The 51,534-nt window shown below is 38.2% G+C and carries 53 protein-coding genes and 1 other annotated feature; of the genes, 42 read left to right on the forward strand and 11 right to left on the reverse strand.

The features are described from left to right. Positions 1-281 precede the first annotated feature (281 nt). The gene (clpP, locus tag KQI58_RS17170; protein ID WP_216410228.1) at positions 282-875 is read right to left on the reverse strand and encodes an ATP-dependent Clp endopeptidase proteolytic subunit ClpP; all 594 of its coding nucleotides are present in this window, start codon (positions 873-875) and stop codon (positions 282-284) included. A 304-nt stretch (positions 876-1,179) separates the two neighbouring features. Here clpP and KQI58_RS17175 point away from each other — a divergent pair, with 304 nt between their 5' ends. The 5 genes from KQI58_RS17175 (at position 1,180) to KQI58_RS17195 (ending at position 6,023) form a co-directional block, all read left to right on the forward strand. Continuing rightward, the gene (locus KQI58_RS17175; RefSeq protein ID WP_216410229.1) at positions 1,180-1,695 is read left to right on the forward strand and encodes a hypothetical protein; all 516 of its coding nucleotides are present in this window, start codon (positions 1,180-1,182) and stop codon (positions 1,693-1,695) included. Between the two features lie 79 nt (positions 1,696-1,774). Next, on the forward strand, positions 1,775-2,509 hold the full coding sequence (locus tag KQI58_RS17180) for a glycerophosphodiester phosphodiesterase (RefSeq protein ID WP_216410230.1): 735 nt from the start codon (positions 1,775-1,777) through the stop codon (positions 2,507-2,509). Beyond that, positions 2,506-3,450: a tRNA (adenosine(37)-N6)-dimethylallyltransferase MiaA gene (gene miaA, locus KQI58_RS17185; protein WP_216410231.1), complete on the forward strand. Its 945-nt coding sequence runs from the start codon at positions 2,506-2,508 to the stop codon at positions 3,448-3,450. Before KQI58_RS17180 ends, miaA begins: the two co-directional genes overlap by 4 nt. Before the next feature lie 88 nt (positions 3,451-3,538). Then, on the forward strand, positions 3,539-4,783 hold the full coding sequence (gene hflX / locus KQI58_RS17190) for a GTPase HflX (protein WP_216410232.1): 1,245 nt from the start codon (positions 3,539-3,541) through the stop codon (positions 4,781-4,783). Then, positions 4,767-6,023, forward strand: coding sequence for an aminotransferase class I/II-fold pyridoxal phosphate-dependent enzyme (locus KQI58_RS17195; RefSeq protein ID WP_216410233.1), 1,257 nt, complete (start codon positions 4,767-4,769; stop codon positions 6,021-6,023). Before hflX ends, KQI58_RS17195 begins: the two co-directional genes overlap by 17 nt. Before the next feature lie 28 nt (positions 6,024-6,051). Here the strand turns inward: KQI58_RS17195 and KQI58_RS17200 are convergent, their stop codons facing one another. Continuing rightward, complete coding sequence (locus KQI58_RS17200) at positions 6,052-6,225, reverse strand: hypothetical protein (RefSeq protein ID WP_216410234.1); 174 nt, start codon at positions 6,223-6,225, stop codon at positions 6,052-6,054. A gap of 189 nt (positions 6,226-6,414) precedes the next feature. Here KQI58_RS17200 and KQI58_RS17205 point away from each other — a divergent pair, with 189 nt between their 5' ends. Together KQI58_RS17205 and glnA are read left to right on the forward strand one after the other, a co-directional pair. Then, a complete protein-coding gene (locus tag KQI58_RS17205) occupies positions 6,415-6,795 on the forward strand; it encodes a MerR family transcriptional regulator (RefSeq protein ID WP_010744471.1) in 381 nt (126 codons plus the stop codon). A 48-nt stretch (positions 6,796-6,843) separates the two neighbouring features. Continuing rightward, positions 6,844-8,184, forward strand: coding sequence for a type I glutamate--ammonia ligase (gene glnA, locus KQI58_RS17210; protein WP_216410235.1), 1,341 nt, complete (start codon positions 6,844-6,846; stop codon positions 8,182-8,184). 79 nt (positions 8,185-8,263) lie between these two features. On the opposite strand, the gene KQI58_RS17215 is transcribed toward glnA, so the two are convergent. Continuing rightward, entirely contained in the window at positions 8,264-9,106 is an 843-nt protein-coding gene (locus tag KQI58_RS17215; protein ID WP_216410236.1) for an ABC transporter permease, read from the reverse strand. Then, on the reverse strand, positions 9,087-9,842 hold the full coding sequence (locus KQI58_RS17220; protein WP_216410237.1) for an ABC transporter ATP-binding protein: 756 nt from the start codon (positions 9,840-9,842) through the stop codon (positions 9,087-9,089). Before KQI58_RS17220 ends, KQI58_RS17215 begins: the two co-directional genes overlap by 20 nt. 248 nt (positions 9,843-10,090) lie before the next feature. Between KQI58_RS17220 and KQI58_RS17225 the strand changes: the two genes are divergently transcribed. Continuing rightward, positions 10,091-10,825, forward strand: coding sequence for a class I SAM-dependent methyltransferase (locus KQI58_RS17225; RefSeq protein WP_216410238.1), 735 nt, complete (start codon positions 10,091-10,093; stop codon positions 10,823-10,825). A gap of 19 nt (positions 10,826-10,844) precedes the next feature. On the opposite strand, the gene KQI58_RS17230 is transcribed toward KQI58_RS17225, so the two are convergent. Both KQI58_RS17230 and KQI58_RS17235 read right to left on the reverse strand, forming a co-directional pair. Continuing rightward, positions 10,845-11,270 carry a DUF3021 family protein gene (locus tag KQI58_RS17230; RefSeq protein WP_216410239.1) on the reverse strand — a complete coding sequence of 142 codons (426 nt, stop codon included), beginning with the start codon at positions 11,268-11,270 and terminating at the stop codon, positions 10,845-10,847. After that, on the reverse strand, positions 11,267-11,716 hold the full coding sequence (locus KQI58_RS17235; protein ID WP_216410240.1) for a LytTR family DNA-binding domain-containing protein: 450 nt from the start codon (positions 11,714-11,716) through the stop codon (positions 11,267-11,269). The genes KQI58_RS17230 and KQI58_RS17235 overlap by 4 nt, the downstream gene beginning before the upstream one ends. Positions 11,717-11,856: 140 nt before the next feature. Between KQI58_RS17235 and KQI58_RS17240 the strand changes: the two genes are divergently transcribed. Next, a complete protein-coding gene (locus tag KQI58_RS17240) occupies positions 11,857-12,429 on the forward strand; it encodes a GNAT family N-acetyltransferase (RefSeq protein ID WP_216410241.1) in 573 nt (190 codons plus the stop codon). A gap of 37 nt (positions 12,430-12,466) precedes the next feature. On the opposite strand, the gene KQI58_RS17245 is transcribed toward KQI58_RS17240, so the two are convergent. Next, complete coding sequence (locus KQI58_RS17245) at positions 12,467-12,934, reverse strand: TspO/MBR family protein (RefSeq protein WP_216410242.1); 468 nt, start codon at positions 12,932-12,934, stop codon at positions 12,467-12,469. A 248-nt stretch (positions 12,935-13,182) separates the two neighbouring features. Here KQI58_RS17245 and KQI58_RS17250 point away from each other — a divergent pair, with 248 nt between their 5' ends. The 12 genes from KQI58_RS17250 (at position 13,183) to KQI58_RS17305 (ending at position 25,875) form a co-directional block, all read left to right on the forward strand. Further along, positions 13,183-13,452, forward strand: a complete 270-nt coding sequence (locus KQI58_RS17250; protein WP_010739601.1) for an IreB family regulatory phosphoprotein — start codon at positions 13,183-13,185, stop codon at positions 13,450-13,452. Continuing rightward, entirely contained in the window at positions 13,449-13,877 is a 429-nt protein-coding gene (gene ruvX / locus KQI58_RS17255) for a Holliday junction resolvase RuvX (protein WP_016181985.1), read from the forward strand. Before KQI58_RS17250 ends, ruvX begins: the two co-directional genes overlap by 4 nt. Positions 13,878-13,892: 15 nt before the next feature. Beyond that, positions 13,893-14,216 (forward strand): DUF1292 domain-containing protein, encoded by a 324-nt coding sequence (locus KQI58_RS17260; RefSeq protein WP_086305741.1) that lies wholly within the window; start codon positions 13,893-13,895, stop codon positions 14,214-14,216. A 611-nt stretch (positions 14,217-14,827) separates the two neighbouring features. Beyond that, positions 14,828-15,931: an alpha-hydroxy-acid oxidizing protein gene (locus KQI58_RS17265; RefSeq protein WP_216410243.1), complete on the forward strand. Its 1,104-nt coding sequence runs from the start codon at positions 14,828-14,830 to the stop codon at positions 15,929-15,931. A 485-nt stretch (positions 15,932-16,416) separates the two neighbouring features. Then, the gene (locus KQI58_RS17270) at positions 16,417-17,253 is read left to right on the forward strand and encodes a transporter substrate-binding domain-containing protein (protein WP_216410244.1); all 837 of its coding nucleotides are present in this window, start codon (positions 16,417-16,419) and stop codon (positions 17,251-17,253) included. After that, positions 17,253-17,912 (forward strand): amino acid ABC transporter permease, encoded by a 660-nt coding sequence (locus tag KQI58_RS17275; RefSeq protein WP_216410245.1) that lies wholly within the window; start codon positions 17,253-17,255, stop codon positions 17,910-17,912. The genes KQI58_RS17270 and KQI58_RS17275 overlap by 1 nt, the downstream gene beginning before the upstream one ends. Before the next feature lie 135 nt (positions 17,913-18,047). After that, positions 18,048-18,728 (forward strand): response regulator transcription factor, encoded by a 681-nt coding sequence (locus KQI58_RS17280; RefSeq protein WP_216410246.1) that lies wholly within the window; start codon positions 18,048-18,050, stop codon positions 18,726-18,728. Positions 18,729-18,734: 6 nt separating this feature from the next. After that, positions 18,735-19,637, forward strand: coding sequence for a sensor histidine kinase (locus KQI58_RS17285; protein WP_216410247.1), 903 nt, complete (start codon positions 18,735-18,737; stop codon positions 19,635-19,637). Positions 19,638-19,717: 80 nt separating this feature from the next. After that, positions 19,718-20,410 carry an ABC transporter ATP-binding protein gene (locus KQI58_RS17290; protein ID WP_216410248.1) on the forward strand — a complete coding sequence of 231 codons (693 nt, stop codon included), beginning with the start codon at positions 19,718-19,720 and terminating at the stop codon, positions 20,408-20,410. Continuing rightward, positions 20,407-22,881, forward strand: a complete 2,475-nt coding sequence (locus KQI58_RS17295; RefSeq protein WP_216410249.1) for an ABC transporter permease — start codon at positions 20,407-20,409, stop codon at positions 22,879-22,881. The genes KQI58_RS17290 and KQI58_RS17295 overlap by 4 nt, the downstream gene beginning before the upstream one ends. Positions 22,882-23,121: 240 nt before the next feature. Next, positions 23,122-24,585, forward strand: a complete 1,464-nt coding sequence (locus tag KQI58_RS17300; protein WP_216410250.1) for an amidase — start codon at positions 23,122-23,124, stop codon at positions 24,583-24,585. 99 nt (positions 24,586-24,684) lie between these two features. Beyond that, a complete protein-coding gene (locus KQI58_RS17305; RefSeq protein WP_216410251.1) occupies positions 24,685-25,875 on the forward strand; it encodes an amidohydrolase family protein in 1,191 nt (396 codons plus the stop codon). 50 nt (positions 25,876-25,925) lie between these two features. Here the strand turns inward: KQI58_RS17305 and rnhC are convergent, their stop codons facing one another. Beyond that, a complete protein-coding gene (gene rnhC, locus KQI58_RS17310) occupies positions 25,926-26,828 on the reverse strand; it encodes a ribonuclease HIII (RefSeq protein ID WP_216410252.1) in 903 nt (300 codons plus the stop codon). Between the two features lie 137 nt (positions 26,829-26,965). On the opposite strand from rnhC, the gene zapA reads away from it, so the two are divergent. From zapA to KQI58_RS17365, 11 genes are all read left to right on the forward strand, one after another. Then, positions 26,966-27,400, forward strand: coding sequence for a cell division protein ZapA (gene zapA / locus KQI58_RS17315; RefSeq protein ID WP_216410253.1), 435 nt, complete (start codon positions 26,966-26,968; stop codon positions 27,398-27,400). Positions 27,401-27,412: 12 nt separating this feature from the next. Continuing rightward, positions 27,413-27,961: a CvpA family protein gene (locus tag KQI58_RS17320; RefSeq protein ID WP_216410254.1), complete on the forward strand. Its 549-nt coding sequence runs from the start codon at positions 27,413-27,415 to the stop codon at positions 27,959-27,961. 60 nt (positions 27,962-28,021) lie between these two features. Continuing rightward, positions 28,022-30,382 carry an endonuclease MutS2 gene (locus KQI58_RS17325; protein ID WP_216410255.1) on the forward strand — a complete coding sequence of 787 codons (2,361 nt, stop codon included), beginning with the start codon at positions 28,022-28,024 and terminating at the stop codon, positions 30,380-30,382. Between the two features lie 114 nt (positions 30,383-30,496). Continuing rightward, positions 30,497-30,811 (forward strand): thioredoxin, encoded by a 315-nt coding sequence (trxA, locus tag KQI58_RS17330; RefSeq protein WP_216410256.1) that lies wholly within the window; start codon positions 30,497-30,499, stop codon positions 30,809-30,811. Between the two features lie 100 nt (positions 30,812-30,911). Further along, entirely contained in the window at positions 30,912-32,687 is a 1,776-nt protein-coding gene (uvrC, locus tag KQI58_RS17335; RefSeq protein WP_216410257.1) for an excinuclease ABC subunit UvrC, read from the forward strand. Positions 32,688-32,774: 87 nt separating this feature from the next. Beyond that, the gene (locus KQI58_RS17340) at positions 32,775-32,978 is read left to right on the forward strand and encodes a helix-turn-helix transcriptional regulator (RefSeq protein WP_216410258.1); all 204 of its coding nucleotides are present in this window, start codon (positions 32,775-32,777) and stop codon (positions 32,976-32,978) included. Continuing rightward, complete coding sequence (locus KQI58_RS17345) at positions 32,978-33,442, forward strand: hypothetical protein (protein WP_216410259.1); 465 nt, start codon at positions 32,978-32,980, stop codon at positions 33,440-33,442. The genes KQI58_RS17340 and KQI58_RS17345 overlap by 1 nt, the downstream gene beginning before the upstream one ends. 68 nt (positions 33,443-33,510) lie before the next feature. Further along, a complete protein-coding gene (locus KQI58_RS17350; protein WP_216410260.1) occupies positions 33,511-34,410 on the forward strand; it encodes an ABC transporter ATP-binding protein in 900 nt (299 codons plus the stop codon). Then, a complete protein-coding gene (locus KQI58_RS17355) occupies positions 34,403-35,662 on the forward strand; it encodes an ABC transporter permease (protein WP_216410261.1) in 1,260 nt (419 codons plus the stop codon). Before KQI58_RS17350 ends, KQI58_RS17355 begins: the two co-directional genes overlap by 8 nt. Before the next feature lie 94 nt (positions 35,663-35,756). Continuing rightward, positions 35,757-36,572 (forward strand): aldo/keto reductase, encoded by an 816-nt coding sequence (locus tag KQI58_RS17360; protein WP_216410262.1) that lies wholly within the window; start codon positions 35,757-35,759, stop codon positions 36,570-36,572. Between the two features lie 198 nt (positions 36,573-36,770). Continuing rightward, a complete protein-coding gene (locus tag KQI58_RS17365; protein ID WP_216410263.1) occupies positions 36,771-38,219 on the forward strand; it encodes an alanine/glycine:cation symporter family protein in 1,449 nt (482 codons plus the stop codon). A gap of 57 nt (positions 38,220-38,276) precedes the next feature. Here the strand turns inward: KQI58_RS17365 and KQI58_RS17370 are convergent, their stop codons facing one another. The 3 genes from KQI58_RS17370 to KQI58_RS17380 all read right to left on the reverse strand — a co-directional run bounded on the left by KQI58_RS17370 (position 38,277) and on the right by KQI58_RS17380 (position 41,166). Further along, positions 38,277-39,548 carry an ABC transporter permease gene (locus KQI58_RS17370; protein ID WP_216410264.1) on the reverse strand — a complete coding sequence of 424 codons (1,272 nt, stop codon included), beginning with the start codon at positions 39,546-39,548 and terminating at the stop codon, positions 38,277-38,279. A gap of 1 nt (position 39,549) precedes the next feature. After that, positions 39,550-40,227: an ABC transporter ATP-binding protein gene (locus KQI58_RS17375; protein ID WP_216410265.1), complete on the reverse strand. Its 678-nt coding sequence runs from the start codon at positions 40,225-40,227 to the stop codon at positions 39,550-39,552. 213 nt (positions 40,228-40,440) lie between these two features. Continuing rightward, positions 40,441-41,166, reverse strand: coding sequence for a gamma-glutamyl-gamma-aminobutyrate hydrolase family protein (locus KQI58_RS17380; protein ID WP_216410266.1), 726 nt, complete (start codon positions 41,164-41,166; stop codon positions 40,441-40,443). A 227-nt stretch (positions 41,167-41,393) separates the two neighbouring features. Further along, positions 41,394-41,441: a sequence feature (sodium ion sensor (DUF1646 type); this cis-regulatory element may regulate processes involved in with the transportation of sodium ions), on the forward strand. Between the two features lie 49 nt (positions 41,442-41,490). Here KQI58_RS17380 and KQI58_RS17385 point away from each other — a divergent pair. From KQI58_RS17385 to KQI58_RS17430, 10 genes are read left to right on the forward strand one after another with little or no spacing between them, the layout of a single operon-like run. Then, positions 41,491-41,814, forward strand: coding sequence for a hypothetical protein (locus KQI58_RS17385; protein ID WP_216410267.1), 324 nt, complete (start codon positions 41,491-41,493; stop codon positions 41,812-41,814). Beyond that, entirely contained in the window at positions 41,801-43,762 is a 1,962-nt protein-coding gene (locus KQI58_RS17390) for a V-type ATP synthase subunit I (protein WP_216410268.1), read from the forward strand. Before KQI58_RS17385 ends, KQI58_RS17390 begins: the two co-directional genes overlap by 14 nt. Positions 43,763-43,780: 18 nt before the next feature. Next, on the forward strand, positions 43,781-44,251 hold the full coding sequence (locus KQI58_RS17395) for a V-type ATP synthase subunit K (protein ID WP_010744503.1): 471 nt from the start codon (positions 43,781-43,783) through the stop codon (positions 44,249-44,251). Positions 44,252-44,262: 11 nt separating this feature from the next. Then, positions 44,263-44,847, forward strand: coding sequence for a hypothetical protein (locus tag KQI58_RS17400; protein WP_216410269.1), 585 nt, complete (start codon positions 44,263-44,265; stop codon positions 44,845-44,847). 53 nt (positions 44,848-44,900) lie between these two features. Further along, positions 44,901-45,896: a V-type ATPase subunit gene (locus KQI58_RS17405; RefSeq protein ID WP_216410270.1), complete on the forward strand. Its 996-nt coding sequence runs from the start codon at positions 44,901-44,903 to the stop codon at positions 45,894-45,896. Further along, entirely contained in the window at positions 45,886-46,197 is a 312-nt protein-coding gene (locus KQI58_RS17410) for a V-type ATP synthase subunit F (RefSeq protein WP_016182017.1), read from the forward strand. Before KQI58_RS17405 ends, KQI58_RS17410 begins: the two co-directional genes overlap by 11 nt. Positions 46,198-46,210: 13 nt before the next feature. Beyond that, the gene (locus tag KQI58_RS17415; RefSeq protein WP_216410271.1) at positions 46,211-47,992 is read left to right on the forward strand and encodes a V-type ATP synthase subunit A; all 1,782 of its coding nucleotides are present in this window, start codon (positions 46,211-46,213) and stop codon (positions 47,990-47,992) included. Next, positions 47,985-49,361 carry a V-type ATP synthase subunit B gene (locus KQI58_RS17420; RefSeq protein WP_016182019.1) on the forward strand — a complete coding sequence of 459 codons (1,377 nt, stop codon included), beginning with the start codon at positions 47,985-47,987 and terminating at the stop codon, positions 49,359-49,361. The genes KQI58_RS17415 and KQI58_RS17420 overlap by 8 nt, the downstream gene beginning before the upstream one ends. 4 nt (positions 49,362-49,365) lie before the next feature. After that, positions 49,366-49,998, forward strand: a complete 633-nt coding sequence (locus tag KQI58_RS17425) for a V-type ATP synthase subunit D (RefSeq protein WP_216410272.1) — start codon at positions 49,366-49,368, stop codon at positions 49,996-49,998. Between the two features lie 33 nt (positions 49,999-50,031). Further along, positions 50,032-51,390, forward strand: coding sequence for a TrkH family potassium uptake protein (locus tag KQI58_RS17430; RefSeq protein WP_216410273.1), 1,359 nt, complete (start codon positions 50,032-50,034; stop codon positions 51,388-51,390). The last annotated feature ends 144 nt before the right edge of the window (positions 51,391-51,534 follow it).

Raw genomic sequence — 51,534 nt, forward strand, 5'->3', positions numbered from 1 at the left:
TTCTTTTCTTTCTAGCCATCGTGTACTCACCTCTTGATCTTATTGTAGAAAAAGAAAAACCGCGAAGCAACCACCTACCTAGGATTAATGGTTACTTACACGGTTTATATTACACTCTCTTTTCATATGAATAACTTGCCTTACAGCAGGTATATCCATGTCCGGTTTCACGAACTAGCTTTTCTACGTAAGCTACGCATACAGTTACTGCTAAACTTCATTAAGCAGAACTAGCATATCGGCAATACGCTGAGCGAGTTCATGAAGCATTTCTTAATAGTCTAGCTTAATGAACTACTGTTTTCCATTACTTCATCGATTAATCCGTAAACCTTTGCTTCTTCGGCAGTCATGAAGTTGTCGCGATCTGTATCACGTTCGATGACTTCGATTGGTTGTCCAGTCCGTTCAGCCAAGATATTGTTCAAACGTTCGCGAGTTTTTAAGATGTGGCGAGCAGCAATTTCGATTTCAGTCGCTTGACCTTGCGCACCACCTAAAGGCTGGTGAATCATGATCTCAGCATTTGGTAAAGCAAAACGTTTGCCCTTCGCACCAGCAGTTAATAGGAAGCTTCCCATTGAAGCTGCCATACCAAGTACAATTGTTTGAACATCGGCTTTAACAAAATTCATCGTATCAAAAATGGCTAAGCCAGCAGACACGCTACCACCTGGAGAGTTAATGTAAAGATAAATATCTTTCTCAGAATCTTGGGCATCCAAGAAAAGTAATTGGGCGATTATGGTGTTCGCCATATCATCGTTTACCTCTCCGCTCAACATAATGATGCGGTCTTTCAATAAACGAGAATAAATGTCGTAAGCACGTTCGCCACGAGATGATTGTTCAATGACTGTAGGCACTAAATTCATAGTGAATCCTCCTTAAAATAGTATTCGTAGATTAGTTTAGCACAAACGAGGTTAGATTGCTAAAACATAAAGAAAGTATACAACGTTGGTCAGTTTTGGTCAAATAGAAGGCTTCGTTTTTTTAAACGGGTCAAACTATCCTAGAAACATGAAAATATGGTACTATTAATAGCGCAGAGAAGCGGATATCATTTTCACTTTTCCAATGTTCGAGAAAGTAACATTTTGGTGGAAAGATATACGGACTGAGAACTGGTTTTATTTGAAAAAATAATTCCATTACTATGAAACAGGAGGGAAAAACGTGGAAATCGCATTTATTGGACTAATCGGCGTATTGATCGGAGCAGGTATCACTGGGATTGCTGTTTTCTTTGTTTTTAAGTATATTGATTTACGCCATAAACGTGAAAGAGAGTTGGAACATCAGGTCAAAGAAATTGAGACAATTAATCTTCTGAATAAGAAAATCAACGAAATTTTATCTAAACGCAATGTTTTGATGCAAGATTACGTGACATTCAACTCGTTCGACGATTGTTACATTACAATTGATGATTTCATTTACTTGAATTCTTTTACCGCACAAAATAATTTTTACTTACCAAATTATTTGATTGAGGAGTTCTTTAAAAATATTTCGCATCGAAAAGTTATTTTATCTCCTGAAGAAACGGTCAAGATTGGCGGCTATACTTATAAAGGCGGTCGGATCGTTATGGAAACTTTTTCTGAACAATTGATTGAAATTTTAGACGAGAAAAGACAAAAGCTATCTCGTTCAACGAAACAACCTTTAAGTTATTTCAAAGCACAATAGCTTTTTATAAAACATGAGAACAGGTTTAAATTGGATTATTTTTTATAATAATTTGTGACTACGGACGAGGTGATACTAGATGACAGTAATTATTGCTCATCGTGGGAGTGCAGGAACCCATCCAGAGAATACGTTGCCTGCGTTCATGGAGGCAGTACGATCAGGTGCGGATGGAATTGAGCTGGATGTACATTTAACGGCGGATCAGCAATTAGTAGTTATCCATGATGAAAGCGTTGATCGTACTACGGATGGCAAGGGTTTGATTCGTGAATTAACATTAGAAGAAATCAAGAAGTTAGATGCCGGCAGTTGGTTCGACAAAAAATATCAAGCGACCAAGATATCAACGTTGCAAGAGGTTTTGAATTTACTATTGCAAATGCGGTTTCGAGGATTTTTATGTATTGAGATTAAGACTAATAAATTTCACTATCCAGGAATCGAGGAAAAAATTTCTCAAGTTATGACTAGCAAGGAATGGCCATTTGCTTATTGGTATACAAGCTTTAATGTTGATTCATTAAGAATTATGCATGAGTACGAACCAGAGGCGCAGTATGATTTGATTCAAAAAAATGATTTAGAAAAATATCAAATTGTTTTGGACAGTGAGTTTATTGAAGGGTTACATCCAAGTTCTGATTGGGTGAAGCAGCATCCTGAGATCGTCAAAAACTTTAAGAAGTCGATCCGACCTTGGACGCCAAACTTATATGAAACGTTAATGATGTGTTTTGAAAACAACTTGGCTGGCGTCATTACTGATTTTCCAGAAAAAGCAATTCGAACGAGAAGCAGGTTCAAGCAATGAAGGTAATTGCAATTGTAGGGCCAACAGCTGTTGGAAAAACGAGTTTAAGTATCGAGCTAGCAAAACAGTTTAATGGAGAAATCATCAGTGGCGATTCTATGCAGGTATATCGTGGATTAGATATTGGAACCGCTAAAGTTACGGCTGAGGAGATGGAAGGAATCCCACATCATTTGATTGATGTACGTGATGTTGACGAAAGCTACTCAGCGGCGGATTTTCAAAAGAGCGCCAGAGAAGCGATTCAAGAAATTAGTCAGCGTGGAAAGTTACCAATTATTGTTGGTGGGACAGGTCTCTACATCCAGTCCTTACTATGGGATTATAAGCTTGGCAGTGAGGGCGATCCAGAAGATGATTCAATTCGTAAGAACTATGAAGCTTTTGCCGAAGAAAACGGAAATCTGGCGTTGTGGGAGAAGCTACAGCGGATCGATCCCCTAGCCGCGGAGAAGATTCATTACAATAATCGTAAGAAGATGATTCGAGCATTAGAGGTTTTCGAGTTAACCGGGCATTCTATTTTAGAACCAAAGGAACAGCCAAAGGAACTCTACGATAGTTTTCTGATCGGTTTAAATACGGATCGGTCGATTTTGTATCAACGGATCAACCAACGTGTGGATCTCATGGTAGAACAAGGGTTGCTGGAAGAAGCTAAGAATTTGGCAAAAAATCCAACTGTTCAAGCTGCGCAGGGGATTGGCTATAAGGAGTTTTTTCCTTATTTTTCTGGCGGCTCTTCACTGGAAGCGGCGCTAGAGGAAGTAAAGCTGCATTCAAGACGTTATGCTAAGCGCCAACTGACTTGGTTTCGCAACCGTATGTCCGTTCATTGGTATGATTTGATTCAACAGCCGGAAATAATCGAAGAGATTGAAACAGAGATCGCTAATTGGTTAGCAAACGGCAGCCAGATTTCTCCAAATGAAGAAGAATAAGTAGCGTAGAATTGATTCATAAAATGCATTAGGAACTAGAATTTTTTCATTTTGAAAAATATCGTATTACTAAATAGGAGGAAACGGATTGTCAGAAAGAGTCATTTTAGTCGGCGTCGAGACAGACGAGAGTAAATATAATTATTTAGAATCAATGCATGAGTTGGCCGGACTAACCAAAACGGCTCATGGCGAAATAGTTTTTTCATTAACTCAAAAGCGTCCTAAAGTAGATCGGCAAACAATCATTGGGAAAGGGAAATTGGAGGAGCTGGCGCAGCTAGTAGATGCACATGAAGCTGAGTTAGTGATTTTCAATCACTCCTTATCACCTAGGCAGAGTCAAACAATCGAAGCACAGGTGGGCGTACCAGTAATTGATCGTATTCAACTCATTTTAGATATCTTCGCTCAGCGTGCGCGTTCCAAAGAGGGGAAATTGCAAGTTGAACTAGCGCAGCTAGACTATCTGTTACCGCGATTGGTTGGACAGGGGCAAAGCTTGTCTCGTCTTGGTGGCGGGATTGGTACACGTGGACCCGGGGAAACAAAATTAGAAACAGATCGTCGTCATATTCGCCGGCGTATTACTGCGATAAAAAAAGAGTTAAAAGAGGTCGAGGCACATCGTGAACGGAGTCGTCAAAAACGTCAACAATCCAGTATTTTCCAGATGGGCTTGATCGGTTATACAAATGCCGGTAAATCAACTATTTTAAATTTGTTGACGAATGCGGATACGTATTCTGAAGATCAGTTATTTGCGACCTTAGATCCGTTAACGAAGCGTTGGCATTTGCCTCAAGGGATGGAGACAACAATCACAGATACAGTAGGATTTATTCAGGATTTACCAACGCAATTAGTCGATGCTTTCCAATCAACGTTAGAAGAAAGCAAGGGGATGGATCTACTATTGCATATTGTAGACGCCAGTGCGGAAGATCGACAGCAGCAGGAAAAGACAGTGATTGATTTATTGAAAGAACTTGAAATGGATGATATTCCTATGCTGACGATATACAACAAGGCTGATCGAATCGATGAATTTTCTTTTGCACCGACTTTATTCCCAAGTGTCTTGATTTCTGCAAAGACTAACAAAGGCAAGGAACTATTAGCCGAGGCGATCAAACGAGAGATTATGAATCTACTGGAACCCTATATTCTGACTTTGAATGCAGATGAGGGGCAAGCTTTAAGCGAAATGAAACGAGAGACTCTTGTTCTAAGTGAAAACTTTGACGAAGAAAATGAGCAGTATATCATTCGGGGATTTGCGAAGAAAAAATCTCTTTGGTTTAGGAGAATGGAAGATGAACTGGACGACTAAGCTAGCACCAGAGCTGGTTGAAAAAATCGATCAAATCGATCAAAAAATTGCCGGACGGCTACAGGAAGTACGAGAAGTTGCTTTGTCGAATCAGGCAAAAGTATTAACGGCTTTTCGTGAGAATCATGTATCGGAAAGTCATTTTCTGCCATCAACTGGTTATGGAAATGATGATCAGGGGCGAGACGTTTTGGAGGCTGTTTATGCGCAGACATTTGGTACTGAAGCTGCCTTAGTTCGTCCTCAAATTGTTTCGGGAACCCACGCAATTGCGACCTCGCTATTTGGTGTTTTGCGTCCTGGTGATGATTTATTGTATATCACGGGAACTCCTTATGACACATTATTAGAGGTTATAGGGGTTCAAGGCAATGGCATCGGATCGTTCAGGGAGTACAATATTGGTTACGACAAGGTAGATCTTTTGGAAGATGGAAATGTCAATTTTGCCAGTGTAAAGGAAAAAATTACTGACAAAACGAAGGTGATCGCGATTCAACGCTCACGTGGGTATGCTTCACGTCCATCCTTTACCATCGAGAAAATCAAAGAGATGTGTGATTTTGTCAAAAGTATTGCGCCAAATATCGTAATCTTTGTTGATAATTGCTACGGTGAATTTGCGGAGTTATTAGAGCCTACCCAATTTGGCGCGGATCTTATGGCAGGTTCACTGATCAAAAATCCTGGTGGTGGGATTGCTAAAACTGGGGGTTATATTGCTGGGAAACAAGCGCTAATTGAACGATGTGCCTATCGTTTAACCACTCCTGGAGTAGGAGCTGAAGGGGGGGCTATGTTAGGCAGCGTCTTTGATATGCTGCAGGGCTTTTTTTTAGCACCGCATGTCGTGAGTCAAGCGATTCAAGGGGCGATTTTCTCTTCGGCGTTGTTAGCTGAATATCAGTTAGAATCGACACCCAAATGGAATCAACCACGAACAGATTTGATTCAATTAATTGATTTCCGTGATCGTGAAAAAATGATTCAATTCTGCCAAGCAATCCAAAAATATTCGCCAATTGATGCGTATGTTGCCCCGATACCTTCTTATATGGCAGGCTATGAAGATGATATCATCATGGCTGCGGGAACATTTGTCCAAGGGGCAAGTATCGAGTTGAGTGCAGATGGTCCGTTGAGAGAACCATATTCACTTTACTTACAGGGTGGTTTAACTTTCGAACATGTTAAAGTTGCAGTAACCAATGCTGTAAATGAAGTTTATCATCAATCATAAAACCGAAATCCTAGCGATTTCGGTTTTTTTATACATTTTTCCTTTCTAACGCTTCTTCCAAGAAGGAAAACTCTAAATCCTGATCAAAACGGATCAAATACGTACGGCTTTCAAGTGAGTAGCTTTTGATGATCCCAATGTATCTAGCTAGAGGGAAGTTTTGTTTTATTTGAACTAACTCACCGATGTTAAACTTATGCATCTCTGTCTCCCACCTTTTTTTACCTAGTATAGCAAATTTTTTACTACAAAAAAGCCTAGTATAATCGGGTTTTATTGTAAAAAACGAACATTCTATAATTCTATGTAAGAAAATCTAACATTACCCCTTGACGATTGGTCTATCAGATGGTATTCTTTTTCCAACATCAAAAAACAAGGAGGAGATGTTATGCGGGAAAAAGAATTGCGACGTTCGCTTGCTGTTTTTCCAATTGGTACAGTTATGAAGTTAACAGATTTGACTGCAAGACAGATACGGTACTATGAGGAGCAAGAATTGATTCACCCAGAACGAAGTGAAGGTAACCGTAGGATGTATTCTCTAAATGACATTGATGTACTGCTAGAAATTAAAGACTATTTATCTGATGGACTTAACATGGCAGGGATCAAACGTGTCTATCAAATGCGTCAAGAAGAAGTCAAAGCTGCCAAAGAGAAGCCGCCATTAACTGATAAAGATGTTCGTCGTATTTTCTATGATGAAATGTTGACTCAAGGTGGTTTTCAGCAACAAAATCCATATCAATCACAAGGGCCTAAGCTGTAGTGATTGTGGAATATAAAAAAATGAAGTGCGAGGAAGGGATTAGATATTATGCCGAAAAAAGATCTGAACAAAGAGGATATCAAACGAATTGTAGAAGAAGAAAACGTCCGCTTTTTACGTCTGATGTTTACTGATGTTATTGGAACAATCAAAAACGTTGAAGTACCCGTTAGTCAATTGGAAAAAGTTTTAGACAACAAAATGATGTTCGACGGTTCATCAATTGAAGGGTTTGTACGTATCGAAGAAAGCGATATGTATTTATATCCAGACTTGTCTACTTGGATGATCTTCCCTTGGGAAAGTGATCATGGAAAAGTTGGTCGTTTAATCTGTGACATTTATAGCCCAGATGGGACACCATTCCCAGGAGACCCACGTGGAAACTTAAAACGTGTCTTAAAAGGAATGGAAGAATTTGGCTTCACATCATTTAACTTAGGACCTGAACCAGAATTTTTCCTATTCAAAATGGATGAAAATGGCGATCCTACATTGGACTTGAATGACAAGGGTGGTTACTTCGATTTTGCGCCGACTGACTTGGGAGAAAATTGCCGTCGCGATATCGTTTTAGAGCTTGAAAGCTTGGGATTTGAAGTAGAAGCTTCTCACCATGAAGTAGCTCCAGGGCAACACGAGATTGATTTCAAATATGCAGATGCCATCGAAGCTTGTGACAATATTCAAACATTCAAGTTAGTGGTTAAAACGATTGCTCGTAAACATGGTCTACATGCGACATTTATGCCAAAACCTCTGTATGGTATTAATGGTTCTGGTATGCACTGCAATATGTCACTATTCAATGATGAAGGCAATGTCTTCTATGACGAAGATGGTCCAATGAAGTTAAGCAAAACGGCGTACCAATTCTTAGCAGGTCTTTTAAAACACGCGCGTGCATACACGGCAGTATGTAATCCGATTGTTAACTCTTATAAACGTTTAGTTCCTGGTTTTGAAGCCCCTGTTTATGTGGCTTGGAGTGGACGTAATCGTTCTCCTCTGATTCGTATTCCTGAGTCTCGCGGCTTGTCTACGCGTTTGGAATTACGTTCAGTTGACCCAGCTGCTAACCCATATCTAACAATGGCGGTTCTATTAGAAGCTGGTTTAGATGGTATTCGCAATGACTTGACTCCACCGGCAGCAGTTGATCGCAACATCTATGTGATGACTGAAGAAGAACGTAAAGAAGCAGAAATTTACGATTTGCCTTCTACAATCCACAATGCGATTAAAGCATTGCGCGAAGATCAAACAATGATTGATGCACTAGGAAGTCATATCTATACGAACTTCAATGAAGCAAAACGTATGGAATGGGCAGCTTTCCGTCAAACTGTCTCAGAATGGGAACGCGATCAATATTTAGAACTTTATTAATCCTAACTCGCAAAACTCTTGAGGAAATCCTCAAGAGTTTTTTTGCAACGAAAGCAAGATTATCCGTTAGAGATATAAATTATCGCTTTACTTCTACGCGTTTGACATTCCACAAAGCAAGTACTAGAAACAGACAACTCGAAAGAAGTAAGATAGCGATCGGAAGAATCATATCATTTTGCCCGTTCATGATGATTCCTAGTTCTTCTTTTATTGTAGGCATTGCAGGTTTGTCCGCAGCGGTAAAGACATTTTCAGTTAATATTTGACGAATCAGTACAACGCCACTGGTCAATGGGAAATATTGGACAACCGTTTGCGCCATGTCAGGTAGACTTCCGATAGGAACATAACATCCGGTAAGAAAACCAATCAGGGGACCAATCACAGAAGTCATAGTGGAAAAAGTATCTATACGTCGGAAAAAACTGGCAACAAAAAACATAAACGCGGAGGAACAAAAAACTGTAAGCAAACTAACGAAAAATAGCAAACCGAATTGTGACAAAGTCAGTAAATCGCCTTTTGAAAGAACCACAATATAGATTTCAGCAATTACAATAACAACGAGGGTGACTAATAATGAAATCAAGAAGGTGCTGAAGAAATAACCTAGCATGATCTTACTTTTAGAGATTGGTGAAATCATAAAATCCGTATAGACGTTTCGTTCCTTATCGCGAATCATCAAGCTGACCGAGCCGAGAGTGGAGCTGGCAGAGGCAATTGCGATTACACCAGCCAGCATCCAAGCATCGACAACTAGTCGTGGATGAGCAAGGACTGACAATGAGCTAACGATGCTGTCACCTAATAAAAAGACATATAGTACGACCATAATCAATGCACCAATAAATGATCCGATCACCGCTTGTTTGTTCTTAAAAAATAATAATAATCCTCTATAAACTAATGCATTCATAATGTTCTCTCCCTTTTTCAATAATTGTTAAAAAGACATCTTCTAATGTTAAACAATGGTAATTTTGTTTTAATGCGTCTGGAGCATCACATGCCATTACTTGACCAGCATCTAACATCAGAATATTGTCTGAGTCACGAGCTTCTTCCATGTAATGGGTAGTCAATACGACAGTCATATGATACTTTTCCTTTAACCTGTGAATCAGCTGCCACATATCAGCTCGAGAGCTGATGTCGAGACCTGTCGTTGGCTCATCTAAGAATAGTAGTGACGGTCTATTGAGCAGTGCTCGTGCAATATCAACTTTTCTTTTTTCACCGCCGGATAGTACGCCGTACCGTTTGTTTAGTAAATGGCTTGCTTGAACATCTTCTAGTTTTTGTTTGGCTAAAGATTTAGCTTCTTTCCAGTTATTTGTATAAAAGTATGCCCGTAGGAATAAATTTTCTTTTACGGATAAATCTGGATCCAAAATGCTGTTTTGAAAGACCACGGAAATCATTGATTTGCGTTTAATGGAATCCGAATCAAGTTTTGTTCCTTCAAACAGGATTTCTCCATTGTCAGGTTTTGCTAAGCCGAGTATTAAAGAGATTAAGGTCGATTTTCCAGCACCATTTGGCCCGAGAATTGAAAATAATTCTCCTTCCTTGATCGAAAATGAAATAGATTTTAGCACTTCTTGTTGGTTATATTGCTTGCTTAGATTAATGATTTTTACAAGTTCTTTCATGATAATAGCTCCTTTTATTTATTAGCCTTATTTTTACTAGCAGATTTTTGAAGAACCAGCATTTTTTGTTCTTCTTGATAAATCCACTATAATCAACTATTTTTGCAGAAACAATGGCATTTCTCTAAGTGGTCGATAACTGCTTCTAAGGTGAATAAAACTACAAAAAATTTAGATAAGTTCTATAAGAAAGTAGTTCTTCGTAAGGGATTTGCTATAATAAAGGAATAAATATGTGAGGTGAGAGGATGAAGGATAACTATAGTACGTTTGCATATGATTACGATGAGTTCGGAGAAATTGATCATTATTTGGGAGCGGAAAAAACTTTTTTTAAATCTCTTTTTGCGAAGCATCAGGTCGAGAGTGTTTTAGATTGTGCCTGCGGAACAGGGCAGCATCTTTATATGATGTCTGAATTAGGGGTAAAGGTAGTAGGTTCAGATTATTCCCAAGCGATGTTGGAGGTGGCTGAAAAGAACCTATCAGAAAGAGGAAAAGAAATACCATTGCATCAATGCGATTTTCGATTTTTAGAAGAGATATACAAAGACAAGTTCGATGCAATTGTCTGCCTAACGACCGCATTACCACACTTACACACGGAGATAGACTTGATCACAGCTCTAAAATCCATGAAGGCTCGTCTTAAGGATGGTGGATTATTGGTTTTAACTCAGGGTACGACGCATCGTAATTTGACGCTGCCGCCAATAGAGGTGGTTGTTAATCGTGAAGATTTTTCTCGTATCTTTGTAAAGGAACAAGATGATCAATTTCAGACGATTCATGTATTGGATTTGTATCACTCACCGAAACGCATGGAAAATAATCAATATGACATCGTTTATAAAATCATTCTTGATGACGAGTATCGTGCATTATTGACTGAGGCTGGCTTTAAACAAATTCAAATTTACGGCGATTATGAAGGAACCCCCTATGATAAAGAAAGTACACGATTGATCGTTGTTGCACAGTAGCGAGTAAAGGAGAACCAGATTACTCTGATTCTCCTTTACTTGCTTCATTTTGTTGTTGGATGAGTTCATTTATTTCGTTAGCCTCTTTTTTATCGTTGCTGTAAATAAAGAATTTGATAAAGGCGTAAATCAGCAGGGTGATACCAAAATTTTTCATTAATCCAATGAAACCCAATCCCCAATTGTACAAAACATCACCGATTATGATTTGGATTAAAATCAATCCAATATAGATTACTTGGTTTATAACAATTCGGCGGTTTGAGTAATTCTCATTGTCTTCAATGATAAAACGCAGAAGTCCGGAGATGACCGAAACGACCAGCATGTATTCGATGATATCAAACAGTGTGTCTTTACTGATAAGTAAATTTATGGCGGCTAACAAGGTGAAGATCATAGAAGATAGACGAAAAACACTTTTTAGATAATCCACTAGCCTCATAGGCGTTTCCTCATTCCTAAACCTTTTTTCAAATCAGGAACATATTTTCTTGAAACAGCGACGCGCTCCTCATTTATCAATGTAGCCTCGAAGCGTCCACTGAAAGTAGGTGAAACAGCTTTAATGGCTTCAATATTTAGTAACAGTGATTTTCCAACACGAATAAACTTGTGCGGCAGCAGTTTTTCTTCTAGCTGGTAGAGCTTTTCGGCACTTTGACATACCAGATCCTTTGTATAAATAAAGCTCTTTTTATCAACTACTTCGATATAAAGAATATCTGAAAAAGGAATCTTGTAATGAGCGCCACTTTCTTCACCCACCAGAAAAAGTTTTTTCTCCTCTAGTATTGTTAAGACATTTTGCAGCGTATCAGTCACTTCATGAACCTTAAAGTTAGCCTTCTCTTCTTGTGAGGGGTTAATTATTTCAACCGAGGTCTTCAACAGAGCATCCTTTCTAGATCGTTTTCTATGGTTAAAAGTATAACAAGACGGTTTGATAGAGGTCAAATCAATAAAGCAGATTCTCGTGTAGTAACGTATAATGTGTAGTAGCTAGTATTTATGTAGAAAGGAAAGTATCTATGATAAAAGGAAATAAAATAATGCTGAAGGCAGCGACTGTAACAGATCGCCAACGAGTATACGAATGGTGCTTTCAATCAGAAACGACCAAATCCCATAGCGGACCGCCGGATTATCCTGAAAAAAAGATTGCGACTTTTAAAGAGTTTTACGAAGACTATTATGCGGAATATTATTTTAATGGAACGCAACCTGAGAAGGGACAAGGCTTTATCATTATGAATGATCAAGAAGCTGTGGGATTCATTAGTTATTCGGCTTTTCATTTGAAACCGCATTCTGCGGAGCTGGATATCTGGATGAAAGATGAAGCAAATTGTGGAAAAGGCTTCGGAAATGATGCGATTCTAACCTTGAGTAACTATTTAAATCAACAGTTTGCAATTAAACTTCTAATTCTCGCACCGTCAACTAAAAATATTCGAGCAATTAAATCCTATGAAAAATCAGGGTTCAAGCGCACAAACAAAAATATGGCTGAATTTCTTTCGGAAGATTATCAATCTCTTTATGGAGCTGGAGATTACGGCGTTACAGGAACAGCGATTTTGGTAAAGTGCTTTGCAAAGTAAAAAACTCCCGATTAAACGGAAGTCTTCTACGAAAAAGCTAATTTAAAATGGCTAATCCAAAGGAAAGATAGGTTGCATATATGATCCAAATCAGGTAAGGAATGAAGCAAATTGCTGCTCCTTTAGATGTAGCGCGAAACTCACGAATACTGAAAATAATCGTTATCAAAAGGAAAAGACTGATAAATGATGCGATCCAAAAGTGTGATCCACCGAAGAAAATGATACTCCAAATGAAATTAAGCACCAGTTGGATGCCAAAAAGAAAATAGGCAAGTGTTTTATTTTTTGGTACTTTGCTGTCAATGACTAGAAATAACGCTAGACCGATCAAAGCGTAAAGTACTGTCCAAATGATTCCAACGATATTTCCTGGCGGTGCCAAAAAGGGCTTATTTAGCTGAGCATAGACAGCAGGAATATCGCCAGCAAAAAATCCTGATATAGAACCTATCAATTCTACACCAATGATACAAGCGAGCAATTTAAAAAATCGATTTAACATAGTTTGCCTCCTTTATTATTGAAGCGTTGTTGTACTACAGGATACTCTATACTTAATCAGTATAACGAGGATTATCATCAAAAGAAAAAAAGATGCTTAAGAAAACTAATATAATCTTAGCAAAAGAATGTTATAATAATTCGGAAGATTTTCTAAAGCCAAGAGATTGGCAACTTGCAAAATTTGTAAGTTTTGTCTTCTTTTAGTAAAATGTAATTGTTGATAATTCCAAGGAGAGGTGTGAGAAAATGGGATACACAGATGAAACAGTCCGTTTTGATTTTGATGACAACCGTAAAAAAGAGATTAGCGAAACACTGACGATTGTCTACAATGCTTTAGCTGAAAAAGGCTATAACCCAATCAACCAAATCGTCGGCTATTTATTATCAGGAGATCCTGCGTATATTCCTCGTTATCAAGATGCACGAAACTTGATTCGTCGTCACGAGCGCGATGAAGTGATGGAAGTTTTAGTGAAATATTACTTGAAGGATCATGGTATAGATATTCGATGAGAGTAATGGGATTAGATGTCGGCTCAAAGACTGTCGGAATTGCGGTCAGCGATCCATTTGGCTGGACGGCTCAAGGAGTCGAGATCATCCGAATTGATGAAGAAAAAGGGAAGTTTGGCTTTGAACGCTTAGGTGAATTGGTCAAGGAATACCAAGTGACTAAGTTTGTGGTAGGGCTCCCTAAAAACATGAATAATTCGATTGGTCCTAGAGCAGAGGCTTCGATGGTTTATGCGGAAAAAATCAAAGAACTTTTTGATTTACCGGTAGAATTCCAGGACGAACGACTAACGACAGTGCAAGCTGAACGAATGTTGGTGGAACAAGCGGATGTCTCGCGATCAAAAAGAAAGAAAGTAATCGACAAACTTGCTGCGGTCATGATTCTACAAAATTATCTTGATCGAACGAGCAATAAACTTTAGAAAAGAGGAATAGATATGGCACATGAACACACACATGACCATGATCACGAGCACGATCATGACCACGAACATGAAGTAATTACTTTAGTGGATGATGAAGGAAATGAAACACTCTACGAAATTCTTTTGACAATCGATGGTCAAGAAGAATTTAATCGCAATTATGTACTGCTTTATCCAGCGGGTGCACCTGAAGATGAAGATGTTGAATTGCAAGCCTACGCATACGTTGAAAACGAAGACGGCAGCGAAGGTGAATTACAACAAATCGAAACGGACGCTGAATGGGATATGATTGAAGAAGTCTTCAATACATTCATGACTGAAGAAGAAGAATAGAGAAACAAGCGGAATCCTGATAAATGAGGATTCCGCTTTTATAATACAGAATTTATTTATTTTGTCTCATCTCCACTATAAACGAGAAAAGGCTGACGATAAAAAATGTCGGCAAGATAAAATGAATGAATGTGAATAAACTTAATTGCTCTTTTGCTAAATAACTACAAAGCGAAGCAATGGAACATAAACATCCCAAAGTTATCGCATGATCTAAATTATTTTTCAGAGATTTAATCATGAGGCCTTCCTCTCTTTAAAAGACGATGTATTTGAAAGTTGAATACCAATTGTCTAATCGACCATTCTCGTTTATTAAATGATAAATCAAAAAACTCTGTCTGTTTGATTTATGTCGTAAAAGAGGCATATTAGGTCGCAAACGTATGAAAAAGCGGAAGTTTAAATTCCTTTGAGAAAGCATTTTAGGATTTTACTAGAGGAAATGATAAGAGTATTGGATGATGAAAACGCCATTTTCTATTCGAATTCCATTATTATTTTAATGAATTATCAGCAAAACGACTGTACAAGCTAATCATTTGTTTCCTAACAAAGGAAAGCGTAACATTATTTGTATAAACGTTATCACTTTGGAGGTAGGAATTCAGATGGAGAAAATTTATCAAGCTAGCACAGCAGAAGGTGCAATCGATTTTATAAATATGTACGATCTAGAAGAAGCTGCGAAAGAGGTTATACCAAAAGGTGGTTATGGCTATATCAGCAGTGGTGCAGGAGATATTTTTACGTATCAAGAAAATGAAAGGGCTTTTAATCATAAGCTGATTATCCCTCACGTATTAAGAGATGTTGAATTGCCAGATACAAAGACGAAGTTCGACGGTGAGGAGTTAACTGTTCCCATTATTATGGCCCCCGTCGCTGCTCACGGGTTGGCGAATGTGGCAGCCGAACGAGCTTCAGCTAAAGGTGTAGCCCGTTTTGGGACCATTTATACGGCCAGCTCCTATGCCTCTTGTACTTTGGAAGAAATCCGTGAAGCTGGCGGAGAAGATGCCCCGCAATGGTTCCAATTTTATATGAGTAAGGATAATGGAATCAATCAAGATATTTTATCTATGGCAAAGCGCAATGGAGCGAAAGCAATTGTGTTGACTGCCGATGCAACTGTTGGAGGTAATCGTGAGACGGATCGACGCAATGGCTTTACTTTTCCTTTAGCAATGCCGATTGTTCAAGCGTATCAATCAGGAATTGGACAGACGATGGATGCAGTTTATGGCTCATCAAAACAAAAACTAAGTCCGAAAGATGTTGAATTTATTGCAAGTTATTCTGATCTTCCGGTTTATGTCAAAGGTGTTCAATCCGAAGAAGATGTCGAAAGAGCACTTAGTTCGGGAGCTTCAGGAATTTGGGTCTCCAACCATGGCGGACGTCAATTAGACGGTGGGCCAGCCTCCTTTGATTCGTTACAATATGTTGCCGATGCAGTGGCAGGAAGAGCGCCAATTGTTTTTGATAGCGGCGTCCGACGTGGTCAGCATGTCTTTAAGGCACTTGCTTCCGGTGCAGATCTAGTTGCAATTGGTCGACCTGCGATTTACGGATTGGCACTTGGTGGAGCTACTGGTGTACAGCAAGTCTTTGATTTCTTCAAAAGGGAACTGGAAATGGTGATGCAATTAGCTGGTACTCAAACGATAGAGGACATTAAAAAAATTGTTTTAAGAGAGAATCGTTACTTGTAAAAGAAGCTTTTTCTTTTATAATTTAACGAAGAGAATTTAAACTTAAACCACTATCCATGACTGATTTAGTAGAAACTCGAAACTTCAGATTCAGTTTTTGCTAATAAGAAGGATAGATTTTCATAGTCAAACAAGATAGACCAAATAAAAGTTTTCTCAAAAAACAATAAAACGAATTCGAATGTTCTTATTTCTATCAACGTTGGTAGAGATAGGAACATTTATTTTTTTAGTTCATTTTAAAACAAGGAGAAGAATCTATGTACATACGTATTTTTGTAAGGGCGAATAAATTCATTGAATCACTTCTGAAAAAATAACAAGTGTTGTTATTTAAAGGTTGTTCTATTACACAGTAAAGTTAAATTTATCTGTCTTATTAACTGTTTTTCATAGGCGTTTTTCTATATGCTTGTGTTTTTTATATGTTATAAATGAGGCATCGTTTAATTAACTTATAAAAAAAAGAAGTGGAGATGACAACAGTGAGAAAATGGTTGATGGGGTTAATGGTGATTACAACGGGATTTGTATTAACTGCCTGTGGGAGCACACAGTCAAGTGGGGATGATAGCTGGAAAAAAGTTAAGGATAGAAATGAACTGATAGTTGCTACGTCGGGGACACTTTTCCCGTCTTCTTATTACAATGACGAAAATGAACTAGTTGGCTATGATGTAGATGTTGCGAAGGCTGTTGCAAAGAAACTAGATTTAAAAATCAAATTTAAAGAATACAATGTCGACGGTCAGGTTACGGCTGTTAATCGTGGAGAAGCTGATTTTGCGGCGAATGATTTTGGCATGTCAAAGGATCGCGCTAAGAAATTTTCATTATCTTCTCCTATTAAATATTCCTTCGATAGTATGATAGTTCGAAAAAGCGATGATTCTGGAATTCACTCCTTAAAGGATTTAAAAGGTAAAAAAGCTGCTGGTGAACCCAACACGAGTTACATGAAAATTGCCGATAAATATGGTGCAAAAGCGGTGACTTACGATAATGCTACAAATGATCAATACTTGACTGACGTGGCTAATGGACGAACAGATGTAATTCTGAATGACTATTATTTGCAAAAAATGTCTCTGGCGGCTTTACCAGATATTCCAGTAAAGATTCTAGAAGATGTCTATTTTAATGCAAATTCCACAGGTTTCCTTTTTAATAAGAAAAATCAAACACTAAAAAAGCAAATTAATACGGCTTTGGCAGATTTGAAAAAGGATGGAACGCTAAAGAAAATTGCGGAACAGTATTTCGGTACGGATGTTTCATCAAAACCTAAACAAGAAATAACCGAAAAGGTCTCGGCGGACTAATGTATATACCGGCAGTTGACTTAAGATTAATGTTTGAATCGATTCCTTTTTTATTAAGTGGATTAGGCTATACTATTGGAATTAGTTTGGTGGCATTTTTCTTTGGTAATTTGTTAGGCATACTTATGACCATCTTAGGATTTGTTCCTTTTCGATTAACAAAACTATTTGTTCGCTTTTATTTATCCTTTTTAAGAGGGACGCCAGCATTGGTTTTACTGTTTTTACTTTATTTCGGACTTCCATATCAGCTGAATGCAGTAGTAGCGGCGATTATTTGTTTTAGTTTTACCAGCAGCGCTTTTATTGGTGAAATCTATCGCGGGTCGATTGCCGGAGTAAATGCTGGTCAATGGGATGCAGCTTATGCATTAGGAAATCGTTTCTTTCCCACGATGCGTTATATCATTTTGCCACAAGCCTTCCGGATTTCAATTCCAGCTTTGAGTAACGTAGCGATGGACTTGTTAAAAGGGACTTCATTAGCGGCAATGATTACAGTACCTGATATTTTTCAAAAAGCCAAAATCATTGGCGGTCGAACCTTCGATTATTTATCGATGTATCTGTTAGTGGCATTAATTTATTGGTTGCTTTGTATTGGGATCGGTCATATTCAGCATCGGCTAGAGAATTATTTTCAGCAAAAATATGTATAGTGTAATTGTAACTCTAATTAAGCAGAGTCCTAAGCGGCTCTGCTTTTTTTTCGTGCGTTACAGATAACATTGATAATCAACTTGAGAAATTGGATAATAAAGGATGTAAATAAATCATATGAAGAGGATCATAGAATGAAAAAGAAAATTATTTTAATTGAAGATGATGAAAATCTTCGTCGAGGAATCTCCTTTTACTTAGAACAAGAAGGATATGAAGTTACAGTAATTAATCGTGTTCAAGGTGCAATCGAGAGGATAAGAAAGGGTTCGCCAGATTTAATTATTTTAGATGTCACTTTACCTGATGGGAATGGTTTTGAGTTATGTCAGGAAATTCGGAAATTTTCGACAGTTCCAATCTTTTTCCTAACTGCTCATGATTTAGAATCCGATATTCTCACAGGGCTCTCGATCGGTGGGGATGACTATTTGACGAAGCCGTTTTCGTTAGCCATTTTAAAGGCAAAGGTTGCTTTGGTTTTCAAAAAACAAGAGGCTCAGGCAAAGAAGATTGAATTGCCACCTTTTACACTTGATTTGGATACCCACCGGTTGTTCAAAAACGATCAAGAAATCCCAATGAGTTCAACAGAATTCCGTTTGATTAATTATTTGATGAAAAATGCTGGGATTGTTTTAGAAAAAGAAGCGTTACTAGAAACACTGTGGGATGATCAAGGGAAATTTGTTGACGAGAATGCGCTATCGGTTAATATTCGCAGGATTAGAGTGAAGCTTGAAGAGAATCCAAAAAAACCAAAATATATTGAAACAGTTCGAGGTGTGGGATACCTCTGGAAACGAAGGGAGTGATTAAGGGTGCTCTATAGCATAACAGTTTTATTTTTTATATGCGTATTATTGATTTTTTTCTTCCAAATGCGAAAGCAGCATGAAAAGGAATTATCTACTATTGAAGAAGTTTTAGATATAGTTCTAAAGGGGGATTTTCCGAGAAACGCTGATTCTTATCAAGAAGGGCAAGAAAGCAAGTTGATTTTCAAAATATTGCGGATCGCAGAAGCAAATCAACTTTATCAAGAAACAGCTGCGCGCGAGAAGCAGCGTGTTCAAGAATTAATGGTTGATGCTGCTCATCAAATGCGGACGCCCATCACTAGCATGTTGATGTTCACAGAACTATTGCAAAATAAACAATTACCAGTAGGTGAGTCGCAAGAATTCTTGAGACGCTTGTCTTTTGACTCTCAACGTCTAAATTGGTTGGTGGAAGAATTTTTACATATGTCAAAATTCGAAACAGAATCGATGGAGTTAACAAAAGTGCGCCAAAACCTTAGTGAGACAATACAACAAGCAATTCTTCAAAGCAGCGGGACATCAGATCAGCAAGGTCGTTTTGTGGTAAAAGGCGCTGACGTTGAAATTACTCATGATATAAAATGGACTCGTGAAGCAATTGGGAATGTATTGGAAAATGCCTTGAAATATGCTTATGAAGGTTCACAAATAGAGATATCGGTCGATCGTCTAATTTCTTATACAAGAATTTCAATCAAAAATTGCGGGAAAACTATTTCTAGAGAAGAATTACCTATGTTGTTTACAAAATACTATCGTGGTTCTCAGTATCGAAATACGATCGAAGGGTTTGGGATTGGACTTTACTTAACAAAATTGATTTGCGAGGCACAAGGAGGCTATGTGTTGGCGGATTCTCAAGCAGAACAGACAACGATTTCTCTATTCTTACAGAACTGACAGATTTGTTTGCAGTGACTGACATTTTACTGTAAGAGTCCCTTGCTATAGTAAGAGTATCAAGAAGGGAGGTTGTTGGTATGAACGTAGTTAAAACGAATCATCTAACAAAAACTTATGGTGAAGGGGAAAATCTGGTTCACGCAGTCGATGATGTAAACTTAACGATTGAAGACAATGAATTTGTAACGATTGTTGGAACTTCTGGATCTGGAAAAAGTACATTATTAAATCTTTTGGGAGGTTTAGATCGACCAACGTCTGGAAAAATTGAAATTTCCGGAAAGCAATTGGAGCATTTAAGCGAAGAAGAATTGACGATTTTCAGACGTAGAAATGTTGGCTTTGTTTTTCAACAATATAATTTAGTGCCAATTCTAAGTGTTTATGAAAATATCGTATTGCCCATCCAATTAGATGGGAATACAGTAGATGAACCCTTTGTCGATGAGGTAATCAGAACATTAGGTTTAAAAGGCAGAGAGAGCCGCTTGCCGTCAATGCTTTCGGGGGGACAGCAGCAGCGAGTTGCGATTGCTCGTGCATTGGCAGCCAAACCAGCAATCATTTTGGCAGATGAACCCACAGGTAACTTAGATAGCAAAAGCAGTCAAGATGTTCTTGGTTTATTGAAGCAGTCAGCAAAGAAGTTCAATCAAACCGTTATTATGATCACTCATAATGATCAAATCGCTCAACTAGCAGATCGAGTAATCCGTATCGAGGATGGCAAACTCTTTGATGTGCAGATAACAGGCGGTGACTGGTCATGAAAGAACAGCGACAAGCAATTCATAACTTATGGCTAAATAGTTTTAAAAGCAATCGCAGACGTAATTTTTTTGTTGTGTTAGCACTCGTGTTGACAACGTTATTAATTTCATCAGTTATTGGTCTAGGGATGAGTTTCATTGAGGCGAGTAATAAACAAACAATTCAACGTGTAGGAACGATAGCTGACGCAAACCTTAATGATTTGACGAAACGGCAGATTGATATTTTAAAAGAAGACGCTTCGATTGAAACAGTTGGTACACAGCAAACAATTGGCGCTGTCGATAGTCAGCGATTAAAGAACACAAAGATACAAATGGCATTACACTGGTATGATAAAGCGGAATGGAATGGACTAAGAAAAGAAGCAATCAACGATTTCACTGGTAAATTTCCTGAGAAGGAAAATGAAATCATGGCACCGTTGGCGGCGTTGAAGGAATTAGGAATTTCAAAACCAGAAGCAGGACAGAAAATTTATTTGCCGTGTTTGATTGATGGAAAAAACATCAAGAAAGAATTTGTTTTGTCAGGTTATTACAAAGAATACGTGATTGCTCGAGTCGTTGATTTTAGTTACTTGTTAGTATCTGATCAATTTGCAGAAAAATACAGCTCATCGACCAGCAGTAAAACGTATTCGATCAAGTATAAGGATAGCAATAACCTAGGACAGCAAAATAAAAAGCTTGCGAAAAAATTGAAGCTTAGTGAGACGCAAGAAATAAAGACGACACTGAAAGAGTCTAAACAAAGTGTAACTACATTGATTTTAGGAATAGGGATGTTTTTAGCAATCATTTTAATCTCGGGTGGCTTGTTAATCTATAATGTTTTGTATATTTCAATTGCCAACGACATTCGTTTCTATGGCCTATTAAAAGCTTTGGGGACAACAAAAAGACAATTGCGTAAAATCATTTTTTATCAATCTGTTCTCTTGTCAGTTATTGGTATTCCGATTGGATTAATCGGTGGGTTCAGTATTTCTCATGTACTGATTCCCTTTGTTATGAAGGCTACAAATTTTTCTGAAGCTGTAGTGGTATCGACCCAACCAATAATTTATTTTAGAGCGGGTTTGTTCGCTCTGATGATCATGCTGTTAAGTTCGATAAAACCAGCAAATTATGCTGCAAAGGTTTCACCTATCTTAGCAATCAATTTTACGGAGTCCAAAGTAAAAAAAAGAGATATTCGTTCAAAAAATGGCGGAAAGCTTTATCTAATGGCTTGGAGGAATATTTTTCGGGATAAAAAACGCGCTCTGATTGTCATTATCTCTATGACCTTGGGAATCACCTCTTTTGTGGCGGTAAATACCATCGTCAAAAGTATGGATTTTGAAAAGTTTGTTTTGAGTGAGATGAACTATGACATTATGATTAGTCCAAGCCCTACGAATACCGATAACAAAGAATCTGATTCAAAAAGAACAGAGAAGGAACAGGTGAGTCAGCAATTAGTTCAATTAATAAATAAAAATGAAGATGTAACTTCAGCAGATATTTATTATTCAGAACCAGTTTTAGTGAATTACGACGAACAAAAATTTACCCCATATATTCGTTCCTATAATAACTATTTCAAGTATGCAAAAATCGAGCAAAAGCAGATTCAATCAGACGGCTTTGAAGGAGACTTAATCAGCATCGATACCGATGAGTTGGCTAAACTATTAGTGAAAAATAATGAAAAATCATTTGATCAAACGGCTTTTGAAAATGGAGAGATTGCTTATATTCAATCTGATCATCCAGCAGATTTTTCGCATATTCCAGAAATACAATTTTCTACAAGTGACAAACAACCACATCAGGTTAAAATTGCTGGTTTTGTACCTAACAACTATTTGGAGTTTCAGACCAGGGGCGCTCCTGCAATGTTTGTCTCAAGACAATATCTGGACAAAATTGCTCCCTACGCTAGTTTATGGAGTGCTAACATTAACATAAATAAAAAAACAGCTGATTTGACCTCTGAACAATTTCAACGTTTTATTGATGAACAATCCGCTTATAGAATAATGACGAAAACAGAAATGAGAAATCGAGCCGTTGAAGAAATTAGCACAATGAGGATGATGGGAAATACGTTGGCATTAGTATTGGCCTTGATTGGTTTGTTGAATTTCGTCAATATTATTACCACTAGTATTTTGGCAAGAAAACAAGAACTCGCAACTTTGGAAAGTATCGGTATGACTCGTAAACAAACGAATAAGGTTTTAATGTTTGAAGGGAGTTATTATGCATTGATTGTTGGAGGTCTCGTGATGACTTTTGGCCTAGGCATTACCTATGCTTTGTATTCGATTGTAAAACGATCAGCTACATATGCTAGCTTTGATTTGCCAATAGTAGAAATCAGTGTCTCGTTATTACTAATGTTCATTATTTGTTTGTTAACTCCATACTTAGTGATGAGGTCTTCGGGAAAGCGGAGTTTAGCCGAAAGAATCAAAGAATAATTGTAAAAGCTCAGGCCTATGAAATATGTTAACCCTTCAAAAGTATACTATTTGATTATCCGGTCAGAAGATGTACACAAATTTTAAAATAATCGTTTAGAAGTGAGATTCAGAAAGCCTGATGATTGAATAGACTAATTTCAATCATCAAGCTTTTTTTGTGAAGGATAATCATCTGTAGCTGGAGTTCTAAAAGAATATTTGTGATAATAAAATAAAAAAACTGAAGAGGTGTTTGCTTTGAAGGATGGGCTATACTGGGCAGAAAAATTACGCAAGAAAGAAATCAGCTTTCAAGAGCTATTAACGAGTTTTGAGGAAAAGGTACGTAAGCAAAACGCAATGCTCAATGCATTTGTTACTATAATGGATCATGAGTCGCGTGAAGAATTTGAAAAACATACGGAGCTCTTAAATCGTCCATTCGCCGGTTTGCCGATCCCGCTGAAAATGTTAGGCCAAGAGAAAAAAGGTTGGTTAAGTACATCGGGTTCTAAGCTACTGAGAGAACATCGTGCAAGTCGTAACAGTAATTTCACCAATGAATTGATAGCAAATGGATTTGTGCCGTTTGCTCAGACAAATACGCCAGAGTTTGGTTTTAAAAATATCACTGATGCTGAGCTTTATGGTCCAGCTAGAAATCCATGGAATCTAGATTGTTACTCTGGTGGATCAAGTGGTGGTGCGGCCAGTGCCGTTGCTTCTGGCATTGTTCCAATAGCAGGAGCTAGTGATGGGGGCGGCTCAATTCGTATTCCAGCTTCTTTTTGCGGCCTGATTGGTTTGAAACCGACTCGTGGAACTATGCCGGTAGGACCAAGTGGTTGGCGCGGGTGGCAAGGAGCGGCGATCGATTTCGCATTAACGGTTTCGATGCGGGACACGGAAAAACTTTTTTATGGAATGCGTGGAATTGATAGTGCAGCACCGTATCAGGCTCCTGAAAAAGCATGGAGACATGAACAGGCTTCCCAAAAAAAGAAACTAAAAATTGCGGTGATTATTGATTCTCCAATTAATTCAAATGTATCACCTGAGGCCGCCAGCGCAGTCGAAAAAGCACATGATTTTTTACTAAAACAAGGTCATCAGGTCGAGATGATTTCCTATCCTATAGACGGAAAAGAACTAATAACTAGTTATTATATGATGAACGGTGCCGAGACAGCAGCCATGTTTGCTGGAATCGAGCAAGGGTTAAGACGTCCGGTTGAAAGAAATGACATGGAGCTTATGACATGGGGAATTTACCAATATGGTAAAAAAATTCCTGCTAGTCGCTTTATTCATGCTCTGAATGTATGGGATCGAGCAGCTTTTATAATGGAGCAATTATTTACTGAATATGATTTATTACTAACTCCTACAGTAGCAACGACAGCTCCGAAAATAAATGACGATTTACAAAGCCCTGAGATCCGGGATGCGTTGGAAATATCAGCAAATTTATCAGAAAATGAGCTACACCAATTAATTGATCAGATGTTTGAGAAAAGCCTTGAAATCACACCCTATACCCAATTGGCAAATCTGACAGGACAACCGGCTATCAGCCTTCCTACCTATTTAACTGAAAAAAGGTTGCCTTTAGGTATCCAATTTATGGCAGCACGAGGCCGTGAAGACTTGTTGTTGCAAATTGGAAAATTGTTCGAAACAGAATATGGCTTCTGCTTACCAGAGTACTATTTAGAGAAATAAAATTATTTGTTTGGACCGACAAAATTGGCTATCAATTTTGTCGGTTCTTTTGTTAAACTAATAGAGTGAAAACGTTTCATAATTGGAGGGGACATAAGGATGATTTTATTAAAGGCTCAGAAAGTAATTACTGGCGATGGAAAGACCATTATTGAAGATGGTGGAGTTGTTTATGATGAGGACACAATTTTAGCGGTAGGAAAAGCAGATAAGCTTTTAGCGGATTTTCCACAGGCAGAGGTTCGTGATTATGGTAGTGGTACAATTCTCCCTGGATTGATGGATGCTCATATCCATCTTGGTTATTATTGGACACAACCTGATCTGCACCGCTACAATGATTTTATGATTGCTTACTATGCACAAAAACAAGCCGAAACTTGTTTAGCCAAAGGCGTAACGACGATTCGTGATTGTTGTGGGCCGCAATTTCTGTTAGAAACATTGCGACTAGCAGCTGAAAAAGGATTCGTGAAAGCCCCACGCATCCTACACACAGATCGAGGAATTTGTATCACTGGTGGACATGGGCACGAAGATGGGATTGAAGAGGTTGATGGTGCGGAAAATATTCGCCACACAATTCGCCGTCAAAAGAAAGATGGAGCAGATTGGATTAAGCTATTGACGACAAATCGCGATGATATTTGCGAGTTTACTCAAGAAGAGTTGAATTCAGGTGTCGAGGAAGCACATCGCCTTGGAATGAAATGTGTGGTTCATTCAGGAACACAGCCAGGTATTCAAATGTGTATTGATGCTGGATTTGATACGATTGAGCACGGGAACTTTTTGACTGTCGAACAAGCTAAGCAAATGGTGGAAAATCAGCAATCATGGACGCCTACGATGTATGCTTATCATTTTTTGGCAGAGTATAATCAAAAGGTTCAAGAAGTTGGGGTGGATCATTCGAATCAGTCAACTGAAACCTATTCCCATCACTTAGACTTCTTTGAAAGCTCGGTACAAGCGTATTCAGAAAACTTCAAAGCAATTTATGATGAGGGTGTAACGATTCTTGCTGGAACTGATATGGTAATGTTGGAGGCACCGAGTGTTCCAATCGTGGAAGAGTTGGAGTTAATGGTAAAATATGGACTAACACCAATCGAGGCAATTCAAACAGCTACACAAAATCCTGCAAGAGTATTCGATTTGTCTGAGATTACAGGTGAATTGAAAGCAGGATTACAAGCAGATATACTTGTTGTAGACGGAGATGCAACCACAGATATTGAGGCATTACGAAATGTTCAACAGGTATTATTGGCTGGAACAGAAGTTTAGAATAGTAGCTGCCTCGCCAAATTGAATGGAAATTCTGGCGAGGCAGTTCTTTATATCAATTTTTTTGCTTTTTCTGTATTGGCAAAATGGAGCTTTGCAAATTTCCGCAATAAATCCATTCCACCCTGTCGCAATAGCTTAGCGGCAAGTTCATCCGAGGGTTTGCCTGCACCAGAAGGAACTTTTGTCCCTAATTCTAATGAAGCTTTGTCCAGTTCCTCAAGAAAACTTGCCCGACTAATAATAGAAGCTGCTGCAACAGAAAGATGATATTGTTCTCCTTTAGTAACAAAATAGATTTTTTGATCCACTCGCTGCGTTTCTTGCTTAACATACTTCATATAATTAGCTTCAGAAGTGAATTGATCAATTAGGATCGCTTCAGGTTTTGTTGGTGCAATCTGATCCAACAGTAAACGGATTGCTTGATTATGCAATGCGACTTTCATTCGAACAGCATTGTATTTCGGTTGAATTTCATTATATTTTTCCGGATTAACGACTAATAAACGATAAGGAATCAGTTCTTTGATCGCTGTTGCCATTTTTCGAATTTGATCGTCAGTAAGCATTTTTGAGTCTTTTACTCCTAGGCGTTTCAGAGCGTCAAGATGCTCTTTGTCAGCATAGGCGGCACAAACACACAACGGCCCGAAGTAACTGCCATTTCCAACTTCGTCACTGCCGAGAACAGCGAGTGAGGCAAAATTTTGGGGTAGACTATTACTTTTTTTAGCTTCTGAGGAATCCGTTTTTCCCCAGCGAGCAGCTTCTTGTTCAGCATTGTTTCCTTGGAATAAGACCTTTCCAGAGGTATAGGCGGTAATACTGATACCGTTTTTCTTAGCTGAGAATTCACTGTAAGGAACTTTCTTATTTAAAAGATAGTCAGCATAATAGTTTTTCAGCTTTTTGATTTCAGTTTTCGATAATTTCAATACAGCAGAACTCATAATTTTTCTCTTTTCTTTAAGTTAATTGGCTTTTAATTGATGAAAGTTGTACATACGAAAGATTTTAGCATATAATATATTAGTATTTTTGTTACCAGAATTTTTTTATAAAAATAGTTTTAGGAAGGTTGATCGATATGGCGCAAAATCGCTATAAGGCAGTCGTTGCCGGTCAGACTTATACTATCATTGGACAAGAATCCAAGCAACATATGGATATGGTTACCGCTTTGGTCAATGAACAGTTAAATGAGATCATGTCGTTATCACCTGGGATTACGCAAGAAAAGGCCACGATGTTATTGGCGATCAATGCAGTCTCAGATCAATTGAAAAAGCAAGAAGCGTTAATGAAGTTAGAAAAACAACAGTATACGCTTGAAGGGCAAGCCGCCCATAATCTAGAATTAGAAAATCGTATCAAGAAAATCGAAGCAATTGAAGCCGAAGCCAAAGAAATCATGCGGAAAAATGGAAAAGAAAATGTTCCAATCCGAAATCACGTAGAAGCGCAACAAATCGTTAATGAAAATCGAAAGCGTGAGATTCAAAAAAGAGCGGCAAATAAATAAGTGAGGGATACTATGTTAACATTGGTAATTTTATTTGCATTACTGCTATCTTTTTATGTAGGCTATCGTCGCGGTACAGCCTATCAGATAGTATTTTCGATTGGATACCTGATATCCTTCATAGTTGCTCGGATGTTTTATCAGCAATTAGGATCTCATTTGGATTTATTCGTACCTTATCCATCCGTTACCAGTGAATCAAAAATGGTCTATTACTCAGTTGAACAAGCTTTCAATTTGGATAAGGCTTTTTACGCCGGTGTGGCGTTCGTCATGATTTTAGTCGTTGGCTGGTTGGTGACGCATTTGTTTGCAATTTTTTTCAAGGATTTACTATTCAAAGTGCTTATTCCTCAATATGATGGTATTATAGCGGGAATCTTACAATTAATTGTTTGTTATGTTAGTATTTTTTTGATTTTAAAGTTGGTCAGTTTCGTACCGATGGCATTACTCCAAAATCAAATCGAAGGAAGTTGGTATGCTCGATTTATGATCGAACATTCGCTGTTCCTGAGTTCACATTTTAACAATTTGTGGGTGACAAATATTATTGGATAATTTAAAAACCGGGACGCTGTTTGACAGGTTTCGGTTTATTTATGTATAGAAGGTGAAAAAATGAATGAACGTATTCTAAAAACATTAGAGTTCGAACAAGTAAAGAAAATGATTCAACAGTATTTAACGACTGAACAAGGGGAAGAAGAAATCCGTCAATTAACACCTTCTAATGATGAGGATACTATCCAGTCTTGGCTGGATGAAACGGAAGACGGAATGAAGGTTCAACGCTTGCGCGGAGGACTGCCAATTCCCAAATTGAACAATATCAAGCCACATATGAAGCGAATCGAAATCGGAGCTAATCTAAATGGATTAGAGCTGGCCGAGGTCTCGCGTGTACTTTCTACTACAAGTGAACTGGTTCGTTTTATTGAAGATTTGAAAGATAGTGAATTAGAGTTTTTACGTTTATATTTCTGGGAAGAACAATTAACCACTTTACCTGAACTAAGTGGAAAATTACGTCGTTCGGTAGAAGAAGACGGACGTGTTCGAGACGAGGCTTCGCCAGAATTACGTACAATCCGCAGTCAGATCCGCCGTAGTGAACAGACAATCCGTGAACAACTAGATGGATTGATTCGAGGGAAAAATGCAAAGTATCTGAGTGATAGTTTGATCACAATGCGAAATGATCGATATGTGATTCCCGTGAAGCAAGAATACCGAGGTGTTTTTGGCGGAGTTGTCCATGACCAGAGTGCTTCTGGTCAAACCTTATTCATGGAACCAAAACAAGTTGTTGAGTTAAATAACCGGTTACGTCAGCAACAAATCGCAGAACGGACTGAGATTGAGCGTATTTTAGCTGAGTTATCTGCAGAATTGGTGGCCCCTCGTAAAGACATTTTACACAATGCCTATGTATTGGGACGTTTTGATTTGATGAATGCTAAGGCACGCTTTGCCAAAGCTCTAAAAGCAGTCGTACCAATGATTAATCAAGAAAATCATGTGTTTTTTAAGCAAGCACGTCATCCATTATTAGATCAAGAAACAGCGGTAGCCAATGATCTTATGATTGGAGAAGGTTTTCAGGCTGTCGTTATTACCGGACCAAATACCGGTGGGAAAACTATATCTCTAAAAACTCTCGGTCTTTTACAGTTGATGGGACAAGCTGGACTTCCGTTACCTGTCGGTGAGGAAAGCGAAATGGGCATTTTTAGCGAAGTATTTGCTGATATTGGTGATGAGCAATCAATTGAACAAAGCTTATCGACATTTTCTTCTCATATGACGAATATTGTTTCAATTTTAGATAAAATTGATGAGCATAGTTTAGTGTTGTTTGATGAACTAGGTGCAGGAACTGATCCACAAGAGGGAGCAGCATTAGCAATCGCGATATTGGATGCGGTGGGAGCAAAATCTTCCTATGTAATGGCGACCACCCACTATCCGGAATTAAAGATTTATGGCTATAATCGATCAAATACAATCAATGCTAGTATGGAATTTGATGTTGATACATTAAGCCCGACCTATCGACTATTAATCGGCGTTCCTGGACGTAGTAATGCTTTTGAAATTTCTCGTCGACTTGGGTTAGATCCATTGGTGATTGAAAATGCTAAGCAAATCATTGATGAGGAAAGCCAAGATTTAAACGAAATGATTTCTGATTTGGAGAATCAACGAAAGGCGACGGAAACAGAGTATTTAGAGATTCGCCATTATGTAGATGAATCCGAAAAATTGTATCGGGATTTGAAAAATGCTTATTCTTATTTCTTCGATGAACGAGAGAAGGAAATGGAAAAAGCCCGTAAAGAAGCCAATAAGATTGTAAATGAAGCAGAAGAAAATGCTGAAAAAATTATCAAGGACATTCGTCAGATGCAGTTAGATGGTCAAGGAAATGTAAAAGAACATCAATTAATTGATGCAAAGACCCAATTAGCTGATCTTAAACAAGACGAAAATCTTAAGAAAAATAAGGTTCTGCAAAAAGCCAAAGCAAAAAAACAATTTAAACCGAATGATGAAGTGATTGTGGAAACATACGGTCAACGCGGAACGCTAATTAAAAAAGTTGGCGATAATGAATGGCAGGTCCAACTAGGAATTTTGAAAATGACTGTATCTGAAGATGATATGACTTTGACTACACCCGTGGAAGAACCGAAGCAGCGTGTAATCACAGGCGTCCAACGCGGAGCTAGTTCCAAAGTAAAACCAGAGTTGGATTTACGCGGGAAACGTTATGAAGAGGCCTTAGCAGAAGTAGATCAATACATTGATGCAGCACTTTTAGCCAACTTTGCTCAAGTACGAATCATTCATGGTAAGGGAACAGGCGCTCTGCGTAAGGGAATCACTGACTATTTAAAAAATAATCGTAATGTTCAGAGCTTCGAATTTGCTCCGGCAAACCAAGGCGGAAGCGGGGCAACAGTGGTGACATTTAAATAGTTTACAAGTGTAAGCAGAACAGTAGCGAAGAAAATCGGACCGTGCTATACTACTTTTAGTAAGAAAAACGGGTGCCAATTTTTAACGCATCCAAGTTATATAGGAGGAATTCAAATGTCACAAGTAGTTACTGATAAAACTTTTAACGAAGAAACAGATAACGGTCTTGTTTTGATCGACTTTTGGGCAACATGGTGTGGGCCTTGTCGCATGCAAGCACCGATCTTAGAACAATTATCCGAAGAATACGATGAAGATGAATTCAGAGTCGTAAAAATGGATGTGGATGAAAATCCTGAAACACCAGCATCCTTCGGCATTATGAGCATCCCAACATTGGTTTTAAAGAAGGATGGACAAGTTGTTGATAAAGTAATTGGTGTTCATTCAAAAGATCAACTAAAGGAGCTTATCCAAGCTCACATGTAAGAAATTGAGCTGGGCATTTTGTCCAGCTTTTTTGTCAGTTTAGCTTTACTGTATATAGATAGTATTAATCTAATGATATAGCTCTGAAGGGAAGCAACTTATGAACGAACGAATCAAAAATAAATTAGCGCTTTTACCAGATCAACCGGGCTGTTATCTGATGAAAGACAAAAACGGCACAATTATTTATGTCGGAAAAGCTAAAATTCTAAAAAATAGGGTACGATCTTATTTTACTGGCAGTCACAATACGAAAACAGAGCGACTAGTCAGTGAAATCGTGGATTTTGAATATATCGTCACAGAGTCCAACATCGAAGCATTACTACTTGAAATCAATTTGATCAAGAAAAATGATCCTAAGTACAACATCATGCTGAAGGACGACAAGACCTACCCTTTTCTAAAGATCACTAATGAAAAATATCCTCGTTTGATGATTACGCGAAAAGTTTTAAAGGACAAGGCGCATTATTTTGGCCCTTATCCCGATGTAAATGCAGCTAATGAAACAAAGAAATTATTGGATCGATTATTTCCATTAAGGAAGTGCAAGCCGTCACAAAAAACGCCTTGTCTTTATTATCATTTAGGCCAATGTTTATGTCCCTATGCTTTTCATGTTGACCCTCAGGTTTATAAGGATATGGTAGAAGAAATCAAACGGTTCTTAAATGGGGGACACACAGAGATTCAGAAGCAATTAGAAGAAAAAATGAAACTAGCAGCTGCCGATATGGAGTTTGAAAAGGCAGCGGAATACCGTGATCAGATTAGAGCAATTGAAACGGTTATGACGAAACAAAAAATGACAAATACAGACTTGGTTGATCGGGATATTTTCGGTTATGCGACAGACAAAGGCTGGATGTGTGTACAGGTTTTCTTTGTGCGGCAAGGGAAATTAATTGAGCGAGATGTTTCGATGTTTCCATTTTATAATGATGCAGAAGAGGATTTTTTAACCTACATTGGACAGTTTTATCAAGAAAATGAACACTTTATTCCTAAAGAGGTTTTGATTCCTGATAATATTGACAAGCCTAGTGTTGAAGCGATGCTGGCAACAAAAATTTTACAACCACAACGTGGAGAAAAGAAAAAGCTAGTAAAATTGGCAGGGAAAAATGCTCAAGTTGCCTTGAATGAAAAATTCGATCTAATCGGTCGAAGTGAAGCACGAACAATTGGTGCGGTTGAAAAATTAGGCGACGCTATGAATATTCCCGCACCGATTCGAATTGAAGCGTTTGATAACTCTAATATCATGGGAACAGATCCAGTATCTGCCATGGTGGTTTTTATTGATGGAAAACCTGCTAAAAAAGAGTATCGTAAGTATAAAATCAAAACAGTCAAAGGCCCGGATGACTACGCTTCAATGCGTGAAGTCATTTATCGTCGATACTCTCGGGTATTAAAAGAAGGGTTGCCATTTCCAGATTTAATTGTGATTGATGGAGGGAAAGGCCAAGTTGATGTCGCGAAAGATGTATTAGCTAATCAATTAGGGATTGATATCCCAATCGCTGGTCTGGCAAAAGATGACAAACACAAGACGAGTGAATTGTTATTTGGTCCAGAGTTAAACATAGTGCCTTTGGAACGTAATTCACAAGAATTTTTCTTGCTGCAACGTATTCAAGATGAAGTCCATCGCTTTGCGATTACTTTCCATCGCCAGCTACGCAGTAAAAATAGTTTTGCCTCGAAATTAGATAACATTGACGGATTAGGTCCGAAACGTAAAAAAATGTTGCTGAAGGAATTTAAGTCATTAAAGAATATCCAAGCCGCTAGCGTAGATGAGTTACAAGAAGTAGGTTTGCCCAAACAGGTAGCTGAAAATACATTTAATCAATTGCAAGAAAAATGATGTATAGCACCCTTTACACGAAATGTAAAGGGTGCTATACTTTTTTTATAAAATGTAAAGGCACCTATACATTTGAGGAGTGGTCGTTTGAAAAATCGAATCCAAGAATTACGCAAAGAACGCAAGATGACTCAAAGTGAACTGGCTGATCATTTAGAAGTGACTCGCCAAACGATTATTTCTTTAGAAAATGGCCGATATAATGCTTCATTAATTTTAGCCTATAAAATTTCGCGATTTTTCGGTTTAATGATAGAAGAGGTTTTCATTTTTGATGAGGAGGATGAGTAATGAAGGAATTGTCAAAACAAGATCGCGAATACCGAGAAAAGTTACGTAAAAAGAATATAGGATATTTAATTGCAATTGTTTTTATGTTGGCTTGTTCTGCAATACTATTTATTGGAACAAAGTGGTATGAGTTGAAAATAAATGACCATGCAGTAGGATTTTTGTCAGGATTCTTTTTTTCACTCTGTGCAGTATTTGTGATTTTTCTCTTTAAAAATCGCCAAACGATGAAGAATCCTGAAAAATTAAGACAGGAACGTATCGTTAAGACAGATGAGAGAAATATTGAGATTTCTGCGAAGGCCCTACAAATCACGACCTTTGTGATGGTTATTAGCTTAGCTATTTTGAGCTTAGTTGGCAGTTTCGTTTCAAGAACATTAATGACAACAGCTAGCGGATTGCTAAATTTGTTTTTAATCAGTTATATAATTAGCTATTTTTTCTACAAAAAGAAACTATAAGCATTCAGTGATATATTCACTTTTCACTTTTGGGGAAAGTGGATTTAATAATAAAAAGGAGTGAGAAGATGTTAGAGGTTAAGAATTTGAGTAAAAGTTTTGGATCGTATAAGGCTTTAGATAATATGAGCTTTACGATTGAAGATGGGAAAATTTTGGGGTTGATTGGACAAAATGGTGCGGGAAAAACGACTACATTTCGTTTGATCTTGGACTTCTTAACAAAAGATTCGGGCAGTGTTTTGTGGAATGGACACACATTGTCGGGAAAAGACTATAATACAATTGGTTATTTACCAGAGGAAAGAGGACTATATCCTAAGGTAACGATTGAAAATCAATTGCTTTTCTTTGCTTCATTGAGAGGGAAAAGTAAACAAGAGATTTCACCAAAAATTGATGAATGGATGGATAAATTCCAAGTTAAGGGTAAGAAGACCGATAAGGTAAAATCGCTTTCTAAAGGAAATCAGCAAAAAGTTCAATTGATTTCTACCTTGATTCACGAGCCGAAATTAGTAATTTTAGATGAACCTTTCAGCGGCTTAGATCCGGTCAATGCGGAATTATTAAAAAATGGCATTATTGAATTAAAGGAAAAGGGATCGTGTGTTATTTTCTCTAGTCATAATATGGATAATGTTGAAAAAATCTGTGATCACTTGATTATGTTACGAAATGGTGAAACAGTTTTAAATGGCAAGGTGCATGAGATTCGCGAATCATTTGGACGAAGCAAATTGTATCTAGAATCTCATCTGACCAAAGAAGAATTAGAAGCCTTTGCAGGAGTTCATACAGTGATTCAAAAAGAAGACGGCAGTTTTGATATTACATTGGAAGATCCGGCGGCAGGACAAGAAATATTTGATGAAGCGACAAAAGCTGGATACATTCCTATGTTTAATCAACAACCACCAACACTAGAAGAAATTTTCAAATGGAAAGCAGGTGCTGTAAATGATTAAAATGGGTATTATTATCAAAGATGTCTATAAAAAGAACGTAAAATCGACGGCTTTTCTCATTATGATCCTAGCACCATTTCTACTTATGGGAATTTTCTATTTGTCACAATATTTCTTCGGTGATGCAAATGACATCAATAAAATCGGAATCGTAAGTGATCAACCTGCGATAGCAGAACAATTGGCTAAAACTAAAAATGATGATTACAAATTCAAAGTAATTACCAGTGACAAAAAGGCTCAAGCACAATTAGAGGATAAAAAAATCGATGCCTATCTTGATTTGAAAATGGGCAGCGATCAAGTTTCTGGAAAACTTTATAGCAAAACATCTTTGGGAACCTCAACTGAAATGCAGTTACAACAAATTTTAAGCTCGATGCAGGCAAATATTCGTGCTAGTCAATTAAATCTGACTACAGCACAGGTTCAAAAAGTGATGGAGCCAGCAAAGTTTGAATCAACAAAAGTGATTTTTGAGAACGGCAAGATGAAAAATGATGGTGGGGACTCGGGAACACAGTTTATCTTGAGCTTCTTGACGACGATCATTATGTTTGTGTTTATTGTCAGCTATTCATCCATCATCGCTCAAGAAATTGCTTCTGAAAAAGGCACGCGAATTATGGAAGTCTTACTTTCCAGCATGAAGGCTAAAACGCACTATTATGGAAAACTGTTAGGTGTATTATTAGTAGCCTTAACTCAATTATTGATCTACGGTGTTGCTATTGTACTAGGATATAGACAGTTCAAAGATATGGACATGGTAAAGGATCTGCTTAGTAATGTATCGATTAAGGCCTTATTAGGCAGCGGAGCCTTTGTCATTATAACCTTCATGTTGGTGGGGCTATTCTTGTACGCAGTATTATCAGCGTTATGTGGTTCTTTAGTAAGCAAGCCAGAAGACACGGCGAAAGCGATCCAACCTGTAACCTATTTATCGATGATTGGCTATATGTTGAGTTTGATTTTAGGAACTTCTGATCCAACCAATGTGATAATCAAAGTCACATCTTATATTCCTTTCTTGTCGTCTTACAGTATGCCCTTACGACTTGCCTCTGGAACAGTCGCACTTTCTAGTGCTTTTGTATCCTTAGCAATCTTAGTTTTATTCACGATTCTCTTAACACTTTTCTCAGCTCAATTGTACAAATCAAATGTATTAGTGTACAGCGAAGGTGGAACATGGAGTGCTTTAAAACAATCAATTTCTATCATGCAAAATGATCGGAAAAAGAAATAACCTATTCAGTTGACCGTTGAAACAAAATCTCCGACAATATAGTTGTACTACAAATCGTAAAACTCATTTTTAATACGATTAAGGAGGAAGTTTGATGGACAAAACGAAACAGTTGGCAAATGGGATTGAGATGCCAAGACTTGGTCTAGGTGTATGGCGAGTGGAGGACAATGACGCGACGAATTCTGTAAAGTGGGCAATCGAAAACGGCTATCAATTAATTGATACGGCAGCGGTATACAAAAATGAGCAAGGCGTTGGTGAAGGGATTCGACAATCAAACATCAAACGGGAAGATTTATTTATTACCACAAAACTTTGGAATGCCGATCAGGGTTATGAATCTGCTCATCAAGCTTTTAATGATAGTTTAGAACGTTTAGGTTTAGACTATGTAGATCTTTATTTGATTCATTGGCCTGTAGAAGGCAAGTTTAATGATTCATGGAAAGCGATGGAAGAAATTTATGAAAGTGGTCGAGCAAAAGCGATTGGCGTGTCAAACTTTCATCAGCATCACATCGAAGAACTTATGGTAACAGCAAAGATCAAACCCATGGTCGATCAAATCGAATTGCATCCGACTTTAACGCAAGTGGAGTTACGTGAATTTTTGGCGAAAGAAGGTATCGCTGTTGAAGCATGGTCTCCTCTTGGACAAGGGAAGATTTTGCATAATCCAACGCTTGTTGAAATTGCCGAAAAACATAATAAATCTGCTGCTCAAGTGATTATTCGCTGGCATTTACAAAGTGATATTATTGTGATTCCAAAATCTGTTCATGAAAATCGTATCAAAGAAAATTTCGATGTGTTTAATTTTGAACTGAACGATGAGGAAATGGAACGAATTAACGCGCTGAATATTAATGAGCGATTAGGAGCAGACCCAGATAATTTTGATTTTTAAATTGAATAACGGTTTTTACTTGTTATGCCAAAAACATGAGCGGACATTTCTACGTCTGTTCATGTTTTTTTTTAGAATTTTAAAAATATGATGTAGTTCGCGAGTTTGTTTTTCAAACAAAAAAATAGAATTATTTTTGTCAGAATAGTATTTCGTTAAAACATTTATGATAAAATAGCAAGAAAAAGGAGGGTTTTGATGGAAGAATTTTTAGTAAAAATTAATTCTTTGATTTGGGGAGCTCCGATGATCATCTTAATTCTAGGAATCGGCATTATTTTAACTGTTGGTTGCCGGATGATCCAAATTCGTCGTTTACCTTTGGCGCTGAAGTATATGGTGAAAAATGAAGAGGGCGGTCAAGGGGATGTCACTAGTTTTCAGGCGTTATGTACGGCATTATCGGCAACGATCGGTACGGGTAATATCGTCGGCGTTGCTACTGCAATTGTTGCTGGGGGGCCGGGAGCATTATTTTGGCTAGAGCTCGCGGGATTATTGGGAATGGCTACGAAATACGCAGAAGGACTATTAGCGGTAAAGTATCGTACATTTGATGATCATGGAAAAGCGTTAGGTGGACCGTTCTATTATATTGAAAACGGATTGGGACCTAAGTGGAAATGGCTAGCTAAAATGTTTGCCTTTTTCGGAGCAATTGCCGGTTTGATCGGAATTGGTACTATCGCTCAGATTAATGGTATCACTTCTGCAGCAGAAACCTTCTTTGATCCAGAAAAATTAAATACGCTTACGCTTTTTGGTAATGAATATTCTTGGGCAGTCATTATTACGGGTATTGTAGTAACAATCTTAGTCGCTATTGTTTTAGTAGGAGGCGTTCAAAGAATTGCCCGTGTATCTGAAATTATCGTTCCATTGATGATCGTGATCTATGTAGGACTTTGTCTGTTTATGGTTATTTTAAATATTACAAAATTACCTGGTGTTATTATCGAAATTTTCCAAAGTGCTTTTGGCTTACGTGCTGTTTCAGGTGGTGCATTAGGTGCGATGATGATAGCGATGCAAAAAGGGATCGCACGAGGAATCTTTTCAAATGAATCAGGTCTAGGAAGTGCGCCTATTGCTGCAGCTGCTGCTCAGTCAAAAGAGCCAGTACGTCAAGGATTAGTTTCAATGACTGGGACCTTTATTGATACGATTGTTGTCTGCAATATGACCGGTATGGCGATCATTTTAACTGGAGCATGGAAAACTGGATTAGATGGTTCTGCAGTAACGATTTATGCGTTTGCGGAGGCATTGCCACTTACCCAAACGGTGGCATCTCTTTTATTGATGATCTGTTTAGCATTTTTTGCTTTTACAACTATTTTAGGATGGAATTATTATTCGGAACGTTGTCTAAGTTACTTAACGGGCGGAAATACCAAGTTTTCAGCGATATTCCGTTGGGTTTATATCTTTGCTGTTTTCATTGGCCCTTATTTAACCGTTTCAGCTGTGTGGACGATTGCTGATATTTTTAATGGATTAATGGCCTTTCCAAATATTGTTGCTTTGATTTTGTTGAGTCCAGTTGTATTTAAAGAAACCAAATCTTATTTTGCTCGATTATCTGCAGGCGAAGTAAAGGAGTTTTCATCCGTATCATTAACGGATGCTTCACTTGATGATGACTAAATTCTAAAAAAATAAAGAAGCTGTGGCAAAATTATTGATTTGCCACAGCTTTTCTCGTTATTCGTAACGTAACGCATTGATTGGATCTAACCGAGCCGCTCGATTGGCAGGGAAAGTTCCAGCTAAAAATGCAATCAGCATAATTATTAATAGGATGATCAACATGGATGGCCAAGAAAACTGCAATAAGGTTAGTCCCGTTAGGCCATCTAAAAATGAAGTTGTAGCAAAATCATTTAAAAAATGTCCAGCTGCAACAGCACCAGCAATTCCTGTAACGCCACCCCAGAAGCCAATCAGTAAGGCTTCAATACTGAAGGTTAAAAAGACTTTGAAGCGTCCCATTCCCATAGCCTTCATCAAACCGATCTCTCGTGTACGATCTTGAACAGACATGTATAGTGTATTGATAATTCCAAAACTTGCAGCTAATAATGCAATCGCCCCAAACAGAGTGAGTACACCTGTGATCGCGTTAATAACTTGTCGAATCATCCCAATCTCATCTTCAACAGTCATAGCAGTGAACCCTTTTTTGGTTAGACGTTTCTTTAGCTGTTCGATTTGTTTCTTCGATAAATTTTTATCCATGGTAGCAAAAAGGGTCCCATACTTATTTTTCATATTTTCTGGCATTCCTTTTTCGTTTACACTGACAATTTTGTCTGATAAGGCTTTACTCATAATCGACTGACCTTGTTGGATCAAACTAACATTTCGAACACCGACGATAGTCGCATTAAGAATTTCTTGTTCGCCTGTAGCTTGACTGCTGACCGCAATTTTTAAATTCTGATTGAGCGCGTCCTTGGCTGTTTTAAAACCTAAAGATTTCATATATTCAGGAGCAATATTGATTTCATACCTATCACCAGTACTGTTCACTTCACGACCAGCCTCTAAATCAATAGAAATATCACTGACACTTACCGCCGATAAAAGATATTTTTCTCCATCATTTCGTTGAATGTAGTCGGTTGACAGAAAATGAAAAGGCTCAACTTTTTTAATTCCTTTTGTTGCTTTAATTTTCTCCAAATCCTTTGTTGTTAAATAGTCGGCATCCGCTCCAGAAGCCTTATCAGGATCGTATTTTTGCGTTTCATTGTCAGTAGACCCCATTTGAGATTCAGGAAAGACCATCAGTTGATCTTCACCGCCAACGCCATTAATTTGTCGATCAATATAATCATTGACTCCGTTATTGACTCCAGTTGTTAAAGAGATTGTGAAAGCTCCGATAAAAATCGCGATTACCGTTAAAATAGTTCGGCCTTTATTGCGCCATAAGTTCGAGCTTGCAGATTTGATAATGTCAAAAAGTTTCATGTTAGGCACCCTCCAATAATTGACCATCTTTAATATGAATTTGTCGATCGCATCGATCTGCTAATTCTGGGTCATGGGTTACGATAATTAAGGTGATGCCTTTTTGTTGATTTAAATCAAAAAGCAATTTCTCGATTTTTTCACCAGTGGCTGTATCCAGATTTCCAGTTGGTTCGTCGGCAAAAATGATTTCTGGTTGATTAACGATCGCACGAGCAATACATACACGCTGTTTTTGACCACCTGACAAATCATTCGCTTTATTGTTCGCTTTATCACTCAATTCGACAGCTTCTAAAGCGTCTATTGCCATCTGTTTTCTTTTTCGGCTCGGGATTCCGGCAATTTTTAATGGCAATAAAACATTCGATAAAACCGTGTCCTTAGGATTTATAAAAAATTGTTGGAAGACAAAACCAAATGTTTCATTCCGCATTTTATTTAGCGAACTATTTTTTATTTGGCGTGTATCTTGATTCAGTAAAGAAATTTTACCTGAACTTGGTCGATCCAGTAACGCTAATATATGCATTAAAGTTGATTTCCCTGATCCACTTTTACCAATAATTGCGACAGATTCTCCTTTTTTTATCGCGAAATTAACCCCTTTTAATGCTTCAAAAGCCGCTTGGCCAGAACCATAAACTTTTTTCACATTAGTTACTTCAATTGCATTCATTATTTTCCTCCTTTTAGCTAAAAGCTATGGATTGATTCTCCCATAAGTCGAAAATAATAAAATGGTACTAAAGTAGTATTTTAATGATTATCATGAAAAAAATTGAATTTAAATGCGAATTTATTGCTAGGTAAATGTTAATCGTAATATTTGCCTAGCAAAGTTTCTGTACGACTTCAAGTTAGAAAGTATAAAAAAGAGTAAATCATTGACTTACTCAAAGTCTTGAACAAAGAAATCAAACAACGCTTGTTCTTGGGGATTATTTTGACGTGTTAGTTCTGGATGCCATTGAACACCAATTATTTTTGTGTTTCGTTCACGACTTTCGACTGCTTCGATGATACCGTCGGTTGACCAAGCAATTGGAACAAGACTTTCAGCTAGCTCTTTAATAGCTTGATGATGGTATGAATTGACCTGTGCACGTTCACCAAATAGGGGGGCCAATGCAGAATCTCCTTTGACAGTAATAGAATGCAGGCCGAAATCGGGGACAGTGGGGAACATATCATGTTTTACTTTCCAATCATCATATTGGGATAAATCTTGATATAGCGTCCCGCCTAATGTGACATTTAGAAGCTGAGTGCCGCGACAAACAGTAAAAATTGGTTTATCTTGTTTGATCGCTTCTTTGATCAAAGCCATCTCGAATGAGTCGCGATCAATGCTTGTAGGTCCTAGCTTCGGATGTGGTTCTTCCCCATATAGAAAAGGAGTGACATCCTGTCCGCCAGCTAATAATAGCTTATCAATCGTTGCAACATAATCACTAGCCAGCTCAGGATCGCTGATAGGTAATAAAACGGGAATGCCACCCGCTTGATGTACACCGTTAATAAAGCCTTGGGGACTATAAGTAAATTGTTGATCAAAAAAATCTTGATTATTTTGATAATGTTGATTCGCTGCGATGCCTATAATATTTTTTTTCATAATCAATCACTCCTTCTATCTTTTGATACCATAGCCAAAACTTAAAAAGCAAGTAATTCGATCTTAAAATTTTCTTTGCATTTGTTGTAATAAAAAAAACTGCTATAAATATGAAAATAAAGTAATGTGTCGTTCAAAGCCTTTAGGAAATTTTTGTCTTTTTTTTGAAAAATAGTTACGAAAACACCTTTTTTTGATATACTGTAGTCATTGAATAAATACAAAAAGGTTGGGCGTAAGCTTCAAGGATCGTGTTCTTCAAGGGGTGAGAAGAATAACCTTGAGAGTTTTGCGTTCTTTTTTTGTATGTAAAGGAGGGTTTGTGTGTTAGAAGCTTTAGAAAAAATAAAATCTGCTGAAGAACAAAATGAAAGAAAAAAAGAGCAATTACTGGCAGAGCTGACAGCTTATGAAGCGAGTAAAAAACAAATGCTACAAGAAAAGCAGGAAGAACTAAGAACTAATTTTTCAAATGCTTTGTCAGAAAGAGAGCAAAATTTAGCTCAAGACTTAGCAGCGGAAGAGCAAATTTTATCCCGAAGTGCTGAAGAGGCTATTAAGTTGATGGAAGAAAACTATAGTTCAAGGAAAGAACAGACGATTCAAAAAATTATTGAAAGGGTGATCTCGGAATATGGCAGTCAGTAAAATGAGTAAGCTGACATTAATTGCTCAACAAGACTATAGTGAGCGAATTTTATCTGCGATTCAGGGTTTCCAAGGAGTGGAAATTCGAGACCTCTTTCAGCAAAACGTCAGTAATGAATGGGTCGAGGAGTATTTTAATGAAATAGATCCTTTGCCTAGTCAAGACACGCTCGCAAAGATTGATTACCAGTTAGAGCAAATCACACATGCTATTAGATTTATCGAACATAACGGAAGTAGTCGAGAAAAAGGCCTTCATCTCAAACGTCAAGTCGCCACTTTAAGGACTTTAGAAGAAAATTTCGATGAAGCTGTTTTACTTTCAGAACTGGAAAGTATCCAAGAGCTGGAACAGCATTTTTTAGATGCGGGTTCTAGACAACGCGATTTGAGCGAACAAGAAAGTCTTTTACAAAAATGGCAGACGTTAGATTTTTTGCCAAAAGAATATGGGCTACGCTCATCAAAGTGTTTTTTAGGAACTGCTGATGCAAGTATTTGGGAATCATTCAAACAAGAATTGAAGGATAAACAAATTCATTATGAAGTTATTTATAGCGATGATCATATTGTCAATTTCGTCCTATTATATTTACGTGCAGAACAAGGAGAGGTACAAGAGCTTGTTCGTCAATTCAGCATAGTCGCCTTCAATTATAATCGAACACAGCTTCCTAAGGCTGAACTGGCTAGTATCCAACGGGAAATGATGAAATTAGTAGAAGAACAGAAGAAGTTGGCTCGACTGATCGGTCAGAAAAAAATCGTTATTGAAAGTTTGGAAACATCAGAAGAAGTATTGCTGGCACGAAAAAATCGATGGTTAATTCATGATCGTTTTATTAAGGATGATAAAGTATTTTTACTCCAAGGGTGGATTGAGACTGACAGTTTCAAAAACTTTGAGACTTTTGTAGGAGAATTGATTGGCGCTGAAAATCTATATATCGAAATTGAAGAACCAACGGATACAGAGATCAATGAAGAAATTCCTACTAAATTAAAGAATCATAGGTTAGTTAAGCCTTTTGAGATGTTAACGGAAATGTACAGTTTGCCAAAATATCATGAAGTTGATCCGACACCGTGGTTTATGCCATTTTACTTTGTCTTCTTTGGAATGATGGTAGCTGATGCGGGATATGGCGCTCTAATGTTAGTAGCAACAACTGTTGCTTTGCGAACAATATTACCGCGCGGAATGGAGCGATTTATGCGCTTTTTCCAAATTTTGGCCATTCCTACTATTTTATGGGGCTTGATCTATAATTCATTCTTTGGTTTTTCGTTAGGCTATACACCAATTCTCTCTACGAGTGATGATGTTATTAGTATTTTGATCCTATCTATCGTTTTTGGTGTGATACAGATTTTTATCGGATTGGGATTAGCTGCCAAAGAGAATATCAAAGCCAAAAATTATCTAGGTGCAGTTTCAGATGGTTTTGCTTGGCAGGGAATTATGGTCGGGGCAATCATTGGTGGTTTAGGAAAAATGCTGATGGATAGTCAAGCGCTCTTCTTTATCGGCGTTTGGCTGGCAGTTTTAAGTGCTTTGCTGATAATCGTTACCCCGATGCTACAATCAAAGTCTAAATTAAAAGGATTAGCTAAAGGGGCATACAACTTATATGGAATCACGAGTTACATCGGTGATTTGGTTAGTTATACACGGTTAATGGCTTTGGGTATTTCTGGCGGAAGTATTGCCGCAGCATTCAACATGTTGGTGGGCTATATGCCTCCAATAGCGCGTTTTAGCGTTGGTATTTTATTGATGTTGGCTTTACATGGATTAAATATCTTTTTATCTTTATTGTCAGCATATGTTCATGGTGCTCGATTACAATATGTAGAATTTTTTGGGAAATTTTACGAAGGTGGCGGACGTGCGTTTAGTCCACTAAAAACAGAAGAAAAATATGTAAATATCGAACAAGAAAAATAATTGGAGGAATTTTAAACAATGATGGAGTATTTGATTAATAACAGTGGTGGTATTATTTTTGCAATTTTAGGAATGGCTACAGCAACAATTTTCTCAGGTATCGGGTCATCCAAAGGGGTGGGTATGACGGGTGAAGCGGCGGCAGCGTTGACGACTAGTCAGCCAGAAAAATTTGGACAGGCGTTAATCTTACAGTTGCTACCAGGTACACAAGGTTTGTATGGCTTCGTTATCGCGTTCTTGATTTTCACTAATTTATCTGGTGACTTATCTGTTGTTCAAGGTTTAGGATACTTAGGTGCGTCATTACCAATTGCATTTACTGGACTATTTTCAGGGATTGCTCAAGGGAAGGTTGCTGCCGCAGGTATTCAAATCTTAGCGAAAAAACCAGAACACTCAACAAAAGGGATCATTTATGCTGCCATGGTTGAAACGTATGCAATCTTAGGGTTCGTTATCTCATTCTTGTTAGTAGGACAAGTGTAAGGAGTTTTTTGATGGAAGCAATCGAAAAGATAGTCGAGCAGCTGAACCAGCAGGCTGACTTGGAACAGCGTCAGCTGAAAGAAAAAGAGACCGCGCGGATTGATCAGGACTTTCAGGCAGAATTAACAGAAATGAAGGCAGATCATCAAAAACGCTTAGAGAAAAATTTGCAAAATCTTGAAAATAATTATAAACAAGCTAAAAATCGGCGGCAGGTTGCACAAAAACAAATGATTTTAAATCAAAAACAAGCAATTTTAGAGCGAGTGTTTGCTGAAGCTGTGGTACTAATGGAAAATTGGTCAACGAAGGAACAACAGGAGTTTGCTCACAATGCATTAAAGAAGATGCAATTACAGGGGGAATTGGTCTTTGTTCCAGGAGAAAAATCTCAGACTGTTTTTACAAATGAATGGCTTGCTGAACAAAATAGTACGCTACCTTATCAATTGGTTATAGGTGAAAAGCCTGTTGCAGCTCAAGCAGGTTTCCTTTTAGATAAAGACGGTGTGCAATATAACTTTCTTTATCAAAGTTTAGTAAGAGAAATACAACAACGAGAGAGTTTTCAATTTGCTCAAACACTGTTTGACTAAAGTGGCGATAATTAGATTTTCATAGTAAGAGACTACGAATTAGGAGGCATTGAATGAAACAATCTACGTATCATGAATTGAATCCGCTGGTTCGTTTGAAGGAATTGGAACTGTTAACGCCTGAATTTATGGGGCGAATGTTAAAAGCAGAAGATATGGAAGAAGTTGAGACGCTCTTTAGAGGAACGATTTATGGAGAATATTTAACTGATAATTTTTCTGAAAGTTTTGAAGAAGCTCTAGGAAAGGCTCAAGAAGAATTATTATCGGAGTTAATAAAAATCGTACCTGATACAAAAGTAGTATGGATTTATACGATGCGTTTTACCTTCCATAATCTAAAGGCATTGATCAAGGCCGAATTACTAGATCAAAACTTTGATGATCTTTATATTTATGATGGTTTTTATTCTTTAGACCAAATCAAGACGGCTATTCGAACGGGTCAAGCCAGCGGGCTACCGGATTTTTTACTTGAAAGTTTACAGGAAGTCCGAGAGCACTTTGAAGAATCAAATAGTTTACAAGGGATTGATATTATCCTTGATCGCAAATATTTGTATTGCCAAAGGAAAATAGCCGATTTGATTGATGAGCCAGAGCTGTCAAAAGAGGTTATTAGTTTCATCGATTTTACTAATATACTGATGGTAGCACGAGGAATCAAGCAAAAGAGAAGTCGCAATTTCATGTCAACAGTATTATCGAGTCATGGAAGTATTCCAAAAGAAGAACTGCTTGATTGTGTTGAGAGTGATTTAGAACGATTTACACTTTTTCTACGAGCAACCTCTTATGGTGAAATAATCGAACCAATCATTCAAGAAAATACAATCAATCTAACTCAGTTAGAGCGGCTTTGTGATGATTATTTAACTGGCTTTTATGAAACGGCACAAACTCAAGCCTTTGGACCGTTGCCTGTATTAGCGCTGTTAAATGCAAAAGCCATCGAGGCTAAAAACCTTCGCTTGATTATCACTGGCAAAGAAGTTGGATTATCAGATGAACAAATAAGAGAGAGGATGCGTGAGACATATGGCACATAAAATTGGTGCAATCGGTGACAAGGACTCTGTCTTACCATTTAAACTTTTTGACTTTGATACCCGAACAACGAAAGATAAACAACTCATTCGACAGCAAATTGATGAAATGGCTAAAAATGACTATGGCATTATTTACATCACTGAGGAATTTGCTCAGCTTGTACCTGATACAATTAAACGTTATGAAGAAAAAATGATTCCAGCAATTGTTTTGATTCCTAATCATGAAGGGACATTAGGCATCGGCAAGTCCATGATTCAAGGACAAGTTGAACGAGCAGTCGGACAGAATATTTTATAAAGGAGCTAATGACTTGCAAGAAGGTAGAATAATTAAAGTTTCTGGTCCACTAGTGTTGGCAGAAAATATGGAGCAAGCGGCTATTCAAGATATTTGTTACGTAGGTGACCTTGGGGTTATCGGTGAAATCATTGAGATGCGCGGCGATGTGGCATCTATTCAAGTATATGAAGAAACTGCAGGCATTGGACCAGGAGAACCAGTTAAGACAACAGGAGAAGCACTTTCGGTAGAATTGGGTCCGGGAATTGTTTCTCAAATGTTTGATGGTATTCAACGCCCACTAGATACATTTAAGGAACAGACTGACAGTAATTTTCTTAGTCGCGGTGTTCAAATTCCAGCATTAGACCATTCGAAGAAATGGTGGTTTGATGCAACTGTTGAAGAGGGAATCACTGTGTCAGCCGGGGATATCGTCGGGACAGTAAATGAAACAAAAATCATCACGCATAAAATTATGGTACCAAATGGTGTTAAAGGGACCTTGAAGAAAATTACATCCGGAGAGTTCACGATCGATGAGACCGTTTATGTGATTGAAACACAAAACGGCTTAGAAGAATTTTCGATGTTGCAAAAATGGCCAGTACGTCGTGGACGTCCTGTATCCGAAAAGCTTAATCCAGAAGCTCCAATGATTACAGGCCAGCGAGTAATCGACACGTTCTTCCCAGTAGTAAAAGGCGGTGCTGCCGCAGTGCCAGGACCATTCGGGGCTGGTAAAACAGTCGTTCAGCATCAGATCGCTAAATGGGCAGATGTTGACATTGTGGTTTATGTTGGTTGCGGTGAGCGCGGAAATGAAATGACCGATGTATTGAATGAATTTCCTGAATTGATCGATCCGACAACAGGGGAATCCTTGATGGAACGAACGATTCTAATTGCAAATACCTCCAACATGCCGGTAGCTGCACGTGAAGCCTCCATCTATACGGGAATCACTATTGCAGAATATTTCCGTGATATGGGATACAATATCGCTATCATGGCAGATTCTACTTCACGTTGGGCGGAATCTTTGCGAGAAATGAGCGGACGTTTGGAAGAGATGCCCGGGGATGAAGGCTATCCTGCTTATCTAGGTAGTCGTTTAGCAGAATACTATGAGCGTGCTGGACGTGTGATTGCTCTAGGAAGTGACGGACGTGAAGGTTCGATTACAGCAATTAGTGCGGTTTCACCTTCTGGTGGTGATACTTCTGAACCAGTAACTCAAAATACATTACGTGTAGTAAAAGTATTTTGGGGATTAAGTGCAACATTGGCACAGCAACGCCATTTCCCATCAATTGATTGGATGGAAAGTTATTCGCTGTATTCTTCCGAAGTTGGGAAGTACTTAGACAATGACTTACAAGCAAATTGGTCTCAAATGGTAGCAGAAGGTATGCGGATGCTGCAAAAGGAATCTGAACTGAATGAAATCGTTCGTTTGGTCGGAATTGATTCATTGTCGGAAAAGGATCGTCTAACATTAGAGGTTGCGAAATCTTTAAGAGAAGATTATCTGCAGCAAAATGCCTTTGATGATGTGGATACTTTCACATCCAGAGAAAAACAATTCAAAATGATTCGAAATATTCTGACTCTCAATAAAGAAGGTCAACGTGCATTAGAATTAGGAACCTATTTGAAAGAGATCATGGATGGCACGGTCACTTTACGCGATCGAATTGCACGAAGCAAATATATCTCAGAGTCAGAGTTAGAAAAATTAGATCAAATCAACTCGGATATTGTATCAGAAATTCAAGCGATCGTTGCTGAAGGAGGAATGACCAATGATTAAAGAGTATAAAACCATCAATGAAGTGGTCGGACCTTTGATGGCAATTGACAAAGTTGAAGGGATAAAGTATGAAGAGCTACTGGAAATTCGTTTAAAAAATGGCGAGTTGCGTCGCGGACAAGTTTTAGAAATCCATGAAGACAAAGCCCTAGTTCAGATTTTTGAAGGAACGAGCGGTATCAATTTAAAAGAATCTACGGCTCGTTTTTTAGGACATCCGTTGGAGTTAGGCGTATCTGAGGATATGGTTGGCCGTGTCTTTGATGGCTTAGGTCGTCCAAAAGATGGCGGACCAGAAATACTAGCGGAAAAGAATGTTGATATCAACGGGGAAGTAATTAATCCTGTTTCGCGAGATTATCCGGATGAGTTTATTCAAACTGGGATTTCAGCGATTGATCACTTGAATACGTTAGTTCGTGGACAAAAATTACCCGTGTTCTCTGGTTTTGGTTTGCCGCACAAAGAGCTGGCGGCACAAATTGCCCGTCAAGCGACTGTATTAAACAAGGAAGATGACTTCGCTGTAGTGTTTGCCGGGATTGGTATCACTTTTGAAGAAGCTGAATTCTTTATGGAGGATTTCCGTCAGACAGGTGCAATAGATCGTTCAGTCGTGTTTATGAATTTGGCTAACGATCCAGCTATCGAGCGGATTGCAACTCCCCGCATGGCTTTGACAGCGGCTGAATATTTGGCTTATGAAAAAGGAATGCACGTGTTGGTTATCATGACAGACATGACCAATTACTGTGAGGCCCTTCGAGAAATTTCAGCGGCTCGTCGTGAGGTTCCTGGCCGCCGTGGCTATCCTGGGTATCTGTATACGAACTTGGCGACATTATATGAACGCGCTGGTCGAATTCGCGGCTTGAAAGGTTCGGTAACCCAAATACCGATTTTAACGATGCCAGAAGATGATAAGACACATCCAATTCCCGATTTAACGGGATATATTACAGAGGGACAAATTATCTTATCTCGAGAATTAGATAAAAATGGCATCCAGCCGCCGATTGATGTATTACCGTCCTTATCACGTTTGAAAGATAAGGGAACTGGTGAAGGAAAGACGCGGAAGGATCATGCGCCAACGATGAACCAATTGTTTGCAGCTTATGCCCAAGGGAAACAAGCTAAGGAACTAGCCGTCGTATTGGGAGATTCTGCTTTGTCGGATGTCGATAAAATCTATGCAAAATTCGCTGAGCGTTTCGAAGAAGAATATGTGAATCAAGGATTTTACGAGAATCGTTCGATTGATGAAACATTGGATCTTGGTTGGGAACTATTGGCAATGCTGCCAAGAACAGAGTTGAAACGAATCAAAGACGATATGTTGGACGAATATTTAACAAAAGGAGAATGATCCTATGGTGAAATTAAATGTTAATCCAACACGGATGGAGCTTACACGCTTGAAAAAGCAACTGACGACTGCAAGTCGCGGTCATAAGCTTTTGAAGGACAAGCAAGATGAGCTGATGAGACGTTTCATTTTACTGGTCAAAAAGAATAACGTCATGCGTGCTGAAGTCGAAGAAGAACTGCAGCAAGCAATGAAAAATTTCTCAGTAGCCGATGCGTTATTGAATGATAAGTACATTGAAGAACTGTTGGCTGTGCCTAAAGAGCGTGTAACGCTTGATGTGATTGAAAAAGATGTGATGAGCGTAAAAGTTCCGATTATGAACTTCCAACATGAAAAGGACCTTGCTGATGGTCCGCTTGAGTATGGTTTTTTGAATTCCAACGATGAGCTGGATCAAAGTATTAAAAAATTCACGAAAGTTCTGCCTAAATTACTAGAGCTGACTGAAATCGAAAAGACTTGTCAACTAATGGCTAAGGAAATCGAGAAAACGCGTCGTCGTGTTAATGCTTTAGAGTATATGACGATCCCTCAGTTAGAAGAAACGATTTATTTTATCAAAATGAAATTGGAAGAAACTGAACGTGCAGAAGTGACTCGCATGATCAAAGTTAAAAATATGGGTGCTACTTGAGAAAGTAGCTCCTTTTTTTGAAGGTAGGAAGCTATGGTTAAAGAAAAACACTGGCCTTTTAAAATCTATCCTATTCAATTTATTGCTTTAGGCTTTGCTGTAATTATTTTGTTTGGAAGTGTGTTATTAACTCTGCCAATATTTACGAAATCAGGACAGGGAACACCGTTTATTGATGCACTATTTACAGCAACATCTGCAACTTGTGTAACGGGGTTAACCACATTGACAACAAGTGAACACTGGAATATGGGTGGGCAGTTGATCATTTTAAGTATGATTGAAATCGGCGGGTTAGGCTTTATGATGATGCCTTTCATTTTTATGGCGATCATGAAAAAAAAAGTCGGTTTGATGACGCGGATCATTTTACAGGAATCATTAAATTTAGATAGTTTATCCGGTGTAATGAGATTGATGCTGTATATTTTTCGTTTTGCGATGGGATTTCAATTATTAGGCATGCTATTGTTAGCTATCGACTTTGTCCCAACTTACGGATTCGGAAAAGGGCTTTGGTATTCGTTCTTTCATTCCATTTCGGCCTTTTGTAACGCTGGCTTTGATTTATTCGGCGATAGTTTGGTAGGATTTCAAGATAATGCGTATGTGTTGTTTGTGATTTCTGGATTGATCGTCGGTGGTGGTTTAGGGTTTATCGTTTGGCAGGATTTGATGAATTTTCGTAAGACTCGAAAGCTTAGTCTGCATAGCAAACTTGCGTTAACTGTTTCGCTCAGCTTACTGATTATTGGGACAGTCGTGTTTTTTATTTCTGAATCCGGCGGACGTTATATAGTAGGGAGCTCGTCTCCAATAAATCGTTTTGCAAACATGCTTTTCATGTCGGTGACTGCTCGAACAGCTGGTTATTTTTCAGTTGATTATGGTAGCGTCAGTCAAGCGGGAATCCTTTTTACAATAGTTTTGATGTTTATTGGCGGGACACCTGGATCAACGGCGGGCGGATTGAAAACAACGACATTCGGCGTTTTATTGGTCCAAACGATTTCTATGCTGAAGGGAAGGATGCATGCGGAGGCTTTTAGACGAACGATTCGTCCTTCTGTTGTTTCTCGTGCACTGACTTTGTTTTTTATAACGTTGACCTTATGTATCGCAGTAACGATGTTAATGTCAGTAACGGAAGTTTTGCCACGTTTTCGAGGAATTGAATATCTTTTGTTTGAAACTTTCTCCGCTTTTGGAACAGTCGGATTAACGATGGGGCTGACTCCTAGTTTAAGCCTTATGGGAAAAATCTTGATCATTGGTTTGATGTATATCGGCAGAGTGGGGATTCTGACAGTTGGTTTCTCACTAACCATGCGTTTAATGAAGAAAGACCAAGGAAATTACAAATTGCCAGAAGAAAGTGTCATGATTGGATAAAAAGAGTCGTCCATTGGGAAATTTCGGCTCTTCGTCAAATCGTGTTGGTGGAGACAAATTTGAATAAAACTTAGTCCGATATGCGGCGCGTTCTGTGCGCCGCATATTTTTTAGTTTTCAAAGATCAGTCCTTGTTGTAAATAG

This window comes from Enterococcus raffinosus, from assembly GCF_018917525.1.
Classification (GTDB): domain Bacteria; phylum Bacillota; class Bacilli; order Lactobacillales; family Enterococcaceae; genus Enterococcus_A; species Enterococcus_A raffinosus_A.

Bases quoted from the DNA above. Each gene is read 5' to 3' on its own strand.
- KQI58_RS17215 (WP_216410236.1), bottom strand. From the start codon at position 9,106: ATGAATGCATTAGTTTATAGAGGATTATTATTATTTTTTAAGAACAAA.
- KQI58_RS17225 (WP_216410238.1), top strand. From the start codon at position 10,091: ATGAAGGATAACTATAGTACGTTTGCATATGATTACGATGAGTTCGGA.
- KQI58_RS17325 (WP_216410255.1), top strand. From the start codon at position 28,022: ATGAATGAACGTATTCTAAAAACATTAGAGTTCGAACAAGTAAAGAAA.
- KQI58_RS17180 (WP_216410230.1), top strand. From the start codon at position 1,775: ATGACAGTAATTATTGCTCATCGTGGGAGTGCAGGAACCCATCCAGAG.
- KQI58_RS17200 (WP_216410234.1), bottom strand. From the start codon at position 6,225: ATGCATAAGTTTAACATCGGTGAGTTAGTTCAAATAAAACAAAACTTC.
- miaA (WP_216410231.1), top strand. From the start codon at position 2,506: ATGAAGGTAATTGCAATTGTAGGGCCAACAGCTGTTGGAAAAACGAGT.
- KQI58_RS17345 (WP_216410259.1), top strand. From the start codon at position 32,978: ATGAAGGAATTGTCAAAACAAGATCGCGAATACCGAGAAAAGTTACGT.
- KQI58_RS17320 (WP_216410254.1), top strand. From the start codon at position 27,413: ATGTTAACATTGGTAATTTTATTTGCATTACTGCTATCTTTTTATGTA.
- KQI58_RS17290 (WP_216410248.1), top strand. From the start codon at position 19,718: ATGAACGTAGTTAAAACGAATCATCTAACAAAAACTTATGGTGAAGGG.
- KQI58_RS17405 (WP_216410270.1), top strand. From the start codon at position 44,901: ATGAAACAATCTACGTATCATGAATTGAATCCGCTGGTTCGTTTGAAG.
- KQI58_RS17350 (WP_216410260.1), top strand. From the start codon at position 33,511: ATGTTAGAGGTTAAGAATTTGAGTAAAAGTTTTGGATCGTATAAGGCT.
- KQI58_RS17275 (WP_216410245.1), top strand. From the start codon at position 17,253: ATGTATATACCGGCAGTTGACTTAAGATTAATGTTTGAATCGATTCCT.
- ruvX (WP_016181985.1), top strand. From the start codon at position 13,449: ATGAGAGTAATGGGATTAGATGTCGGCTCAAAGACTGTCGGAATTGCG.
- rnhC (WP_216410252.1), bottom strand. From the start codon at position 26,828: ATGAGTTCTGCTGTATTGAAATTATCGAAAACTGAAATCAAAAAGCTG.
- KQI58_RS17245 (WP_216410242.1), bottom strand. From the start codon at position 12,934: ATGTTAAATCGATTTTTTAAATTGCTCGCTTGTATCATTGGTGTAGAA.
- KQI58_RS17375 (WP_216410265.1), bottom strand. From the start codon at position 40,227: ATGAATGCAATTGAAGTAACTAATGTGAAAAAAGTTTATGGTTCTGGC.
- KQI58_RS17220 (WP_216410237.1), bottom strand. From the start codon at position 9,842: ATGAAAGAACTTGTAAAAATCATTAATCTAAGCAAGCAATATAACCAA.
- KQI58_RS17205 (WP_010744471.1), top strand. From the start codon at position 6,415: ATGCGGGAAAAAGAATTGCGACGTTCGCTTGCTGTTTTTCCAATTGGT.
- KQI58_RS17240 (WP_216410241.1), top strand. From the start codon at position 11,857: ATGATAAAAGGAAATAAAATAATGCTGAAGGCAGCGACTGTAACAGAT.
- KQI58_RS17230 (WP_216410239.1), bottom strand. From the start codon at position 11,270: ATGAGGCTAGTGGATTATCTAAAAAGTGTTTTTCGTCTATCTTCTATG.
- uvrC (WP_216410257.1), top strand. From the start codon at position 30,912: ATGAACGAACGAATCAAAAATAAATTAGCGCTTTTACCAGATCAACCG.
- KQI58_RS17430 (WP_216410273.1), top strand. From the start codon at position 50,032: ATGGTTAAAGAAAAACACTGGCCTTTTAAAATCTATCCTATTCAATTT.
- KQI58_RS17365 (WP_216410263.1), top strand. From the start codon at position 36,771: ATGGAAGAATTTTTAGTAAAAATTAATTCTTTGATTTGGGGAGCTCCG.
- glnA (WP_216410235.1), top strand. From the start codon at position 6,844: ATGCCGAAAAAAGATCTGAACAAAGAGGATATCAAACGAATTGTAGAA.
- KQI58_RS17355 (WP_216410261.1), top strand. From the start codon at position 34,403: ATGATTAAAATGGGTATTATTATCAAAGATGTCTATAAAAAGAACGTA.
- KQI58_RS17370 (WP_216410264.1), bottom strand. From the start codon at position 39,548: ATGAAACTTTTTGACATTATCAAATCTGCAAGCTCGAACTTATGGCGC.
- KQI58_RS17410 (WP_016182017.1), top strand. From the start codon at position 45,886: ATGGCACATAAAATTGGTGCAATCGGTGACAAGGACTCTGTCTTACCA.
- clpP (WP_216410228.1), bottom strand. From the start codon at position 875: ATGAATTTAGTGCCTACAGTCATTGAACAATCATCTCGTGGCGAACGT.
- KQI58_RS17425 (WP_216410272.1), top strand. From the start codon at position 49,366: ATGGTGAAATTAAATGTTAATCCAACACGGATGGAGCTTACACGCTTG.
- KQI58_RS17280 (WP_216410246.1), top strand. From the start codon at position 18,048: ATGAAAAAGAAAATTATTTTAATTGAAGATGATGAAAATCTTCGTCGA.
- KQI58_RS17400 (WP_216410269.1), top strand. From the start codon at position 44,263: ATGGAAGCAATCGAAAAGATAGTCGAGCAGCTGAACCAGCAGGCTGAC.
- KQI58_RS17195 (WP_216410233.1), top strand. From the start codon at position 4,767: ATGAACTGGACGACTAAGCTAGCACCAGAGCTGGTTGAAAAAATCGAT.
- KQI58_RS17360 (WP_216410262.1), top strand. From the start codon at position 35,757: ATGGACAAAACGAAACAGTTGGCAAATGGGATTGAGATGCCAAGACTT.
- KQI58_RS17380 (WP_216410266.1), bottom strand. From the start codon at position 41,166: ATGAAAAAAAATATTATAGGCATCGCAGCGAATCAACATTATCAAAAT.
- zapA (WP_216410253.1), top strand. From the start codon at position 26,966: ATGGCGCAAAATCGCTATAAGGCAGTCGTTGCCGGTCAGACTTATACT.
- KQI58_RS17260 (WP_086305741.1), top strand. From the start codon at position 13,893: ATGGCACATGAACACACACATGACCATGATCACGAGCACGATCATGAC.
- KQI58_RS17250 (WP_010739601.1), top strand. From the start codon at position 13,183: ATGGGATACACAGATGAAACAGTCCGTTTTGATTTTGATGACAACCGT.
- KQI58_RS17305 (WP_216410251.1), top strand. From the start codon at position 24,685: ATGATTTTATTAAAGGCTCAGAAAGTAATTACTGGCGATGGAAAGACC.
- trxA (WP_216410256.1), top strand. From the start codon at position 30,497: ATGTCACAAGTAGTTACTGATAAAACTTTTAACGAAGAAACAGATAAC.
- KQI58_RS17390 (WP_216410268.1), top strand. From the start codon at position 41,801: ATGGCAGTCAGTAAAATGAGTAAGCTGACATTAATTGCTCAACAAGAC.
- KQI58_RS17420 (WP_016182019.1), top strand. From the start codon at position 47,985: ATGATTAAAGAGTATAAAACCATCAATGAAGTGGTCGGACCTTTGATG.
- KQI58_RS17395 (WP_010744503.1), top strand. From the start codon at position 43,781: ATGATGGAGTATTTGATTAATAACAGTGGTGGTATTATTTTTGCAATT.
- KQI58_RS17265 (WP_216410243.1), top strand. From the start codon at position 14,828: ATGGAGAAAATTTATCAAGCTAGCACAGCAGAAGGTGCAATCGATTTT.
- KQI58_RS17295 (WP_216410249.1), top strand. From the start codon at position 20,407: ATGAAAGAACAGCGACAAGCAATTCATAACTTATGGCTAAATAGTTTT.